Origin of the sequence: Mesorhizobium sp. B2-4-14, from assembly GCF_006442155.1 — a bacterium.
Lineage (GTDB): Bacteria > Pseudomonadota > Alphaproteobacteria > Rhizobiales > Rhizobiaceae > Mesorhizobium.
Map to the genome: position 1 here is coordinate 1 of NZ_VFVA01000020.1, position 53,475 is coordinate 53,475.

The window sequence follows — 53,475 nt, forward strand, 5'->3', positions numbered from 1 at the left end:
CCCTATGCCCCCAACCCCTCCGAACAGAATGCCAGAAGTTAAAAACGCGCACCGCCACGCGGTAGCCGTGCGGTCATTCGTAGTCCAGCGCCGGTTCAATTTGCAGCAGCGTGGCGACAAGGTGGCGACACGAACTGAAAAGCAAAACGGCCACCCGAAGGTGGCCGCTTTAAATGCTTGATTTCCTTGAGGAAACTGGAGCGGGTGAAGCGATTCGAACGCTCGACCCCAACCTTGGCAAGGTTGTGCTCTACCCCTGAGCTACACCCGCTCACACGGCCCTTGGCCGCAAGCCGGGCCTATATGGCTGAAGAGCGCGGCGATTGCAACAGGGAAATCGCAGCCTTTTTTGACGTAACGCGATGACGCCAGCGAGACTTGCCGGCACAGGGTCGATTTGTGCGCCCTGACGCGCGGTGGTCTTGTGTCGGGCGCCTCATTGGCCGTAAACGGCATGGCTGGAACCAGCCGAAGAAGAAACCCAATGCCGAAGACCGAAACCGAGCTTCTTGCCTTTCTCGCCGAACTCGGCATCGCCGTTTCGACGAAACGCCATCCGCCGCTCTATACCGTCGCCGATTCGCAGGCGCTGCGCGGCGAGATCACCGGCGAGCACACGAAAAACCTGTTCCTGAAGGACAAGAAGGATAATTTCTTCCTCGTCACCGTCGGCGAGGACGCGGTTGTCGATCTCAAGCAGATCCATCAATTGATCGGCGCCGCCAGCCGTGTTTCCTTCGGCAAGCCGGAGATGCTGATGGAGCTGCTCGGCGTCACGCCGGGCGCGGTCACCGTCTTCGGCGTCATCAACGATACGGCAAACAAGGTCAGGCTGGTGCTCGACAAGGATTTGATGGACCATGCCGTCATCAACGCCCATCCGCTGACCAATGAGGCGACGACATCGATCGCGGCGGCCGATCTCATCAGATTCGTCGAGGCAACCGGACATGATGCTGCTATCTTGAAAGTCTCGGCATGATCGCCACATGGATGGCGAAACCGACTTCCAATTGAGGACATTGCGCCTGCCCGCTGGCCGGCGGCGCGACCGAAAGGGTGACGAGATGAGCGACAACAATCGGTTTGGCGGGTCATTCGGCAGCAATGGCGGCCAGTATGCCACCACGGTGCAGTATGGCGGAACCGAACCCGCGCGCGCCAACGCCGCGTTTGGGGAGGCGGCGGCCGCCCCTGCAACCGGCGAGATTATCAAGGACACAACGACCGCCGCCTTCGCGGCCGACGTCATCCAGGAATCGCGCCGCCAGCCGGTGCTGGTCGATTTCTGGGCGCCGTGGTGCGGGCCCTGCAAGCAGCTGACCCCGCAGCTGGAAAAGGCGGTCAAGGCGGCCGGCGGCAAGGTCAAGCTGGTCAAGATGAACATCGATGATCACCCCTCGATCGCCGGCCAGCTCGGCATCCAGTCGATTCCGGCGGTCATCGCCTTTAAGGACGGTCAGCCAGTCGACGGCTTCATGGGCGCCATCCCCGAAAGCCAGATCGTCCAGTTCATCGACAAGGTCGGCGGCAAGGGCAATGGCGCGCCGGCCGTGGCCGAGGCGATTGCCGCGGCGACCGAGGCGCGCGACGCCGGCGATATGCAGGCCGCCGCCGACATCTACGACGCCGTCCTGGCGCAGGCGCCCGAGACCATCGAGGCGATCGCCGGATTGGGCGAGATCCTGTTCGGGGCCGGTGACGCTGAAGGCGCCGAGGCGCTGCTGGCAACCGCGCCCGAGGCCAAGAAGGACGCCCCGGCGCTTGCCGCGCTGCGCGCCAAGATGGCGCTCGCCGCACAGGCGGCGGAACTGGGCAACCCGGCCGAGTTCGAGCGCCGGCTGGCCGACAATCCCAACGACCATCAGGCGCGCTTCGACCTGGCCATGATCCAGAACGCGCGAGGCGAGCGCATGGCGGCGGCGGACAATCTCCTGGCCATCATCAAGGCCGACCGCACGTGGAACGAGGACGGCGCCAAGGCGCAATTGCTGCGTTTCTTCGAAGCCTGGGGCATGACCGACGAGGCGACGCTGGCCGCCCGGCGCAAATTGTCGTCGCTGCTGTTTTCCTGAACCCGAGGCCGTTTCGTCGCACGGGCTTGCGGGCGGCGCCGACTGCGCCAGATTAGAAAGCTGGCTTCGGCGGGCCGGTGATCCCGGCAGGCAAAGGCGGATCGGGCGTGGACACGCACTATGTCTTTGTTTTTATGCATGTCGTCCTCCCAAAACCGAGGTCATTTTTGGGCGACATGCGTTAGGTGAAGCGATCGGAGGAATGAGGTGCAAGCGGGAAACGCGCATTACCGGCTCGCCAAGGATCTGCCGTCAGCGATCCCGATCTTTCCGCTCGAGGGAGCGCTTTTGCTGCCCGGCGGCCGCATGCCGCTCAACATCTTCGAACCACGCTACCTGCAGATGGTGGATCAGGCGGTGGCCGGCTCGCGGCTCATCGGCATCATCCAGCCCAGTCTCGACGGCGCGCTGCGCGAGGATGGCGAGCCGGAGCTGTGCAATGTCGGCTGCGCCGGGCGCATCATCGCCTTTTCCGAGACCGGTGATGGCCGCTACCTGATCTCGCTGCAGGGCGTGTGCCGGTTCCGTATCGGCCAGGAGCTGACGGTCAAGACGCCGTTCCGCCAGGTCAAGCCGGCACCGTTCCTGGCCGATCTCGGTGACGACCAGGCGGCGAACGAGATCGATCGGCCCGCCCTGCTCAAGGCGTTTCGCGCCTATCTGCAAGCCAATGATCTCGAAGCCGACTGGGAAAGCGTCAGCCGTGCCGAAAACGCCATGCTGGTCAATGCCCTGTCGATGATGGCGCCTTACGGGCCGGCCGAGAAACAGGCGCTACTCGAGGCCGCTGACCTGAAGACAAGGGCGGAGACGCTGATCGCCATCACCGAAATGGCGCTGGCGCGCGAGAATGAGGATTTTGGCTCGAGCCTGCAATGAGATGTGCCGATATTCAGGTGATGCCGCTATTTGCAGGCCGGCATTACCCGAATACCAACACATCTCAGGTCGGCAGTTGGTTGAGGGAGGCCGTGATGGCGGCGGATGGACGCGACGGAAGGAAGGCCAGTGTCGACCCGAAGCTGCTGGAGCTTCTGGCGTGCCCGCTGACCAAGGGGCCGCTGGCCTGGGATCCGGAGCGGGGTGAACTGGTCTCGCGGGTCGCCAAGCTCGCCTATCCGGTACGCGACGGCATCCCGATCATGCTGCCCTCGGAAGCGCGGACGTTGTCGGCGGAGGACGTTTTGCCCGTAACGCCGCCGCGGCTGAGCGGGCCGAGCTGAGTGGCGCGCATCGCTGCGATGCAGGTGTTGCCGGAGGCTGGCGGGACAGCGCCCCCCCTCTGCCCTACCGGGCATCTCCCCCACTTGGGGGGAGATCGGCAGCTTCGCCGTCCAGCCTGGTTTTAAAAGCGGTGATGACGGCCAATTTCCGTTGCGGGCAGGGCAATCGCATATGGGAGGCTCAGGCTTTTGCTTTACGAGTACCCCCACCCCTAACCCCTCCCCACAGGGGGGAGGGAGACTCCGTTGACGCCGATCCGGGCAATTGAGCATGTTTTTAGATGGCAAGGCGGAAGCAAAGGCGCGCGGCAGCATTCCCTTCCCCTTGTGGGGAGGGTTAAGGTGGGGGTCCTCTTCGCAAGAATCCATATGCCCCTGCCCTGGCTCTATTGAAAATTACGCCCTTTGGGCATGACCCTTTCCGCTTCTTCCGACAGCGTTGCGAGACTTTGATCGGCCGGCGCGTTCCTTAGTCCGGATTGGCTGGTGCGATCCCGACCTTCCCCAGAGGCGTGTCGTATGGCAGGCGGGCCGGCCGCGCTGACCTTCTCCAGCAGGACGGTCAGCCAGGGTGTCAGATCCTCGATCTTTTCCGCGACGATATGGATGACACCGGATTCCGACTGCAATTTCCCGCTGACCTTCACGAACCGCGCGCCCATGACGATAGGCCGGAAGCGGGTAAAGGTTCTCTCCCAGAAAATGACATTGGCGACAGCCTTGTCGTCTTCCAGCGTCAGGAAGATCGCATTGCCCTTGCCGGGGCGCTGGCGCACCAGCACCAGACCGGCAACCGAAACCCGCCTGCCGTCGCGCACGGAAGGCAGGTTGGCGTTGGGGATGATGCCGGCCCGGTCGAGCCGCTCGCGCAGGAAAGCGACCGGATGCGCCTTCAGGGACAGGCCGAGCGAGCGGTAATCATGGATGACATGCTCGCCGAGCGGCATTTTCGGCAGCTTCGTCGCGGGTTCCAGCTCGCGCAGACGCAACGCCGGCTGGTCGAACAGCGGCAGCTTTTCGGCTGCACTTTTGCCGTCGAGCGCACGCACCTGCCAAAGCGCGGCACGGCGGTCGAGGCCGAGCGAACGGAAGGCATCGGCCTGCGCCAGCCTCTCGATCTCGCCGACATCGAGGCCGGAGCGCAGCCAAACGTCCCGGACGGTTTCGTAGCCTGCACCGCGCCGCGCGACGAAAGCCTCCATGCGTTCCTGGGAAAGTCCCTTGATCTGCCGGAAGCCGAGCCGCACCGCATGATCCGTCTGGACGACACCGCGCATTTCGGCATGGCGCGGCAGGATGCGGGCCGGCTCGAAAGGCGCCTTTTCGAGGATGCAGTCCCAGACGGAATAATTGACGTCGACCTCGCGGATATCGACGCCATGGTCGCGCGCGTCGCGCACCAGCTGCGCCGGCTGGTAGAACCCCATCGGCTGCGAGTTCAGGATCGCGGCGCAGAACACGTCGGGATAGAAGGTCTTGAACCAGCATGAGGCATAGACGAGGAGCGCAAAGGAGGCGGCATGGCTTTCGGGAAAGCCATATTCGCCAAAACCCTCGATCTGCTTGAAGCAGCGCTCGGCGAACTCCTTTTCGTAGCCCCTGCCCGTCATGCCGTCGATCATCTGCTGGCGATAGTTGCCGATGGTGCCGGTGCGCTTGAAAGTGGCCATGGCGCGGCGCAGTTCGTCGGCCTTGCCTGGCTTGAAGCCACCGGCGACGATGGCGATCTTCATCGCCTGCTCCTGGAACAACGGCACGCCGAGTGTCTTGCCGAGGATCTCTTTCAGTTCCGGCTTGGGATACTCGGTTTTTTCCTTCTCCTGCCGACGGCGCAGATAGGGATGGACCATGTCGCCCTGGATCGGACCGGGCCGCACGATCGCCACTTCGATGACCAGATCATAGAAAGTGCGTGGCCTGAGCCGAGGCAGCATCGACATCTGCGCGCGCGATTCGATTTGGAAAACGCCGAGTGTGTCGGCACGGCAGATCATGTCGTAGACGCGAGGATCCTCCTTGGCGATTGTATCCAGGGTCAATGGCCTGTCGAACTCGTCCCTGACACCGTAATGAGTCTCAAGCAGGGTGAAGGCACGCTGCAGGCAGGTCAGCATACCGAGCGCCAGAATATCGACCTTGAGGATCTTCACCGCGTCGAGGTCGTCCTTGTCCCATTCGACCATCTTGCGTTCGTCCATCGCCGTCTTGATGATGGGCACGATCTCGTCGAGCCGGTCCCTGGTGATGACGAAACCGCCGACATGCTGCGAGAGATGGCGGGGAAAGCCCATGATCTCGTTGGCGCGCTCCATCACGTGCCGCGATACGGGATCGCTGCGGTCGAGCCCCCCGGCCCGGGCTTCCTTCTCGCCAAGCTCGGATGTCGACCAGCCCCAGATCGAGCCGGACAGGGACGCCCGGACATCCTCCGACAGGCCCATTGCCTTGGAGACTTCGCGCAGTGCCGAGCGGCCGCGATAGCTGATGACGGCGGCGGCGAGCGCGGTGCGCTTGGCGCTGTATTTCGAATAGATGTACTGCATGACCTCTTCGCGCCGCTCATGCTCGAAGTCGACGTCGATGTCGGGCGGCTCGTTGCGCTCTTCGGAAATGAAGCGCTCGAAGAGTGTGTCGATCTTGTCCGGGCCTACCTCGGTGATGCCGATGCAGAAGCAAATGATGGAATTGGCGGCGGAGCCGCGTCCCTGGCAGAGGATGTTCTGGCTACGGGCGAATTTTATGATGTCATAGACGGTCAGGAAGTAGCGCGCGTAGTTCAGGCGTTCGATGAGGGCGAGTTCTTCCTCGATGCGTTTTATGACGCTGGCGGGGACGCCGCCGGGGAAGCGCCTGGCCGCACCTTCCCGCGCCAGCCTTTCCAGCTCGGCCTGCGGACCGAGGCCAGATTCCGTCGGCTCGTCGGGGTAATTGTATTGGAGGTCGCTGAGCGAGAAGGTGAGTTCTTCCTCGAACCGCAGCGTCTCGGCCAGCGCCCGCGGATGCCTGCGGAACAGGCGGGCCATTTCCAGCGGCGGCTTGAGGTGGCGTTCGGCATTGGCGGTGAGTTCCAGCCCGACTTCAGCCACCGGCGTGTTGAGGCGGATCGCGGTCAGCACGTCCTGCAGCGGGCGGCGTTCGGCCGTGTGGTAAAGGACGTCGTTGGTCGCCATCAGCGGGATGCCGGCAGCCTCGGCAAACGCCGCCGCCTGCTCGATCCGGAAATGGTCATTGCCGGCATAACAGGGCGAGACGCCAAGGCGCAGGGCTCCGCCGAAACGGTCCTTGAGCTGGCGGAGCAAAGCGAGGCTGTCTTCCGCGCCCGCCGTCAGATCCGGCAGCACCGCCAGCGACATCCGGTCTCCCCATTCGAGCAGGTCGCCGCGCTGGAGAAGGGTGGCGCCCTTCTCGGTCTCGTCGCGCAGATTGGCTTGGGTGAGCATGCGGCACAGATGGCCCCAGCCCGTGCGGTCCCTGGGATAGGCGAGAATGTCGGGCGTGCCGTCGCCAAAGACCAGCCGGCAGCCGGGGTGATAGGAGAGCTTTTCGACCTTGGCCTGCTGCCAGGCGCGCACCACGCCGGCCACCGTGTTGCGGTCGGCAAGCCCGATCGCCGGAAAGCCCAGGAGCTTGGCCGCGACCACCAGCTCCTCTGGCTTGGAGGCGCCGCGCAGGAAGGAGAAATTCGACTGGATGCCGAACTCGGCATAGGGGATGATGGTCAGTGCGTTCATGCGAAGACCCCGTGCATGAACCAGCGCGGCGGGATCTGGGAGACGCTGCCGTAAAGGCCTTGCCGGTAGAGCCAGTAGCGGCGGCCGTCGGCATCCTCGATGCGGAAATAGTCGCGTGTCGATGCCGCTGCGTCGCCTGGCGCTTCGCGCCACCATTCGGCGGCGATGCGCTCCGGACCTTCGGCACGCGTCACCCGGTAGAGCGCGCGGCGCCAGCGGAAGTGCCGCGGCGGCCCTTCGGGCATTTCGGTGGCCGGCACCTCTATGGGCTCGGGCGCGCGGAACAGCCGGATCGGCCGCTCCGGCGGGAAAATGGTCATCGGCGCCTGCATCCTGTCCGGCTTCCTCGGCGGCGTGGTCCGGCGCGGCGCTTCGGTGAAAGGAATGATGGCTACGGCGCGTTCCGGCAGATGGCTTTCGACAGCGACGGGCCGCAGGATCGCGCCCTCGCCCAGCCGGGCGCGGATGCGGTCGGCGAACAGCGCGATATCGGCGCCGTCATCGGTTGTCTCGCCCGTCAGATCGGCCTGCGGCATCTCGAAAGCGGCGGCGGCCAACACCGAAAGCCGCACCAGGTCGAAGCCATAGCCGGCATCGATGTCCTGCTCGAGCGCGGCCAGCCTTTCATGGAACAGTTTCTGAATCAGCATGGGTTCGCGCATCGGCCGCGAGGTGCCCAAGGCGATGCGGCTGACGGCGCCGTCGACGCGGAAGAGCAGCAGCGCCAGCGAGCGAGCGCCCTCGCCGCGGCGCTCGAGATCGGTCTTCAAGGTTGTCGCCAGCAGGCCCACCAGCCGTTCGATGTCCTCGGTCAAGGTGACGGGCTCGGCGAGATGGCGTTCGACCGAAAGCGGCGCGACGGGCAGACGTGGCGAGACCGCCTCGTCGAGACGGCCAAGCGCCTGGTCGAGGCGCAAAAGCAGGGAGGCGCCGAAGCGGCGGGCAAGCGGCGCGCGCGGCGTGGCCATGACGGCGCCCGCCGTGCGCAGGCCCACACTTTCCAGGCTGGCGCGGGTTTCCGGTGCTATGCGCAATGCGGCCAGCGGCAAGGGCGCGAGCAGCGCTTCCTCCTCGCCGCCGGCAACGATGCGGTCGCCGCAGAACCGTGCCGCCGCCCAGGCCGCCCCTGGTGTCGGGGCAAGGCCGGCGCGGACATCGAAACCCTGCTGGAAGAAGCGCGACAGGATGTCGTCCAGCATGGCACGTTCGCCGCCGAACAGATGGCTGCAGCCGGTGACGTCGAGAAACAGGCCGTCCGCCCCGTCCAGCGCCACCAGCGGGGTGTAGCGGTCGCACCAGTCGGCAAGGCCTTCGAGCAGGCGGCGATCGGCCTCCGGATCGGCTTCGACGATGTCGATCGACGGATGCATGGCGCGCGCATCGGCAATCCCCATGTCGCGCTTGAGGTGCAGCGCCTCAGCCCGTTCGTCGAGGGCCGAGATGCGCTGCGCGTTGCCCTGGCGATGGCTGATCACGAGTGGTGGGTGATCCGACGGGCGGGAACGCCAGGACCGCCCCAGACGCTGCCGCAGGATCCTTTCGGCCGCGAGATAGGGAAACCACAGGGACAGGATTCTCTGTCCGGTGTTGCCGGGCCCGTCTTTCTTCGCCCCATCTTTCGTCGAATACGCGTTCATCGGGGTTCCACTCCAGTGTGAATTGTCCAGGCAGGGCCGTGCGGCTCTTGCCGATGGTGATGGTGAAGGCAGGGCGGCCGATCGAGCCGGCGAGCGGCCCGGCGACCGTGGCGCGCGGCAGGGCCGGCGCCGGCGAGACGATGAGGCGGACAGGTGCCGCCGTCGGTTCGGGTTCGGCCGCCTGCCGCAGCAGGAACACCGGCCGCCCGGCACTTATCGCCCTGGCATGCAGCCGCCGCGTCGCGGTCAGGTCCAGCCGCTGCGGGTTGCCGCGAATTTCGAGAATGACGGCGGCGAGCGCCGTCATCCTTGCGGCCTCCTCGGCGACCCACAGCGCATCGAGAAGCCTCGGCGCCTCGGAAAACAGCAATTGCCCGGGCTCGATGCCGAACGAGGCATGAAGCCCCCTGGCATAGGGAAAGCCCGCCTCGCGAAAGATTTCCGTGGTGCCGATCCACAGCACCGGCAGCCCTTGCGCCTGCTTGAGGATCAGGCTGGTGAGCGACAGGGCGAAGCCGGCGACAGCCCCGGCATCGCGGGTTTCCAGGCCATGGATTTCACTCAGCGCGGCTTTCGGCAGGCCGCCGCTCAGGGCGGCATCGAGGCGCTCGACACCAATGGGCAGAAAGGCATCCGGCAAGGCCGCGGCCTTGCCGCGCCGGACGATGGTGAGATCGGCGTTGGACGGGGCATCAGCGCTGGCGTCAGCCCCAAGGGGCGCCGCGACCGGCGCCTGCAGGCGCTCGGGCAGCGTTCCCTCGATCTTCGCGATCTGGCGGCGCAGGGCAAAAACAGTCTCCCGCGCCACGGCGTTCATCGCCATGACGGTCAGCTTCCACTCACAATTGTTCCTGTTATGTTCCCATAGATTCCAGAGGCGACCGGAAGAGTCAAGCAGAGTCAGAAGGAATTTATTCCTTATGACGTACCTAGGGATCGAGTATTTTGAGTCCGCAGCGTAGCCATTGGCGTGAAACGATGAAGGCGCGCGTCGGCCGCACCCTTGATGGTGTGGTTGGCACGCCGAGTGGGCCAAGCAAACCGCTCGGGAGATTGAAGCTGACGAAGCGGTAAGGATTTCGAGCGGGCTCTTGGTCGCATTCTGCCGCGAAAGACCGATGGCCCTACTTCAAACGGAAGCGGCGCTTAAGCCAGCCATAGTCAGGCTTTTCGTATGGCTTAGGGGAGACAACCTGCTGCGGTGCTAGACTATATTCGATAGCGGCTTGCCCTGTGCATATAGATTTCAGATTACGAACAAATAAGGACACGTCTCCGAAGTAGTTCGGGTACATTTCTACAAGTTTATCGACCTTATCTACCTCAACCAATACAACCTTAGCATCATTTTCACCCAACTCGATTTTTTGCTCGATATCTTCCAAGCTTCGGGCGCCTAACGTTATGGTCCAGAAAGGCGAGACCGACACGTTATGGTCTTTGCCATAACGGAGCAAATAGTACCGAGATTTCTCTGTCGGCTGCACGAAATTTTCGGAGTAGTGCGTAAGATTCTTGATGTTTTCCAGCGTGTTGGTCGCACCTATCCGCCTGTTAATATCGCGTAACTCCCAGACCCGATTATTGTGGCTCGGAATATCGGCATGGGTCGGGCTTTCCTCGACATAGGCGAACTCAGCGGACATGAGTTGGAAAAGGCGCAGCCAGTCCTGTTCCCCCTTTCCGTGCTTCAAATCTTCGCCACGGAATAACCCGACAGCCTCAACGGCAGTCGCCCATGAGTGCTGGAGTCTGGTCCGAACCTGCAATTCTACTCGTCGCCCTTCGAAGGCCTCAGTGTCGGCGCTCCTAGGTCGATACTTGAAAACCATGTGATGGCTTCGATAGCCATCCAGCTTCGGTTCATCGATGTAATTGAATTCTCGATGGTGGATTTCATGAGGGAACTTATCTCGCATCGACGCGAGAAGCGCGCGAACCCCTTTGATGTCGGCCATGATCGCCCGGCAACCACCGATGTCGTTCATAGTGTCCAAGTCAGCGGTGGACTCTCGAAGTTTCCGGCGAATAGATGCCATTCGCTTTGGTCGGGACGCCATATCCCCCTTCAAATGCAATTTCTTTATGTGGTGGGTGACTGAAAACCGAACGCTCCGCATCGGCAGGAAGTGAGAGTCGCGCCAACTATTGGCGATTGAGAAGGTTTCGATTGCTTCCGCGTACTGTCCAGCAGTGAGGTCTCGCCCGAACCTAATAGGCTCCGCCAGCCGGTCGCCCGCCTTGCGAACGGCTTTCATGCTGTAGGCGAGGCGCGGGTATTCACCCATGAGACCCATAAACAGGCCGTACTCTTCGGCCTCATCAAGCGAGCGCGAATCGACCGCTAGGGAATCGTTCCGCATGCTTCATATCTGATTGGGTACGCGAAGTTTAGGGGCGTGGCGGCCGCTCGATTTGCCTCTACCGGTGCGAAAGCCTATATGCCGGGATCAAAGGATAAAGCATGGCCCGCATCTACAAGACCCGCACCTGGCACGACCAGTTCTCGCCCTCGATGGAGGAATTGGAGTTCCTGGCGCTGGAGTCCTACGCCCATCTGCCGGAGGAGTTTCGCAAGCTGACCGGCGAGATCGTCATCCAGATCGCCGAGTTCCCGACCGACGAGATCATGGACGATTTGTCGCTGGAAACGCCGTTCGACCTGCTCGGCCTGTTCGAGGGGCGCGGCATCGCCGAACGCTGGAACCCGCAGACCGGCGAAGGCCCGAACCGAATCACGCTCTATCGCCGCGCCATGCTCGACTACTGGGCCGAAAACGAGGAAACGCTGGGCGACATTGTCACCCACGTGCTGATCCACGAGATCGGCCACCATTTCGGCCTGTCGGACGATGACATGGAGCGGATCGAGGAAGCTGCGGAGTAACCAACGCTTTCGTCATCCTAGGGTCTGCGCCGCGTCGCTTCGCTCCTTGCTTCGCTCTAGGATGACGAGGAGAGTGAGGGACCCAGGCTTTTCCTACCAATCGCTGAGCTTGGTGTCCGGGCCGTATTCCTGGCCGTCGACATCCTTCACCACCGCCTGGCCGCAGCGCATCGTCTTGGCTTTCTTGTCATAGGCGTAGGTCGGCGAGCCGAACAGGTGCCAGCCCTTGTTCAGCGCCGCCGTCACCTTGTGGCAGAAGCTGGCGTCGTCCGGGGCAGTCAGAAAGCGGTAGAGTTTCATGGTTCAGGTCCTGTCGTGAACAGCTTAGCCGGATCATGCGCCGATGGCGGCGGCCTTCGCCAGCAGTTTTTCGGCCTGCGCCAGATGCAGCCGCTCGATCATCCTGCCGTCCAGCGCGATCACGCCCTTGCCGGCGTTTTCGGCAAGCGCGAAGGCGTCCTTCACCGCGCGGGCCTCGGCCATCGCCGCGGCGGATGGCGCAAAGGCGCGGTTCGCCGCCTCGATCTGCGCCGGATGGATCAGCGTCTTGCCGTCGAACCCCATGGCGGCGGCTTCCCCGCATTCCCGGGCGAAGGTTTCCGCGTCGCGAAAATCGTTGAACACCCCGTCAAGCATGTCGAGGCCACCGGCCCGCGCCGCCAGCAGCATCTGCATCAGCCATGGCACGAGATAGCGGCGGTCGGGCGTCGCCAGCACGCCGGTGTCCTTGATCAGATCATTCGTTCCGGCAACGAAACAAGCCAGCCGCGAGCCGGGGTCGCGGCCAAGCTCGGCGATGGCGCCGAGGTTGAGCATGGCCTTGGGGGTTTCGATCATCGCCCATAGTTTCACGCTGTCGGGGGCGAAATTGTCGTCCAGCACATCGCCGACCTCGAGCACGTCGCGCGGCGTGTCGACCTTGGGCAGCAGAATGCCATCCGGCTCCGCCTTCGCCATGGCCATCAGATCGTCTGTGCCCCATTCGCTGGAAAGCGCATTGACGCGCACGATCATCTCGCGGCGCCGGCCACCGGTGCCGGCCTCCGGATGGTTGGCGAAAATACCGGCCAGCCGGTCGCGGGCGGCGGTCTTGTCGACCGGGGCGACGGCATCCTCAAGGTCGATGATGACGGCATCGCAGGAAAGCTGCTCGATCTTGGCCAGCGCCTTGTCGTTGGAGGCCGGGACGTAGAGCACCGAGCGGCGCGGGCGATAGGGTTTGGTCGTCATGATCCGATCTATGCCGGTTGCGGCTGGTCGAGGCAAGCCGCCATATGTCCTGCACGGAAACTGCACGCGATTGCCGAAAATCTCCTCGGATCCGCCCTGCCGCCTCCCGGCCGACCTGCCAGACAGGCGGCATGCATAAGCCAGTCAAACTCCCGTGGTCCCTGCCTTACCGGCTGCGCAGCGATGGCTGGTGGCTGGTCGACCCGCCACGCGCGCGGCCTGCGGCGATCCTCATTCCTTTCATCCGCAAACGCCCGCCGACAGCCCGGCTGCAAGTTCTCGGGAAGATCAGACCGTGACGCCACCGTTCACCGCCGCGCCGGGCCATGGCAGCCGCTTGGGCGTCGTCGTGCTGGCCTATTGCGGCCTCGTCTGGATGGGGCTGGTGGCGGCCGGGCTTGCCCTGATCATCGTCCGCATCGCGCTCGGAAAATCCAATGAATGGCTCTCGTCCGCCAATCTTCTGACGCTATCGGCGACGCTTTATGCCTGCTGCTTCATCGATTTCGCGGCAACGATCGCCAATTACAATGTCGACCATTCCCAAGAAATGACCGGACAAGGCATCCCCCTCGACGGCTGGTATCTGCGCTCGCTCGGTCCGGGCGCGTTTCCGGCGCTCGATCGCTTCCTCGATCATCAGGGCAGGACGGCTGGAGCCGGCGCTACACGCGAACTCGCCAGACTGCGTGGCGTCGACGAGGGATGGTACCGCAGCGCCCTGGAAAACTGGCGCGCCTGGAGCTTTCGCGACTGGCGCCTGCTCTTCTATCTCGACACCAGGGCGCTACCTGTGATTCCCTCCATATCCGAACCCTTCGCGCCGGGCCGCTGATCCATGCCGCATCACATCCTCGTCGCCGACGACGACCCGCATATCCGCGAAGTGATCTGCTTCGCGCTGGAAAAGGCCGGCATGAAGACAGCCGCCGTTTCAGATGGCGCCGCCGCCCTGCAGGCGATCGAGCGGCGCCCGCCCGACCTTGTCGTGCTCGACATCGGCATGCCGGAGATGGACGGGCTGGAGGTCTGCCGCCGGCTGCGGCAGCGTTCGGATGTGCCGGTGCTGTTCCTGTCCGCGCGCGACGAAGAAATAGACCGCATCCTTGGCCTGGAAATGGGCGGCGACGACTATGTGACAAAGCCGTTCAGCCCGCGCGAGCTGGTCGCCCGCGTCAACGTCATCCTGCGCCGCGCCCGCCCCGCACCGCCCGAGCCGGTCGACGACAGGCAGTTCGCCCATGGCAAGCTCGCCTTGGCGCCGGCCAGTCACAGCGCCAGCTTCGACGGCAAGCCGCTTGCCCTGACAGGCATCGAGTTCTCGATCCTGAAGGGGTTTCTGACGCGGCCGACGCATGTGCTCGACCGCGACGCGGTGATGGCCAGTGCCTATGCCGGCAAGATCCATGTCGCCGACCGGACCGTCGACAGCCATATCCGCAACATCCGCGCCAAGCTGGCGGCGGTGGGTTGCCCCGAGGTCATCGAGACCGTGCACGGCGTCGGCTTCCGGCTCGGCCGATGCGGCTGACAGCTTCGCGCAAATGGATCGGCCGCAAATGGCGGCCGCGCCTTGCCACCGTCGTCGTTGCCATCCTGATCCTGGTGATGGCCTTGCCGCTGGTCGGCCTGTTCTTCTTCCGCCTTTATGAAAACCAGCTGATCCGCCAGACCGAGGCGGAGCTGATCGCGCAAGGGGCTGCCATCGCCGCCATCTATGCGCAGGAGGTGCGCGACGCCGGCATTCTACCGGACAAGCTCGGCGCGCCGATGCCGCAGGCTGGTGCAAGCGCGAGCCGGGACACCAATCCCGACGGGCCATACCGGCCGATCGAGCCGCGCCTCGATCTCGCTTCGGATTATGTGCTTCCGACACGGCCGGCGGCAGTGCAAGCGACCGCCGATCCCGCCTTCGCCGCGATCGGCACGCGCCTGTCCGGCATTCTCGACGCCACGCAGAAAACCACGCTGGCCGGCTTCCGGCTGCTCGATCCCCGAGGTGTCGTCATCGCCGGGCGCGACGAGGTCGGGCAGTCGCTGGCCGAGGTCCAGGAGGTGCGCGCCGCGCTTGACGGCCGCTATGGCAGCGCGCTCAGGCTGCGCATTTCCGACCAGCCGGCGCCGCCGCTCTATTCGGTCAGCCGCGGCACCAGGGTGCGCGTCTTCGTCGCTTTGCCCGTGGCCGTCGACGGCCACGTCGCCGGCGTAGTCTATGTCTCGCGGACGCCCAACAACATCGTCAAGCATCTCTATGGCGAGCGCGGCAAGGTGACGTTGGCGGCCATCGCCATCCTCGGCGGCACGCTGCTCATCGGCCTGGTGTTCCTGCGCACCGTCAGCCGACCGATCTATGCGCTGATCGACCGCACCCAGCGCATCGCCGCCGGCGAGCGCGATGCGATCCGGCCGCTCGACCATCACGGCACCTACGAAATGGCCGAGCTTTCCGCCGCTTTCCTCGACATGGCGGAAAAGCTGCAGGCGCGCTCCGACAGCATCCAGACCTTCGCCACCCATGTCTCGCACGAGCTCAAGTCGCCGCTGACGGCGATCCAGGGCGCGGCCGAGCTGCTGCGTGATTCCGGCTCGGCCATGGACGATGACGAGCGGCGGCGCTTCTCCGGCAACATCGTCACCGATGCCGGGCGCCTCAACCTGCTGGTCCGGCGCCTGCTCGACCTGGCGCGCGCCGAAAATCTCGCGCCCAGCGGCGAGAGCACCTCGGTCAGGTCGGCGCTGGCGCTGCTTCCCGTCGACACCAGGCTGGCGGTTCGCGTCGAGGCGGGCGGCGATCTGACCTTGCGCATATCGGCCGAGAACGCGGCAATCGTGCTAGGCAATCTCATCGACAATTCCGCCAGGCACGGCGCGACGCTGGTTTCGATCACCGCCGCAAGCGCCGGCGGCAGGGCCGTGGTACTGGTCGGGGACGATGGCGCCGGCATCTCACCGAGCAACCGGGCGCGCATCTTCGAGCCGTTCTTCACCACGCGGCGTGAGTCCGGCGGCACCGGCATGGGGCTCGGCATCGTGCTGGCCCTCCTGAAAGCGCATGATGGTATGATCCGGCTGGTTGACAGCGAGCGCGGCACGCGCTTCGAGATTGTCTTGCCTGCCGCCTAGCTCCACGATCGCGGCTCGACTCGGAAAGGGCATAAGCGTGCGCTACGACATCGTCATCATCGGCGGGGCCATCGTCGGATCCTCGATCGCCTATTATCTGCGCGAGGAAGGGTTTTCCGGCTCGATCGCGCTGATCGAACGCGATCCGCAATTCTCCCATGCCGCGACGACGCTATCCATGGCCTCGATCCGTCAGCAATTCTCAATTCCGGAAAACATCCGCCTGTCGCAATTCACGCTGCAGCTGTTCCGGCGGCTGAAGGAGGCCTTTGGTTCCGATGCCGATATCGGTTTTCGCGAGGGCGGCTATCTCATTCTTGCCGGTGAGGAGGGGCTGCCGATCCTCAAGGCCAACCATGAGGCGCAGGTCGCCGAAGGCGCCGACATCCTTTTCGAGGATGCCGACCAGCTGACGCGTCGTTTCCCCTGGCTGTCGGCAGAAGGCATCACCGCCGGCGCCTATGGCCGCACCGGCGAGGGCTGGTTCGACGCGCATGCCATGCTGATGCTGTTTCGCAAGGCGCTGCGGGACAAGAAAATCGATTTCATCAAGGCTGATGTCACCGGCATCGCGCGGCAGGGCAATCAGGTGACCGGCGTGAGCCTCGACAATGGCGAGACGCTGGAGGCCGGCATTGTCGTCAACGCCGCCGGGCCGAATGCCGGCAAGATCGCCGCCCTTGCCGGGCTCGAGCTGCCGGTCGAGCCGCGCAAGCGTAACGTCTTCGTCTTCGAGGCGCGCGAGAAATATGCCGATATGCCGCTGCTGGTCGACCCATCCGGCATCTATGTCAGGCCGGAAGGCTCGGTCTATCTCACCGGCGGCGCCGAACCGGAAGAGGGCGACGGCCCTGCCGATCCCGGCGATTTCGAGGTCGACTGGCCGCTTTTCGAAGAGGTGATCTGGCCGGTTCTGGCGACCCGCATCCCTGCCTTCGAGGCGATCAAGCCGACCCGCGCCTGGGCCGGCCATTACGACTACAACACGCTCGACCAGAACGCCGTGATCGGCCCGCACCCCGAGGTGCGGAATTTCCTTTTCGCCAACGGTTTTTCCGGCCACGGCTTGCAGCAGGCGCCGGCGGTCGGCAAGGCGCTGGCCGAGCTGATCGTGCATGGCGGCTACCGGACGATCGATTGCTCGGCGTTCGGATACGAGCGCGTCGCCGAAGGGCGCGCGTTCCGGGAATTGAATGTGATCTGAGGGCAATACGGGACGATCTTCGGGATTTGCCAAGACGTCTCAGGTTCTTCGTCATTCCAGGGAGGAGCAGGAGCGAAGCGACGTCGCGGAGACCCTGGAATCCATGCCGTGACTGTTGCCGTGGGCTCCAACGGCGCAGAATGAAAAGGCGCACCGATCGGCGCGCATTGCCGGTAAAAATTCTGCACCGCCGTGAAATTCCAACGTCGCGGCATGGATCCTGAGGTCTGCGCCGCGTCGCTTTGCTCCTTGCTTCGCTCTAGCATGGCGACGCTGGACAGATCATCTCGTCAACAGCGATGGCATTGCCAAGGGCATGCCCTTGGGCTGTGTTGTCGAAAATACACCAGACTTCCGCCCCGGAAGCGGCTGCTTCATCAATCTGCCGGCTGATCCGGTCGAGGCTCTCGGCATCGTAGTCCGAATAATAGACACGCGGCACGCCGTGCCAGCGGAAATAGGCAAGGCCCGACCATCCGCCAGGCACCGCGGCTTCCGGCACAGAGGCCGGGTCGGCGGCGACGCGCGCGACATGACAGGCGGCCAGAAGCGCTTCCGCATCGGCATCGAACCAGCTGGGATGGCGCGGCTCGCAGGTCAGCCTGACCTCGGTCCGGCTGCGCAGCAGGTCAAAAAAACCCTGCGCGATGTCCGCCTCGAACGGAAGGCTCGGCGGCAACTGGACCAGAAGCACACTCAATTTCTCGCCGAGACCTTCGACCTGTTCGAGAAAGCTTTCCAGGGGATCGTTGCAACCGACAAGGCGGCGCTCATGCGTGACGGCCTTGTGTGTCTTGACGGCAAAGCGAAAATCCCCGGGCACCGAACGCGCCCAGCGTTCATAGGTCTCGCGACGGTGCGGCTTGTAGAAGGAGGTGTCGATTTCGACGATGGGCAGCCGCGTGGCATAGCGTACGAGACGGGAACCGGACTGCGGGAAATCATCCTTGTATGGCGTGGAAATCCCCCAGCCCGCCGTGCCTATGAACGTTCTGCGGTTTGTCATGCCTGGTGATGTGGCTCGACTGACGTGAAGGTCAAGGCAGAACCGTATCGCTGCGGCGCGCGCTATTTTAAGCAGCCGCACGCCCTTGCGAGTCAAAATATCCCGCCAGCCAGGTGAGCACCCGCGCTCAGCCATCGGCATGCTCGGCGGCGGCTTCCGCCAAGCCGGCGAAACCGCCGTGGCAAATGGTGAGCCGCGTGCCGGCGGCGACAGGTTGCAGCAACCAGGCGACCTTGGTTTGCCGCCGGCCAAGCGTTGGATGGTCCCATGCGTAAGCTCGCGTCTGCACGATCCGGCGCGGCGCTTCGATCTCGAGGAATTCGCCGCCGGCCGGCAGGTCGCTGCCGTCTGACGTGCGGACGACAACCGTCCAGCGGCCGCCGACACGGAGATCGGCCGACCAGTCGACCATCCGGTACGTGTCGACGGATCCCCACCATAGTTCGACTTGATCGGTGCTCAGCGCACGGAAGACGCGCTCTGGCGAAGCACTGAGGTCGACAGTGGCGAAGACGGTGTCGCCATTGCTCATGGCATGCAGGGTGGGGAGATGCATCGCTGTCTCCATGGCATGTTTCGCTCCCGGAATGATCACCCTTTAGATGGCGGGCGCTCAAAACCCTTGCCGGTCTCGAGCAGGCTCTTGAGGCTGGCCAGCACCAGCGGCCACCCCTTGGCGACATTGCCAATCAGTCTGTGCGGCCCATCGGCCTCGTGAGTGACGGCAAGCTTCATCAATTCGCCGTCCTGCTCGATGGTGAAGGTGCAGCGCGTGTAGCCGTCTTCCTTCACCTCTGGCATCCATTCATTGCGCCATTTGATGACGAGGCGCCGCGGCGGGTCGATCTCGAGGATCTCGCCGCTGTCGGCGACGCGACCGTCGGGAAAGATCAGCTTCCAGCTGGAGCCCACTTTCCAATCGCTCTCCTGATAGGAGCAGAGGAAGAACTGCCGGTTGAATTCCGGATCGGTCAGCGCTTCCCACAGCTTCTCGGGCGTGGTGCGGATGTAGGTCACATAAACGAAGGCGTTGCTCATGGTTCGTCCCTTTCAAGGCGTTTCTTCAAGTCGCTGAGGGCGGTCAGCCGTCCCCGCTCGAATTTGCCGATCCAGCGTTCGGCGATCTCGTTGATCGGAACCGGGTTGAGGTAATGCTCCTTCTCACGACCCTTGCGGATGGTGGTGACGAGGTTTGCCTCCTCAAGGACCGTCAGATGCTTGGTCACCGCCTGGCGTGTCATGTCCATCTCCGCGCACAGCGCGTTCAGCGTCTGCCCGTTCCTGGCATGGAGGCTGTCAAGCAATTGCCGGCGTGTTGGGTCGGCCAGGGCGCGAAAGACGGCATCCATGCTCATGGCTTTAATATGCAACCATTTGGTTGCATGTCAAGCGGCAAGATCGTGCGTCTTTGCCGGCCAGATGCGGTCACAGGAGAAAAATCAGCGTTCGCGGGAGAACCAGAAGGCGTCCGGCATGCGTTTCATGCCGATGCGCTCGTAGAAGCCGGCGGCGTCGGGCACGGAAACCAGGCTGATGGCGACGCAGGGTCCGAGCTGTCGCCGCGCCTCGTCCATCAGGCCCTTGCCGACGCCAAGCCCTTGCGCGGCTGGCGAGACGGCGAGATCGGAGATGTAGCAGACCCAGGAAAAGTCCGTCACGGCTCTGATAACACCGATCAGCGGCTTGCCTTCGATGTCGAGACGCGCGGTGAGCACCAGATTGGCGCCCGACAGCATCGCTTGCAGCCTGTCGGCGTCGTCGACGGGGCGGATCTCGCCCAAGCCGGAGTCCACCAGCACGCGGCGGAATTCGGCAACGCCGAGGCCAGTTTCACGGGCGTAGAGGACCTGGGGGTTTTCCGACATCGCGCCAGAGTGCACCATCGTGGCATGGATTCGAAGCCGTTTTTGCTCGGCCCGATGCCGGCGGACAAACAGTTGCCTTTTATTTGCCCGCGGCTTTGTGTAAACCGGGCCCCAGCAAAATCCCCGCAACGAAAACACGGGCCAAAGCCATGGAAAAATTCACCAAGCTCACCGGCGTCGCCGCTCCCATGCCGATCGTCAATGTCGACACCGACATGATCATCCCCAAGGATTATCTCAAGACGATCAAGCGCACCGGGCTTGGCACCGGCCTGTTCGCCGAAATGCGTTACAATGACGACGGTTCGGAAAACCCGGATTTCGTGCTCAACAAGCCGGCCTACCGCAAGGCGCAGATCCTCGTCGCCGGCGACAATTTCGGTTGCGGCTCGAGCCGCGAGCACGCGCCGTGGGCGCTGCTCGATTTCGGCATCCGTTGCGTCATCTCGACCTCGTTCGCCGACATCTTCTACAACAACTGCTTCAAGAACGGCGTGCTGCCGATCACCGTCAGCCCCGAGGACCTGGAGAAGCTGATGGATGACGCCTCGCGCGGCTCCAACGCCACCCTGTCGGTCGACCTCGAAGCCAAGGAAATCCGGGGTCCGGATGGCGGCGTGGTCAAGTTCGACCTCGACGAGTTCAAGCGGCACTGCATGCTCAACGGCCTCGACGACATCGGCCTGACCATGGAGAAGGCCGGCGCCATCGCCGCGTTCGAGACGCGCAACGCCGAACAGCGCCCCTGGGCCTGAGCGGCACCGTCCGGAACGGATAGGCCGGCCTTTCCAGGCCGGGTTGGCGGCGACTGAAGGGAGGGACAGTCATGACACGTTCGCTTCTTGCCGGCGCTTGCGGACTGGCGTTGTTGCTGGCGTCGGCCAGCAGCCTGTTCGCGCAGACACAGACGCCCGCCGCGCAGCCGGCGCCGGCAACGGATCAGCCGGCCGCCGGCCAGGGAACGAACGCCGCCGACGCTACCGACGACGACAAGCAGGCGCCGGTGCCGTTCGAGGGCGGCCAACTGACCATCACCCAGAAGGAACAGTATGGCGAGAAGGTGCTGGCTTTCGACGGCAAGGAGCTCGCCAGCAACTACGACGTCTTCTTCGACAAGATCGTCAAGATCGGCGATGTCAATGTCGCGCTGGTGGATGTCGGCGATGGCGGCAATCAATGCGGCCCTGCCAAGGTCATCGTCTGGAAGCCGAAAGACGGTGAAATCCAGACCACAACGGTCGAGCAGGACCAATGCGGCGCGCCGCCGGCAGCTGTCTCCGACAACGCCATCTATTTTGTTCCCTACCTGTTGCCCGGGGATGAGAAGCGGGCGCTGCAGTGGTCGCCGACATCAGGGCTGACCACATCGGGCAATCTGACCTACATGCCGGAGCCCGGCACCGACTGGAAGGATATCGACCCGTCGAAATACGACAACATCATCGACGCCTTCCACAATGAGGCCGTCTACAAGGAAGCCGAAAAGCTGCTGGGTAAGGATATGTCCGACATGGCGACTAGCCTGCTGGTCAGTGGCGGCACGGAAAAGACCGCTTCGGGCGTCTTCTACGCCAGTGGCTGCGTACCGCATGATTGCGGCGGCAATGACGGCTTCATGGCGGTCGACCCAGCCAAGCACAAGCTCTACTTCGCCCGCCGCGGCGACAATGGCCAGCCGAACGCATGGCCAGCGGTGACGACATGGCCTGCCGACGTGAAGGAAGCGCTGGACAAAGCGCTGGGCTCGCCGAATTAGATTTTCGACGTCATCCTCGGGCTTGACCCGAGGATCCATGCCGTGATCGCGATCACAGGGCGCAGCGGGGTAGAATTCTGAACGGCGGCAACGCCTTGATGTCACGGCATGGATCCTATGGTCTACGCTGCGTCGCTTCGCTCCTTGCCTCGCCATAGGATGACGATGCGGGGGATGCTCTGGCCAATCTCCGAGGTTGCGTATCGCCCCATGGTGACAACAGTCCGACCGGCTTGGCCCATGGCCGATCAGCGTCTTGCCTGCAAGATGACTTGAACAATCCGCGAGGTTCCTCATGCGTAAACTCACTGGACAAAGCGCTGGGGTCGGCGAATTGGATTTCGCTACTCCACGTTCGTCATCCTCGGGCTTGACCCGAGGATCCATGCCGTGATCGCTATCACAGGCGCAGCGGACTAGAATTCTGCACCGCGGCAACGCCTTGATGTCACGGCATGGATCCTATGGTCTGCGCCGCGTCGCTTCGCTCCTTGCTTCGCCATAGGATGACGAGGCGAGGGATGCTCTGGCCAATCTCCGAGGTTGCGTATCGCCTTATGGTGACAACAGTCCGCCTCGGCTTGGCCCATGGCCGGATCGGCCTCTTGCCTGCAAGATGACCTGAACAATCCGCGAGGTTCCTTATGCGTAAATTCACTGAACAAAGCGCTGGGCTCGGCGAATTGGATTTCGCTACTCCACGTTCGTCATCCTCGGGCTTGACCCGAGGATCCATGCCGTGATCGCGATCACAGGCGCAGCGGACTAGAATTCTGAACGGCGGCAACGCCTTGATGTCACGGCATGGACCCTATGGTCTGCGCCGCGTCGCTTCGCTCCTTGCTTCGCCATAGGATGACGAGGCGAGGGATGCTCTGGCCAATCTCCGAGGTTGCGTATCGCCTTATGGTGACAACAGTCCGCCTCGGCTTGGCCCATGGCCGGATCGGCCTCTTGCCTGCAAGATGACCTGAACAATCCGCGAGGTTCCTTATGCGTAAATTCACTGGACAAAGCGCTGGGCTCGGCGAATTGGATTTCGCTACTCCAATTTCGTCATCCTCGGGCTTAACCCGAGGATCCATGCCGTGATCGCGATCACAGGGCGCAGCGGGGTAGAATTCTGAACGGCGGCAACGCCTTGATGTCACGGCATGGATCCTATGGTCTACGCTGCGTCGCTTCGCTCCTTGCTTCGCCACAGGATGACGATGCGGGGGATGCTCTGGCCAATCTCCGAGGTTGCATATCGCCACATGGTGACAACAGTCCGACCGGCTTGGCCCATGGCCGGCTCGGCCTCTTGCCTGCAAAATGACCTGAATAATCCTGCGGAGTCCCCCATGCGTAAACTCATCTCCACCGGTTCGCCTTTCGAAAAGACCGCCGGCTATTCGCGTGCCGTGGTGCAGGGCGACTGGTGCTTCGTCTCCGGGACGACCGGCTACGACTATGCCAGCATGACCATGCCGGAAACGGTCGAGGCGCAGACGCGCAACTGCCTGGCGACGATCGGCAAGGCGCTGAAGGACGGCGGCTTCGACATGGCTGATGTGGTGCGGGCGCATTACTACATCACCGACCAGGCGTTCGTGGACGTGGTCTTCCCCATTCTGGGCAAGACCTTCGGCGACATCAAGCCGGCGGCGACGATGATCGTCTGCCAGCTCAACAAGCCGGAAATGAAGATCGAGATCGAGGTGACGGCGCTGCGGCGAACGGCATAGGGGCCGGAGCAATGGCGGTCCGGCGCATCGTAACCAACATCGCCACAACGGATATCGCGGCGGCGAAGCGCTTCTATCATGACGTGCTCGGCCTCGATCTGCTCATGGACATGGGCTGGATCGCCACCTACGGCTCCGAGGAGCGGATGCATGTGCAGGTGAGCTTCATGGCGCAAGGCGGATCCGGCACGCCGGTGCCGGACCTGTCGATCGAGGTGGACGATGTGGACGCCGCGCTTGCCGACATGAAGAAGGCTGGCTTCGTCATCGAATACGGCCCGGCCGACGAGCCCTGGGGCGTGCGGCGTTTCTATGTGCGCGATCCCTTCGGCAGGCTGGTGAATATCCTTTCGCATCGGTAGGCGCGCCCACGAGTTTCTTGCGAGACGCCGGCGGGACAGCGCCCCCCTCTGCCCTGCCGGGCATCTCCCCCACTAGTGGGGAGATCAGCAGTTTGGCGGTCTCGCCCCTTCCTTCGATGTTGGGATTGGCGAAGGCCGATATGATAGCCAATCTCCCCACTAGTGGGGAGATGTCCGGCAGGACAGAGGGGGGCGCGAAGGATCACCGACGTGCCCTGGTTCGCATCGCGGCGTTCTACCTGCCCGTTACGGCTTGCGCAGAGCCCGCTTGGCGTTTAGCAAAGCGCCGGTTCAAATCTTTTTGGGACGGTTTTCATGGCAACGAAGCATCTTTTCCTGCTCCCCGGCGACGGCATCGGCCCCGAGGCCATGGCCGAGGTCAAGAAACTGATCGCGGCCATGAACGAAAAGCTCGGCAGCGGCTTCGTCACCGACGAGGGCCTAGTCGGCGGCTGCGCCTACGACGCGCATGGCGCGGCGATTTCCGATGCCGACATGGAAAAGGCGATGGCAGCGGACGCCGTTCTGTTCGGCGCGGTCGGCGGGCCGAAGTGGGATGCGGTGCCTTACGAGGTGCGCCCCGAAGCCGGCCTGCTGCGGCTGCGCAAGGACATGGAGCTGTTCGCCAATCTGCGCCCCGCCATCTGCTACCCGGCGCTCGCCGCATCGTCCTCGCTCAAGCAGGAGGTGGTCGAAGGCCTCGACATCCTCATCGTGCGCGAGCTGACCGGTGGCGTCTATTTCGGCGAGCCCAAGCAGATCATCGATCTCGGCAACGGCCAGAAGCGCGGCATCGACACGCAGGTCTACGATACGTTCGAGATCGAGCGCATTTCGGGCGTCGCCTTCGAATTGGCGCGGACCCGCAGGAACCACGTCACCTCGATGGAAAAGCGCAACGTCATGAAGTCGGGCGTGCTGTGGAACGAGGTCGTTACCCAGACCCACAAGGCGCGCTATTCCGATGTCAAGCTCGACCACATGCTGGCCGATGCCGGCGGCATGCAGCTGGTGCGCTGGCCAAAGCAGTTCGACGTCATCGTCACCGACAATCTGTTCGGCGACATGCTGTCCGACATCGCAGCCATGCTGACCGGGTCGATCGGCATGCTGCCGTCGGCCTCGCTCGGCGCGCCTGACGCCAGGACCAAGAAGCGCAAGGCACTCTATGAGCCGGTACACGGTTCGGCGCCCGACATTGCCGGCAAGGGCATCGCCAACCCGATCGCCATGATCGCCTCCTTCGCCATGTGCCTGCGCTATTCCTTCGGCATGGTCGAGGAGGCCGATCGTCTCGAAGCTGCGATCGCCGCCGTGCTCGATGCCGGTCTGCGGACGAAGGACATCATGTCCGAAGGTATGACCGACGTCGGCACGGTCGAGATGGGCGAGGCCATCATCGCCAAGTTCCTGGCTTAGAGCAGTTCACCGTTTCACAGAAACGGCAATCTGCTCTAACTCCTTGTTTTGACGCAATTCCGGACGGAAAACCGTTCACACTTTTCCTGGAATTGCCCTAGCCGAAGGCTTCAGCCTCAGCGTATCTCGCCGGCCAACTGACGCAGCAGGCCGACGAGCTGGGCTTGGTCCACCGGTTCGAAAAAGGCCGCGTCGGCGGCCTCGACGGCGACAATGGCGCGCTGTGCGGCGGCCGCCCCGGCGGCGGTGACGCGTATCACCTTGGCCCGCGAATCCCCGGGATCGGCTTCGCGTGCGATCAACCCCTTGGCTTCCAGACGGGCGACGACGTCCGAGGTCATCTTCACTTCTGTGCCGGCCTGGGCGGCGAGTTGCACCTGGTTGGGCGGCTCGCCATCGCGGCCGAGCCACATGGCCGAGGCCAGCAGCACGAACTGGACATGCGTCAGGTCGAGCGGCGCCAGTGCCGCCGTCATGACGCGCTGCCAGCGCATGGTGGTTCGCCAGAGCAGCAAGCCGGGGCTCTCCGAAGGTCCGCCCTTGAAGCGTGTGCCCAAATTCTCCCCGTCAGCCACGGCTCGCCAACCCCTTTGCCTCTTCGAACAGCCTGGCCATCGAGGTGTCGAAGTCGCCGCTGATCTGCGGCCCGAGCTCCGGTCCGACCTCGGCGGCCGACGGGCCCGAGATTTCGAGCCTATGGGTCACCTGCGTGCCGCCTTCGACCGGCACCAGCGTATGCCGGAACAGCAGCGTCGAATCGCCGAACGAGGTTTGGTCGGCATAGGTGACGTTTTCCACGAGATCGACGATGGTGGATTCGAAAGTGTCCTGGCCCACCGGGGTCACCGAGACACGGGTGCCCTTGGCGAATGGCCCGTGCAGCACGAAGGTATCCGACCCTTCATAGGTCAGGCGGCCTTCATGCAGTGCCTTGAGCGCATTCCAGATAGCGCGAGCCGGTAGCGGCGAAATCGCGGTGTACTCATTGCTCCACATAATCTGGCCTCCATCCGTCTAGTCCGATCGATGATTCGATCTGCGTGCAGATTATCTGTGCACGGACTATCGTGCAAGGGGAATCTTCAACTCCGACTCTGAACGGCGGATCAGCTGTGAGTTATCCCTTGTTCCCGGCCGAGAAACATTCTCGTCCTTTTGGAGCTGGCCTCTAAACCTCCACCCCTGCCGGCACGGGCCCCCACGGGTTTTCACCGACCTGAGAGGGCGCTAGCCCTAAGACCAGCACGGCCACTCCACCGATGATTGGGATGAAGCAGGGCAAGACAAGCCAGCCACTCAGGCCGATGTCGTGCAGACGCCGCACTGTCAGCGCAATCCATGACAGGCCGAATGCCGCCATGAAGATAAGGGCGGGCAGGTATCCTATCGAGCTCTTGCCTGCATTGATGCCGAAGCCGTTGATGGCCAGATTGACGAGTATCCCGAAGCCAAGAAGCGCCGCCAGCACAAGATTAAAGCATAGCCAAAAGGCCCAGAATTCCTTGCGGCGGGCGCGTCCATCGAAATTGAAATAGTTCACGCTCACCGTGCGCCTGAAGTAGGCCCACAGCCCCGTGGCACCCTTTTCGGCAGGTCGGCCCGGCCGTGGACCGGTGCTTGACGACGGCGTGATTGCGGCGGCGGCCACGGCTATATTGTGGGCCGTGCCGTCGTCCGGCTGGAACTCGACGAGCGTTCCCCCGACGAGGGGGATCTCCTGGCTTAGATCGTTACGCGAAAAGATATAGCGCTTACCGTCGGTTCCGTTGATGTACCCGTAATCCTGATCCTGGTCGTAATGAAGCACTGCTCCGCGCATGCCCCGCCCCCCATTCATGCAGCAATACGCCAATTGCTACTACAGGTTGTCCACAATTGCAACATGCACGCAAAACTGCGACCGCGCCGTCGCTGATCGAGGCGAGCGGCGGGCTGATGCCGGCGATCGATTCCAACGATCAGGCCGGCTGGTGCGCCGCGATCCGCAGGATGGCGGACGATCACGCCTGGCGATCCTCGCTGGCGGAGCGCATCGCAAAGCAGCACCGGCCGACACCGGCGTCGGCGAGTTGGGCCGCCATTAAGGCCGGTTTGAAGGAAAGCGCGTGCAGGCAGCGCGCCGAACACCAACCGCCCTGATCTGGCAGCCCTGTCCTATGAAGGGCGTTTCTTCGTCTTCTTGTGCTTCGGCGCGCCGGCATTTTCGAATTTCGGCTTGCCCGGTTTTTTCGCCCACGGCTTTGCCTCATGCGCGGCCGCCGGGCGCTGATCGGCTGAAGCCGGTGCACGCTTCTCGAATTTGCGCTTCGGTGCGCTCGGGTCGAACGGCGCCTTGCCGCGATGCGGTTTCTTGTCCGGGCTTGGCGGCTGATAGCCGGCCCGCGACAGGTCCGGCGTGCCCTCGAGCCGCTTGACCGCGATGTTGCCCTGCACTTTGCGGTCCGGACCGATCGCGGCGAGAAAGCGGTCGGCCCAGTCGGCGGCGATCTGCACGAAGGTTTCCTCCGGCTGCATCTTGATGGCGCCGATCTCGCGCTTGGAGATGCTGCCGGCGCGGCACAGCATCGGGATCAGCCAGCGCGGCTCGGCATTCTGCCGGCGACCGACCGACAGCGAAAACCAGACGCTGGCGCCGAAATCATCACGGCGGCTGGGCGCCTCGTCGCGGCGGGCGAATTTTTCGCCCGCCTGGCTGTCACGCGAAGGCGTGAACGGCGCGACCTCCATCAGATCCTCGGGCGCCGAGCGGCTGGAACGGCACTGGCGCACGAAAGCGGCCGCCACCTGCTCGGCGCCGTGCCTGGCGAGAAGCGCGTCGATGAAAGCGCGCTCGTCCTCCTTCACCGGTTCGTCGAAGGCGGGATCGGCCAGGATGCGCTCGTCGTCGCGCCGCATGACGTCGTCGGCCGAGGGCGGGCTTGCCCATGTCGCCGTCAGCTTGGCGCTCTGCAGCAGCCGTTCGGTGCGCCTGCGGGCACTGTTGGGCACGATCAGCGCGCTGACGCCCTTGCGCCCGGCGCGCCCGGTTCGGCCGCTGCGGTGCAGCAGCGTTTCGGGATTGGTCGGCAGGTCGGCATGGATGACCAGTTCGAGATTGGGCAGGTCGATGCCGCGCGCCGCCACATCGGTGGCGATGCAGACTTTGGCGCGGCCGTCGCGCATCGCCTGCAAGGCATGGCTGCGCTCGTTCTGGCTAAGCTCGCCCGAAAGCGCGACGACGGAGAAATTGCGGTTGTTGAAGCGCGCGGTGAGATGGTTAACGGCGGCGCGCGTGTTGCAGAACACCAGCGCGTTCTTGGCTTCGTAATAGCGCAGCACGTTGATGATAGCGTTCTCGCGATCGGCCTGTGCGACGTTGAGCGCCCGGTATTCGATGTCGAGGTGCTGCTTCTCCTCGCCGGCGGCCGAGATGCGCACGGCATCGCGCTGATAGCCTTGGGCGAGCGTTGCGATGGAGCGCGGCACGGTGGCCGAGAACATCAGGGTGCGGCGATCGGCGGGCGCGGCGTCGAGGATGAATTCGAGGTCCTCGCGAAAGCCAAGATCGAGCATCTCGTCGGCCTCGTCCAGCACCACTGCCTTCAACGCCGACATGTCGAGCGAATTGCGGGTGATGTGGTCGCGCAGGCGGCCTGGCGTGCCGACGACGATGTGGGCGCCACGCTCCAGCGCGCGCCTTTCGGTGCGCATGTCCATGCCGCCGACGCAGGACGCCACGGTGGCTCCGGTCGGCTCGTAGAGCCATTCCAGCTCGCGCGTCACCTGCAGCGCCAGTTCGCGCGTCGGCGCCACTGCCAATGCCAGCGGCGCGGCGGCACCGGAAAAGCGTTCGGCGCCATCGAGAAGCGTCGGTGCCATGGCGAGGCCGAAGGCCACGGTCTTGCCCGAGCCGGTCTGCGCCGACACCAATGCGTCGGCCTGGCCGAGCTCCAGCACCGCCTTCTGCACCGGCGTCAGCTCGGAATAGCCGCGTTTTTCCAGCGCTTGTGCCAGCGCAGGAACGATACCTTCGAAGTTGGACATCTCGTTCTTTCGGAATTCAGGGTTCCGCGCTCACCATGGAGCACATACCGGGGCTGGCGCAGCGCCAGCCAAAACAATCTTGGCCGTTCGTACTTCGTGGCGCCGCTCTTGTACAGGGCAAGAGCTACCGCTTTCCCTTCTCGCCCTGTGGGAGAAGGTGGATTGGCGCGCAGCGCCAAGACGGTTGAGGGGTGCTGGAAGGATCGCCGTCGGTGCCAAGCTGGAGCACCCCTCATCCGACCGAGCTTTGCTCGGCCACCTTCCCCCACAAGGGGGGAAGGGAAGAGCAGCGCCGCGCGACCAATTGACTCCTGCCGCAAACCGCGTAAAAGCCCGCTTCGAACGGGATCGTTTTTCGATGCGCGGCCTCTCGACGGCTCCTCTTGCATTCGATGCCCCCAGCCACGATGTAAACCATTCGGCCGGGCGCGTCGGCGCGTCGCCTCGTTCCGGCAAAACCCCATTCTTGGCCAAGAAAACCACCAAAACCACCACCAAAACGGTGTGATTCCCTTGGCCTAACCACCCTCTCCCGGGTCCGGCCCGGGGGACGGAACCCGCATCGGCCGGCGGGTTTTCTCCAACAAACCAAGCGGAGAGGGACAGGAGATTTCGATGAGTTTCAAGGTTGCAGTCGTCGGCGCCACGGGCAATGTGGGCCGGGAAATGCTCAACATACTGGAAGAGCGCGGCTTTCCGGTGAGCGAAGTGGTGGCGCTGGCCTCGCGGCGCAGCATGGGCACGGAAGTGTCGTTCGGCGACCGCACGCTGAAGGTCAGGCCGCTCGACCAGTATGATTTTTCCGACACCGACATCTGCATCATGTCGGCCGGCGGCAACGTCTCCAAGGAATGGTCGCCGAAGATCGGCAAGCAGGGTTGCGTGGTCATCGATAATTCGTCGGCCTTCCGCTACGACCAGGACGTGCCGCTCATCGTGCCGGAAGTGAATCCCGACGCGATCTCGCTGTTCACGCGCAAGAACATCATCGCCAACCCGAACTGCTCGACGGCGCAGCTGGTCGTGGCGCTGAAGCCGCTGCATGATGTCGCGACCATCAAGCGCGTCGTCGTCGCCACCTACCAGTCGGTGTCCGGCGCCGGCAAGGAAGGCATGGACGAATTGTTCACGCAGACGCGTGCCGTGTTCGTCGCCGACCAGGTGGACGTCAAGAAGTTCACCAAGCGCATCGCCTTCAACGTCATTCCGCATATCGACGTCTTCCTCGACGACGGCTTCACCAAGGAAGAGTGGAAGATGGTGGCCGAGACCAAGAAGATGCTCGATCCCAAGATCAAGCTGACGGCGACCTGCGTGCGCGTGCCGGTGTTCATCGGCCATTCGGAAGCGGTCAACATCGAATTCGAAAAGCCGATCACCGCCGACGAGGCACGCGACATCCTGCGCGATGCGCCCGGCTGCCAGGTTTTGGACAAGCGCGAGGACGGCGGCTACATCACGCCGCTCGAATCGGCCGGCGAGGATGCCACCTTCATCTCGCGCATCCGTGAGGATTCGACCGTCGACAACGGGCTGTCGATGTGGATCGTCTCCGACAATCTGCGCAAGGGCGCGGCGCTCAACGCCGTGCAGATCGCAGAGTTGCTGATCGAGCGCGGCCTGATCCAGCCGAAGCAGAAGGCGGCCTGACGGCTGTTCAACTAGCGCTCACGGGCCCTTCCGCCGCTGCTGCGGCGGGCCCTCCGCGAGGGCGCCGGACGACCGGCGGCCCGTCGTCGCGGGCTCGGCCTTCGGCCGGGGCGCTTCTTCTCCCCGTTCACGGGGAGAAGGTGCCCGAAGGGCGGATGAGGGGCAGCGCCGACCTATGAGCGATCGCACCAAAATCACTCTGCGCCCGGCCATCGGTTCGGATGCCGCCGCCATCGCCAAGGTGATGCGGGCGGCGCTCAACTCGTTCGACTGGATGCCGGTCATCCACACGCCGGCTGAGGATCTTGCCTTCATCCGCGACATCCTGCTGCCACGGCAGCAGGCGACGGTCGCCGAAGCCGGCAGCGAGATTGTCGGCTTTATTGCCGTCAGTGGCGATTGGGTGGAACAACTCTACCTCGACCCGGCCTGGACCGGGCAAGGCATAGGCAGCCGGTTGCTGATCGACGCGACCGCTACTTTGCCGGTCGTGAAACTCCATTGCTTCCAGGCCAATACCGGCGCCCGGCGTTTCTACGAGCGCCACGGGTTTCGTGCCGAAGCGTTCGGCGACGGCACGACCAACGAGGAAGGTCTGCCTGACATTCTCTGTGTTCGCAGGTGTTGATTTCAGCCTGCGCTGTCCCTGGCCAACTGGTGCAGCAACCCCAATCCCTCCTGCGCCCGGTCAGCCGGAACGAACAGGTGGTCGTGATAAAAGCCCGAGACCGGATTGACGCCCATGCCGGCCCCGGCGAGCCGCGCGGTGATAGCGGCGAGGAAGCCGACTGCTTCCAGCGATGAGTGGATGTTCAGCGTGATCATCCGGCAGCGGAATGAAGCGGCCAGCCCTGCGGCGCTCGCCGCATCCTCAGTTACAATCAGCGTCGTGCCCTCGCGCTCGCGAAATATCATGACCGGATCGAGGCCTTCCGGCTGGAGAACGCCGGGCCCCAGCGTCGCGAAGACATAGGTGCCATCGAGCAATTCCGGCGTCATCGATGCCAGCAGCTTTTTCAGATCGGTCTCGCCGGTCATTTTTCTTGCCTGTACTGGGGCGGCCCTGCAATTCCTCAATATCCGCAACTGCCGGATGCCGATAGTCCGCACACGGCGGGCACGACATGGCGATGTCGCTGGCGGTTGAGCTTGCGCATCTGTCCGATCGCACAATAGAGGAGCTGAGGGCCGACGCCGGTCCGTGAAAGGCCCTTCGATGATCGTTCGCCCGCGCCCCACCTTCCTGCAGCTGTTCTTCGTCATGCGCGGCTCCGTGGTGCCGCGCATCCTGCCGCAGATCCTTGGCTTCGCGCTTTATTCGGCGGTCATCCTTGTCGTGGCGCGCCAGTTCCATCTCGATCTCGGCGTCTTCAGCATCGCGCCTTTCGGGTTGGTGGGCGTGACCTTGTCGATCTACCTTTCGTTCCGCAACAACGCCGCCTATGACCGGTGGTGGGAGGCGCGCAAGCTGTGGGGCGCACTGGTCTTCGAAATCCGCAATCTGGCCCGCGCCACCACCAGCCTCATTCCCAACCGGGCCGAGCAGCGCGCGCTGCTGATGGAGGCGCTGGCCTTCTGTCATTTCCTGCGCGGGCAATTACGCAAGATCGACAGCGTGAAGGACGCCGGCGCCTTCATCGATGCCGAGGCGGAGCGGGCCGCAAGCTTTGCCAATCCGGCGGACGAGATGGTCAGGCGCATGGGCCGGCGCGCCAGTGCCCAACGCCGGGGCGGTGAACTCGACGCGATCGGCTTCCGCATCCTGGACGAAAGGCTGGCGTCGATATCGGCCATCCAGGCCGGCTGCGAGCGGATCGCCGGCACGCCCTTGCCCTTCGCCTATACGCTGCTGGTGCACCGAACGGCCTACATCGTCTGCCTGCTGCTGCCCATCGGCCTGATCTCGACCACCGGCTGGGCAACGCCGCTGTTCACGGCGCTGATCGCCTACACCTTCTTCGGTCTCGACGCGCTTTCGGAAGAGCTCGAGGATCCTTTCGGCACCGAGGCCAACGACCTCGCCCTCGACGGCCTGTGCCGCGTCTGCGAAATCTCGGTGTTCGAGGCGCTTGGCGAGACGCCGCCGAAGATGATCCCGGCTGAGAAGTTCTATTTTTCCTAGATCCGGCAGAGGACGGATCAAAAGAATCCAGACCCCCTGTAGGATTGCCGCTCTACCCCGCGTCCTTGGTTCGACCATCAAAAGGGACCCGAACCACCGGAGGAAGACCAATGAGCATTTCCGAAACCGCGCCTGTCTCCTCGGGCGCCCTGTGGTCCGGCCGCGTGCTCAGCGGCGTCATCGTCCTGTTCATGATCTTCGACGGCGCCATCAAGCTGCCGCCGCTCGACATCGTCACACAGACGATGTCCGAGCTCGGCTGGCCCGCTGACGCCAATGTCGCGCGCCTGCTCGGCGTCATAGGACTGGTCTCGACCGCGCTCTACGCTTTGCCACGCACATCGGTGCTCGGCGCGATCCTGCTCACCGGCTATATGGGCGGCGCCATCGCCACGCATGTGCGCATCGGCAGCCCGCTGTTCTCACACACGCTGTTCGGCGTCTATCTCGGCATCATCCTGTGGGGCGGCCTCTATCTGCGCGATCCCCGGGTCCGCGCGCTGATCCCGCTCAGCCGATAGTCGAGAGAGAGAATGTTCAGCGCCATCCAGCGGGCACTGTAGCGATCTTCATTCTTCCCGGATCAAATTAGCCGTCTGAGAGTTAAGGACTCGGCGGCGAGACGGCGACCCGCGTGTGAGAGGAGCTAAAATGAAGAAGATATTGACTGTTCTGGTGTTGGCGACGGCGCTCGGTGCATGTTCGCAGACGGAAAAAGGCGCGGCCGTGGGCGGCCTTGGCGGTGCCGCGGTTGGCGCGGCCGTTGCCGGGGATCCGGTCCAGGGCGCGGTGGTCGGTGGCGCCGTCGGCGCCGTGGCGGGCGCCCTGATCGGCCATGCCAGCGAGAGTGGCCAATGCCGGTACCGCGACCGCCATGGGCGGGTCTATGTCGACCGCTGCCCGAGCGGCTATTGAGCGCTCTTGGGACTGCAAACGGCAAAACGGCGGGCACAGGCCCGCCGTTCTGGTATCCGCAAGGGATGCGAAGCGATTACTCCGCCGTGGCGGCTTCTTCCGCCGGCGCGGCGGCTGCGGCCGCAACAGCGGCAGCGGCGTCGTCCTGCGCCTTCTTCAGAAGTGCCGCGCGTTCCTGGGCCTTCTTGCCCGGCTCGGCCTTCTTCGGGTTGGAGCGGGCGTCGCGCTTGGCAAGGCCGGCCTCGTCGAGGAAGCGCAGCACGCGGTCGGTCGGCTGGGCGCCGTGCGACAGCCAGTGCTTGACGCGGTCGGCGTCGACCTTGACGCGTTCGCCGTCCTTCGGCAGCAGCGGGTTCCACGAGCCGAGCGACTCGATGAAACGGCCGTCGCGCGGCGAACGGGCGTCGGCGACGACGACGTGGTAGTAAGGACGCTTCTTCGAGCCCGCACGGGCCAGTCTGATTTTCAGTGCCATTTCTTTTCTCCTAAAAGCTCTGATTTCGTTGATGAGATTGTGGCTGGTTGTCAGCCGGTTTTCGTCACGCCGTTGGCAGCGGCGATCTGTTCGTGGTGCCGGATCACTTCGCGGACGACGAAGTTGAGGAATTTCTCGGCGAAATCCGGATCGAGATGCGCGTCCTTGGCCAGCTGGCGCAGACGGGCGATCTGCTGCTGCTCGCGTGCCGGATCGGCCGGCGGCAGGCCATGCTCGGCCTTCAGGACGCCGACCGCCTTGGTGCAGCGGAAGCGCTCGGCCAGCATATGGATGAGCGCGGCATCGATGTTGTCGATCGAGGCGCGGTAGCCGGCCAGGACAATGCGGGCGTCCGCCATGTCTTTTTCCTCGTTCACAGCGCGCCCCTCACTTCTTCTTGCCAAGGCCCGGCAGCCCGCCGCCGAGGCCCGGAAGCTTCATGCCGCCAGTCAGGCCGGGGAGGCCGCCGCCGGGAAGGCCGCCAGGCAAGCCCTTCATGCCGCCGAGGCCGGCGGCCTGCGCCTGCTTCTGCAACGCTTCGAGCTGCTTGGGATCCATCTTCGACAGGTCGGGCATGCCGCCCATTCCACCGGGCATCATGCCGCCCCCCAAACCACCAAGTCCCATCTTGGAGGCAAGACCGCCCATCATGCCGCGCATCAGGCCGCCGCCTTTGCCCTTGCCGCCCATCGCCTTCATCATGTCGGCCATGCCGCGATGCATCTTCAGGAGCTTGTTGATCTCGGCCGCGTCGGTGCCGGAGCCGGCCGCGATGCGCTTCTTGCGCGAGTGCTTGAGAATATCGGGGTTGGCGCGCTCGGCCTTGGTCATCGAGGAGATGATGGCGAGCTGACGGCCGAACATCTTGTCGTCGAGGCCGGCGGCGGCCATCTGGTCCTTCATCTTGCCCATGCCGGGCATCATGCCCATGATGCCGCCCATGCCGCCCATCTTGGACATCTGCTGAAGCTGCTGGGCCAGATCGTTCAGGTCGAACTTGCCCGACTGCATCTTCCTGGCCATCGCCGCCGCCTGCTCGGCGTCGATGTTTTCGGCGGCCTTCTCGACGAGGCTGACGATGTCGCCCATGCCCAGGATGCGGTCAGCGATGCGCTTGGGGTGGAATTCCTCCAGCCCGTCCATCTTCTCGCCGGTGCCGATCAGCTTGATCGGCTTGCCGGTGACGGCGCGCATCGAAAGGGCCGCACCGCCACGGCCGTCGCCGTCCATGCGGGTCAGCACCAGGCCGGTGATGCCGACGCGCTCGTCGAAGCTCTTCGCCAGGTTGACGGCGTCCTGGCCGGTCAGCGAGTCCGCGACCAACAGGATTTCGTGCGGGTTCGACACCTTCTTGATGTCGGCCATCTCGACCATCAGCGGCTCGTCGATATGGGTGCGGCCGGCAGTGTCGAGGATGACGACGTCATGGCCGCCGAGCTTGGCCGCCTGCACGGCGCGCCTGGCGATGTCGACCGGGTTCTGGCCTGATATGATCGGCAGCGTCGCAACCTTGACCTGCTCGCCGAGCTGGCGCAGCTGCTCCTGCGCGGCGGGACGCCGCGTGTCGAGCGAGGCCATCAGGACCTTCTTGTTCTGACGCTCGGTCAGCCGCTTGGCGATCTTGGCCGAAGTGGTCGTCTTGCCGGAGCCCTGCAGGCCGACCATCATGACGACGACGGGCGCCGGCGCATTGAGATCGACGGCGACGCCTTCGGCGCCGAGCATGTCGACCAGCTCGTCATGGACGATCTTGACGACCATCTGGCCGGGCTTGATCGACTTCAGCACCGCGGCGCCGATGGCCTTTTCGCGCACCTTGTCGGTGAAGGAACGCACCACTTCCAGCGCGACGTCGGCCTCGAGCAGCGCACGGCGCACCTCGCGCAGTGCCGCCGAGACATCAGCCTCCGACAGCGCGCCGCGACCGGTGAGGCCGTTCAGGATGGAGCCAAGGCGCTCCTGCAGCGATTCAAACATTCTTTGTCCTTTTCCCTGACACCCGGATGGTGCCCGAGAGGTAGTGCGTTCGCGCCCCGTCTCCAAGCAAAACCCAGTCTAAGCAAAAGCAAAAGCCCAAAACCAAAAAGCACCCGGGGGCGCACAGCGCTGCCGGGTGTTGGCCTCCAGGATCGATTTACGGCACTTGGCCCCCTAAGAGGCTTCGGCGTCCTGGTCGGCTTGCTCGGAGGGATACTCGTCGCGGAATTCGAGGCGTGTAGACAGGAAATCGACGCAAGAGTCAAGGCAAGGGCTGGGCAGCAAGGCGTGGCGGCCCTGCGAGATGATTTTCATCGTGCCCGTGTCAGCTGGCTGGCTCGGCTGTGTCAGCCGCAACCTTGAGCAGCGAGCGGGGATGAAGCAGCAGCACAATCGTCAGCAGGCTGCTGACGATGCCGATCATGGCGATGAGTACCGCGTCCGTCGTTGTCCAGCCCGGCCCTTCGAGCGGCGTGGCGGTGAACAGGGCGAAGGAATTGTAGCTCGCCTGATGCGAGATCAGCAGGAAGCCGGTCAGATTGTTGCCGAGATGGGCGCCAAGCGCAGCACCCAGATTGCCGGTGGCATAGACCACGAGCGTCAGAAGGAGGGCAAAAGCGGCGATCGAGGCCAGCAGGCAGGCATTGATGGCGGCGGACGAATTCGTGCTCCAGTGCAGTGATGTGAACAGCAGTCCCGGCAGCAGTGCCCAGATGAACGGACTTCTGTAGCGGTAGGCCAGACCGCGCAGTAGGTAGCCGCGAAACAGCACCTCTTCCGACGATGTCTGCAGAAAAGTGAGCGCGACGATCGGGATCAGGAACAGCAACCAGGACGACAGGCTGATCGTGCCGCGTGCGATGCCGGGCTCCAGGAGGTAGAGCAGGATTTCGGATATAAGCGAGGTGATCAGCACCGCGACCAGCCCCTTGAGGAAATCCGGCCGGCAAACACGCCGGCTGTTGCCAAGAAGTGCCGACAAGGGTTCGCCATGGACCCAGCGCATCGCAATCCACAGGCCGATCCAGATGCCGGCGAAGGAGCCAAGCGCGCTGAGGATGCCGATGGGCGAGGCGAGGAAACCCTGCATCCCGCCGGCAGGCGCGGCCCCGCCCTTCGAAGCCTGCCAGGTGAACAAGGCATAGGTCCCGCCAAACAGCACGATCGCGGTGGATACCACCCAGAACAGGACGACGATCCCTGTCCCGAAAAACAGCCGCCACAAGGTGGTTTTGTGGTTTGGCGAATGCCGGTAACGGTCGAAGGCGGCAGGGTCAGATATCACGACGGTTCCTTTGCCGAATCCACCACCTGCTGACTAGCCGATGGGCCTAAAGATCGGAATCGATTTCGCAAAGGAGCGGCGCGCGCCTGCACTTCCGATCCAAGCGCGCGCCAGAAACATCGACTGGCCCTGCATGCTCAAGCGGCGGTGCTGTCGCGGCCGCTTGAGAAAGCCTATGTCAACGCATCACGTACATGACGCGCCGTGTCTGCGGATCGATCAGCGCCGGCTGACCGTTCACATAGACATAGCGGTAGTTGTAATCCGGAATTGGGCGCAGTTCGACGGTGTCGGGCAAGATCGCGCCGGTCACCACCTCGCCGTCGAGATAGACCGGGTCGAGGCGGTGGGTGTCGACATAGGTCCGGACCTCGGCTGGAGGCGCAGGAAAGTCGCCCACGACCGGGTCGCTGGAGATGATCGCGCCGGTATAATCATTCGAGTAGTTGCCGATGTCTTCCGGCGGCGAGACGATCGCGACGCTGGAACCGTGCGGGCGCTGCGTCAGCACCACCCGACTGCCGCCGAAATCGGCCGTCACATAGTCGGAATAGACCCAGCCCTGGCCGCCCGCTTCGGCAATGGTGCACCATTTGCTGTTCTCGATGCAGCCATTGAGCGTTGCCGACTGGCCAGCGGCGAGCACGCCGATGACCGGATATTGCGGGCCGGGGCCGGCGCGCACGTTGAGATCGGTGACGGCCGAGACGGCTGTGTCGGCAAGCGCGGCACCCGACATCACGGCCAACATCCCGGCGACCGCGGGAAACAACAGGGATTTCATGGTTCTCTCCGTTTTCATGGTCCCTCGGCGGTGAAAACGGCGCAGCGGCGCATGCGTTCCGGCTAAAGCGCCGTTGCCAACTCACGATTTGTTCCGACGTCTTTCGGCAAACCGGTCAGAAGGTCGTGAACGAAGGCCAGTTTTCGAGCCGTGACGTCCGAAATGACGAAGGGGTAGAGATCCGGCAGACCCATGCAGCGGTTGATCGAATTGGAGGCTTCCGACAGGACCAGCCAGCGGGCGAGGACCTTGTCGAAAGACTCGGGTCTGTTCGCAGGCTCGGAAGGGGCTGCCTGCAGCCGGCCGCCAGTGTCGCCCCGCGGCAAGTCGTTGGCCTCCACCGTCTCCAGCCGCCCGAGCGGGAAGTTCAGCGCATGGACCATCTCCAGCGTGTCGGTGATGTGCAGATGGTGGGCCCATGTCTCCGCCCAGTCCTCCCACGGATGCGAGGTCGCATAGGCCGAGATGTGGTCTTGCTGCCAGTCGGGCGCGGCACCATTGGCGTAGTAAGTCTTCAGCGCCTGTTCGTAGTCGGCGCGCTCGTCGCCGAACAAGGCGCGGAAGGCTTCCAGCCTTTGCTGATCGTCGCGGATCAGGCGATCCCAGTAGTAATGGCCGAGTTCGTGCCGGAAATGGCCGAGCAGCGTGCGGTAGTTCTCGCCCATCTCGACACGGCGCTTCTCGCGCTCGGCCGAATCGGCCTCGGCGACGTTGAGCGTGATCAGGCCATTGTCGTGGCCGGTCAGGATGCGTTCGCCGCCGGGGCCGCCGCCGATCGGATCGGCAAGGAAGTCGAAAGCCAGGCCCACCTCGTCGGCGAGCGCATGCTTGGGCGCGACCGGCAGGCCGAAGGCGAGCAGCGAATAGACGGCACGCTTCTTCGCCGCCTCGACCCGGATCCAGCGGCGGCGGTTGCCGTCGACCGAGAGATCGGGGATCAACTGGTTCAGCGCGCAGGCCCGGCAGAAAACCCGCCCCGGCTCGGCCATCCAGTTGCAGGCGCATTCATCGGCATTGGTGCATTGGATGATGCCGTCGACGCCGGACAGGACAAAGCGCGCATGTTCGGGGTCGTAGAGCACGCGGCTGGAGCAGTTCAGGCACTGGGCGTTCTCGAAGTACAGGCGGTGGCCGCATTGCGGGCAGTCGAAGAGTTTCATATCGGTCTCGGCGTGCGGGGAGGTGTCGCTTCGAAAACGCGGGCCTTCAAACGTCGTTCCGTACGGTGACGCCAATCAGCAACACGGCAGGTGGATCAGCCGGCTCTCGGCCGCGTTCGCCACAATAATTACTTGATCGTAGGTAAATTCCCCGGCATTCGCCAGCACGGCGCCGCGGACGGTGACAAATGTGCGTTTCGCTGGCAAATTCGCAACTGGGACGTGAATCAGGCAACCAGGAGAACAATATGGCGTTTCTTGCCAAGGGTAGGATTTTAGCGGCCGCGGTGGTGGCTGTGCTTGGGCTTGCGACGACCGCGCAAGCGGCGCCAAGCTGTGGCAAGAACGGCGCCGGCTTCGATGCCTGGAAACAGGATTTTGCCGCGGAGGCCAAGGCTGAAGGTGTAGGCTCGAGGGGTCTGGCGGCTCTTGCTGGCGCGACCTACGCGACAAGGACGATCGCCGCCGACCGCGCCATCCATAAGGCTTTCAGCGGCTCGGTGGACGATTTCATGAAGCGCCGTGGCGGGGCGGCGATCATTTCCAAGGGCCGTGCGCTGAAGAAGTCGAACGCGGCGCTGTTCGACCAGATCGAGCGGAACTATGGCGTATCGCCGGGTGTGCTGCTCGCCATCTGGGGCATGGAGACCGGCTTCGGTGCCTCCATGGGCAACCAGAACACGATCTCGGCCATTTTGACGCTGACCTATGATTGCCGCCGTCCGGACTACTTTCACCCGCATGCCATTGCGGCCTTGAAACTGGTTGATCGCGGAACGTTGACCGCCTCGTCGGTCGGCGCCATGCATGGCGAGATCGGCCACACACAGTTCCTGCCCGGGAATGTCCTGAAATATGGCGTAGGGAGCGGAAACCTCCGCGACAAGGCCACTGCGCTGGCTTCCACCGCCAACTTCCTCAAGGGGCATGGCTGGCAGGCCGGCGCGAGCGCGGAGGCGAATATGGGCGCAATTGCCGGCTGGAATTCCGCGAGCGTCTATCAGCAGGCCATCGCCCGGATCGCGACCGCGATCGACGCCGACTGACCCGATTTTCGTTCAGCAGCAGGAGCCCGGCCATGTGCCGGGCTTTTGTTTGGTCGTAAGGAAAGCCGACGCCGGCGTCGGCTTTCTATTTCCCGTTGAGCCCGGATATCAGCCGTTGCGGTTGCGCGCCGCCAACGTGCGCAGCCTGAGCGCGTTGAGGCGGATGAAGCCGGCGGCGTCCTTCTGGTCATAGGCGCCGCGGTCATCCTCGAAGGTGACCAGCGCATCCGAATAGAGCGTCTTCTTCGACTTGCGGCCGGTGACCATGACATTGCCCTTGTAGAGCTTCAGCCGCACCGTGCCTTCGACATCTTCCTGGCTCTTGTCGATCATCGCCTGCAGCATCAGCCGCTCGGGCGCGAACCAGAAACCGTTGTAGATGAGTTCCGCGTAGCGCGGCATGAACTCGTCCTTGAGGTGCGCGGCACCGCGGTCGAGCGTGATCGATTCGATGGCGCGGTGGGCCGCGATCAGGATGGTGCCGCCGGGCGTCTCATAGACGCCGCGCGACTTCATGCCGACGAAGCGGTTCTCGACCAGGTCGAGCCGGCCGATGCCATTGTCGCGGCCGAGATCGTTGAGCGCCGCCAGCATGGTCGCCGGCGACAGCTTCTTGCCGTCGAGCGCGATCGGATCGCCCTTCAGGAATTCGATCTCGATCTCGGTGACCTTGTCCGGCGCATCCATCGGCGAAACGGTGCGCTGGTGGACGAATTCCGGCGGCTCGCTCCACGGGTCTTCCAGCACCTTGCCCTCGGAAGAGGAATGCAGGAGGTTGGCGTCGACCGAGAACGGCGCGTCGCCCTTCTTGTCCTTCGGCACCGGAATCTGGTGCTGCTCGGCGAAATTGATCAGGTCGGTGCGCGACTTGAACGACCAGTCGCGCCAGGGGGCGATGACCTTGATGTCGGGGTTCAGCGCGTAAGCCGACAATTCGAACCGGACCTGGTCGTTGCCCTTGCCGGTGGCGCCGTGCGCGATGGCGTCGGCGCCGGTTTCCCTGGCGATCTCGACAAGATGCTTGGAGATCAGCGGCCGCGCGATCGAGGTGCCGAGCAGGTAGGTGCCTTCATAGACGGCGTTGGCGCGGAACATCGGGAAGACGAAGTCGGAGACGAATTCCTCGCGCACATCGACGACGCGGATATCCTTGATGCCCATCATTTCGGCTTTGCGGCGCGCCGGCTCCAATTCGCCGCCCTGACCGAGATCGGCGGTGAAGGTGACGACCTCCGCGCCGAGTTCGGTCTGCAGCCATTTCAGGATGATGGAGGTGTCGAGGCCGCCGGAATAGGCGAGCACGACTTTCTTGACGTCTTTGGCCTTGGACATTTCTGCTCCGTGGGATGGCGGACGCCCTGAGCGGGCATCACGGATGGTCGGAGCGCCTTTTAGCAGGAACGGCAAAGCGAGCAAGCAGGCGCGGCGCCAGACTGCCGATCCAGCGTATAGCTGGGTGCTGAACACCGGCCAGGAAAACAACTTGCTGCAATCGAAGGCTGCATTTAGCTGTCGTATTTAATCAAGTTTTCATGCCCCGCCGCTAAAAGACCCGACGGAGCTGCGCCGGCCCACAGGACCGTGCCGGGGCAGCCTCGCTCGCTTCGTCGCGGGTATCCTCGGGCTTGGGCCATCCTTGATGCGCGTTATATCCTGTATCGTCACGGAGCATAATCTGTGGCTCGTTCTGCTGGCGGCGCTGATGTGCGTCACCGGGTGCTGGGTGACGATCGGTCTGCTGGACCGCGCCAGGAAAACCGTTGGTGTGCAGATGCGGGGCTGGCTGTTCCTGACCGCGGTCGCGGCCGGCTCCTCGGTCTGGTGCACGCATTTCATCGCCATGCTGGCCTACCAGCCCGGTGCGCCGATCACCTTCGATCCGGCGCTCACCATGATATCCCTGGTCATCGCCATGGTCGGAACCGGGACGGGCTTCGGCCTTGCTCTGGACAAAGGCCGCGGTCTGGCGCCGGAATGGGGTGGATGCCTTGTCGGATTGGCGATCTCGGCCATGCATTATACCGGCATGATGGCCTATCACGTGGCCGGCATCGTCGAGTGGGACGCCCGCTATGTCGTCGCGTCGCTGCTGATCTCGATAGTGTTTTCCGCCGCCGCGATCGGCCAGGCGGTGCGCCGGCCGTACCGCTGGTCGCACTATCTCGGCATCGGGCTGCTGGTGCTGGCGATCGTTGGCCTGCATTTCACGGCAATGGCCGCGGTGGCGGTGACGCCGCTCTCCTTCATCACCACGGGCACCAATCCCGACATCCTGGAAGCGATGGCCGTCGCGGTCGCCGTTGTCGGCCTGATCGTCGCCGCCACCGGCTTCGCCAGCTATCTGATCGACGAGCGCGGCCGGCTCGAGAGCTTCGAGCGGCTCCAGCATCTCGCCCTCAACGACGCGCTTACCGGTCTTGCCAACCGCGTCTCCTTCAACGACCGCCTCGACCATGAGATCAAGCGGGCGCGCGAGGACCAGGATGCGATGACCGCCGTCATCGTCATCGATCTCGATCGTTTCAAGGAAATCAACGACCTCAGGGGACACGCCGCCGGCGACCAGGCGCTCAAGATCATCGCCCGCAGGCTGGCGAAACTCGTCGGCGACGGCGAGTTCGTCGCCCGGCTCGGCGGCGACGAATTTGCCGCCATCAAGCGCTTCAAGGACCAGAAGGATCTTATCGGCCTGGTCTCGCGGTTGGAAAAATCGTTGTTCGAGCCCCTGCGGCTCGACGATTTCGAGATCGTCACCGGCGCCAGCATCGGCGTTGCCGTCTATCCGCGTGACGGCGCCGACCGGGAGAGGCTGGTCAGCAATGCGGACCTGGCCATGTACCGGGCCAAGAACGACGTGACGCGGGCCGTCTGCTTCTATGAATCGGCCATGGACGAGACGGCGCGGGCGCGCCGCGCGCTGGCCAACGATCTTCGCCAGGCGATCGAACGCGGCGAGCTGTCGCTGCATTATCAGGTGCAGACTTCGGTCGCGACCGGCGCTACCTGCGGCTATGAGGCGCTGCTGCGCTGGACCCACCCCGTGTACGGCATGATCCCGCCGGTCGAATTCATCCCGATCGCCGAGGAGAATGGCTCGATCCTGGCGATCGGCGAATGGGTGCTGCGCACCGCATGCCGTCAGGCAGCCTCCTGGGGCAATGGCCACAAGATCGCGGTCAACCTGTCGCCGGTGCAGTTCGCCCATGCCGACCTCGCCACGCTCATCCACCAGATCCTGGTCGAGACCGGGCTGTCGCCGAAGCGCCTGGAACTCGAACTGACGGAATCGACGATCGTCGCCGACAAGGTTCGCACGCTGCACGTGCTGCGCCAGATCAAGGCGCTGGGCGTGACGATCGCGATCGACGATTTCGGCACGGGCTATTCCTCGCTCGACACGCTGCGCTCGTTCCCTTTCGACAAGATCAAGCTCGACCGTTCGTTCATGGCCGATGTCGAGCGCAGCCCGCAGGCCAAGGCGATCATCCGCGCCGTGCTGACACTGGGGCGCAGCCTCGACATTCCAGTGCTCGCCGAAGGCGTCGAGACCCATGTCCAGCTCAGCATCCTGCAAGTCGAGGGTTGCAACGAGGCGCAGGGCTATTTCCTCGGCCGGCCCAAACCAATCGACCAGATCGTGCTGACCGGTGCGGCGGTCCCCACGCTTGCCGAGATCCATCGGCCGGCTGCCGCTTAGCCTCCGGTCCGGCGCGGCTTGGCATGCTGCGCGTGGCGCGACGCAGCTCGCCCTGCCGTGTCTGGCGCCATCGCCGCGCATCCTGTATAGGCACACGCATTCCCGGAGCGGTCCATCGTTTCACGAACGGCGAGCCGCTCTGTCTCCCTCTCCTTGTCTGACGCAATTCCGCCCGGAAAGCCGTTTCGCACTTTTCCCGGAATTGTTCTGGGGCCTTGCATGTCCTTCATTCCCGACACCACCACGCTGATCCAGTTCGCCATCGCCACCGTCATCCTGGCGATCACGCCCGGGCCGGACATGACCTTGTTCGTGTCGCGCACGCTGAGCCAGGGGCGCGCCACCGGCTTCGCCTCGATGGCGGGCGCGCTGTGCGGCACGCTGATTCACACCACCCTGGTGGTGGTCGGCGTCTCGGCGCTGATCGTCGCCTCGCCGATGGCTTTTTTCGCGCTGAAGATCTTCGGCGCTGGCTATCTCGTCTTCCTCGCCTGGCAGGCGATCGCCAAGGGCTCGGCCTTTTCGCCGGAAAAGAAGACGGGGCCGCAAATCTCGCTGCTGCGCAGTTGGGCGGCGGGGCTCGGCGTCAACCTGCTCAACCCGAAGATCATCCTGTTCTTCATGACCTTCCTGCCGCAGTTCGTCTCCGCACATGACCCGAACGCGCCGGGAAAGCTGTTCTTCCTCGGCACCATGTTCATCGTGCTGTCGATCCCGGTGACGGCGCCGATGGTGCTGGCGGCGGAAAGGTTCTCGGCGGCGATGAAGGCCAGCCCGCGCGTCACGCGCGTGGTCGACTATCTCTTCGCCGGCGTCTTCTCGGCCTTCGCGCTCAAGATACTCACGGCGCAGGCGAAATAGGCACTTTTCAGCGCGTCGGATTTCGCGAACAGCGTTGCAAATTTGCTCTTGCCGGCCAATTGCCGCACATTTAGATAGGCCCCAAGGGTGATTGGGGAATCTATGAAAAACATACTCTTGGCATCAGTTGCCGTGATGGGCCTGTGCGCCGAAGCGAACGCTCAGGACGCGCGGTACAATTGGTCGGGTTCATATGTCGGTGTCGAAGGAGGATATGCAGGATCCTCTGTCCGGTTCGACGCCGATTTCACCAGGTTCCAAGACACCTACCACAAGGACGGTTTTCTCGGCGGCCTTTACGCCGGTCATGATTGGCAGTTCGGCAACGTCGTCTACGGCGTGGTCGGTGATTTCGACTTTGTCGGTCTCGGCGACACTGAATTTGGCGACAGCGCGGCCTTCACCGGCGGCAAGGGTGAAGCGTATACATACGACGTCGACTGGGTGGCGACGGCGCGGCTGCGCGCCGGGTATGCGGCGACCGACCGTCTGCTGGCCTACGCGACTGGCGGCCTGGCGGCAGGACATTTTCAGGCCACTTCCTATTCAGGTCCGATCTTTTTTCCAACTTCCGTACCCGCATCGACATCGGATTTTTCCGGCGTGAAATTCGGTGGCGTGTTGGGCCTCGGCGCGGAGTATGCACTGGCTGACAAGTGGTCGCTGAAGGCGGAATATCTCCACTATATGTTCGATGAGATCGAGCCGGGGCCGGGCGGTACGGCCGGCGCCACTTTCAGGCCCTCACTCGACACGGTGAAGTTCGGCATAGCGTACAGATTCTAAGGCGGTCTGTTAGCCGGGAAGACCGGGCCCGCCGAACGGACGGACGACCCCGGCGGCCGCGTCCACCTTCGCACGCTCTTCATACTCTTCGAGAGTCAACGCGTAGAGCATCTGGTCGAGGCGTTTGCCGGTGCGGCCGTCTATGCGGTGCGAGCGCAAGGTGCCTTCCAGCCGCAGGCCTGACCGTTCGCAAACGGCGATAGCCGCCTGGTTGCGGGCCAAGGGCTGGAAAGTAACCTTTTCCAGCTTGCGCTCACGAAAGAAATGCCGGAGCAGCACCACCGACGCCTCGAATGCCATGTTCCGGCCGCGGTTTTCCGGATCGCCGATGATCAGGTGCAACGAGCCAAGCCGGTGCCTGAGATCAACCTCCACCACAGCCAGGCCCAGCGGGGTATCGTCTGGCCGGCGCAGGATCGTCATCAGATTGCGCTTCAGATTGTCGAAGCTGGCGACATAGACACGAAAGGCCTCGAGCCCCATCGCCTTCTGCGGTGCGTTCAGGCCTTCCATGACCGCCGGATCAGTCAACCACTCCGCGATCTCACTCGTAACCTCGGATGGCCTGAGCGTGCGGATCCGAACCTTGTCGCTCCAGCGGTCGACAAAGACCGGCCTCAACCTCTGAGCGGCAAGCGGCGTGATGAGCGGTGCGGGAGAGGGCGTTGCGCCCGGCTTCGGCATTTTCGGCATCGGCTACTCATGCCGAAAGCAACAGGCTGCGGTCAAGGGCTGCGATCGAGATCAGGATTTCGATCGCCCAGGCTAACGGGTCTTCCGTCCTGCCACCAGCTTCCGGCCCAGCGCCCGGCGCTGAGCCAATAGAAGATGCCGCCGACCATGCCGCCGCCGATCACCGCCATGATCGGGTTGGTGCCGGTGACCGCGAAGGTGGTGTCACCGGCGTGATCGACGAGGCCGAGGAAGACGGCCGCGACCACCGCGCCCGACAGTGCATAGAACAGCCAGTCGCGCCGGCCGAGGATTTCGGCAACCAGGACGACGATCACCGCCGGCATGAAGGCAAAGTAGGCGACGAACAGGGCGACGAAGGGAATTGAGAAATACAGCGAAGCCGTCGCTGTCGGGTGCGTGTGGTCCGGCGTATAGCCGTGCGACGCCAGGAACAGGATGTTGAGGAAGGCGCTCGCCGCCAGCGCGGCGACGGCGTAGCCGAACAGGATGATGGCAAAGCGGACGAAGTAGGCGACAAGACGGTTCATCGCGGATCCCGCTGCATGAGGTGACCGGACTTGCGTCCAGCCACAAACCAGTAGACCGAACCGGCGGCAGTGCCGGCCGTGGCCAGGAAGCCGAGAAAGCCCGGATTGAAAACAAACCCACCGGCCGAGCCCGGGATAAAAACGCCAAACGCGATGGACGTGATGGCACCCGTGACCGCGAAATAAAACCATCCTCGCAGGCAGAGCCGCTCGGCGAGGAAGATCGCGGGCCCAACGATCAGCAGCGCGCAGACCGCCACGGTCAACACGGCGAGCGGGAAGGAACCCAGCCAGTCGAATGCGAAGACCATGGACCAGTTGTCGTCTTCGATCCCTGCCAGAAGGGCGATAAGCAGCACGGGCACCAGGATCGAGGTCAGCACGGCGGCGACATAACCGACCGCTATTATGGCGATACGCTTGAGCCCGGCGACGAGACGGCTCACGCCTCGCCGTGCCCCGCGATCATCATGGCTTCCAGCGCCAGCCGGTCGACCCTGCGCATGCGCTCGGATTCCGACTTGAGCTGGCCGCAGGCGGCCAGGATGTCGCGGCCGCGCGGCGTGCGGATCGGCGAGGCGTAGCCGGCATTGTTGATGTAGTCGGCGAACTTCTCGATCGTTTCCCAGTCCGAGCACTGGTAGTTGGTGCCAGGCCACGGATTGAACGGGATTAGGTTGATCTTCGCCGGGACGCCCTTGAGCAGCTTGATCAGCGCCTTGGCATCCTCGAGCGAATCGTTGACGTCCTTCAGCATCACATATTCGAAGGTGATGCGTTTGGCGTTCGACAGGCCGGGATAGGCGCGGCAGGCGGCAATCAGTTCCTTCAGCGGATACTTCTTGTTGATCGGCACCAGAAGGTCGCGCAGGTCGTCATTGGTGGCGTGCAGCGAGATCGCCAGCATGACGCCGATCTCCTCGCCGGTGCGGAAGATTTCCGGCACGACGCCGGAGGTCGACAGCGTGATGCGTCTTTTTGACAAGGAAAGCCCGTCGCCGTCGGAGGCGATCAACAGCGCCTTCTTCACCGCCTCGAAATTATAGAGCGGCTCGCCCATGCCCATCATGACGATGTTGGACACTTTGCGGCCCTCGGCCGGCACGATGGCGCCATCGGGCGTGTCGCGGTCGGGAAAATCGCCGAGCCGGTCGCGCGCGGTGAGCAACTGGGCGAGGATTTCTTCCGCCGTCAGGTTGCGCACCAGCTTCTGCGTGCCGGTGTGGCAGAACGAGCAGGTCAGCGTGCAGCCAACCTGCGAGGAGATGCAAAGCGTGCCGCGGCCTTCCTCGGGAATGTAGACGGTTTCGATCTCGACCGGCCGGCCGGCGCCGCGCGGCGGAAAGCGGAACAGCCACTTTCGCGTGCCATCGGAAGAGATCTGTTCCTCGACGATCTCGGGCCGGGCTACGGTGAAATGCTTGTCCAGTTCGGCGCGCAAATCCTTGGAGATGTTGAACATTCCGGCGAAGTCGGAAACGCCGCGCACATACATCCAGTGCCAGAGCTGCTGGGCGCGCATTCTTGCCTGGCGTTCTGGTACGGCGCCGGACGCGACGAGAGCCTCCGCCAGCTCGGCGCGCGTCAGGCCGATCAGCGACGGCTTTTCGGAGGGCACGGCGCGGGCGCGCAACGCGTCACGGGCACCGTCGGCGGTGAGGTCAAGCGAAAGGGTCATGGTTGCACTGATATAAGCGGTTTGCGGCCGATTTCATCCATCGTGCCGGACATCAAGCGCGGCGCATAGCACAGGTTGAGCGCGGAGTCATGCGCGGGCGAAGCGACCGGCGCGTCATGGGGAACCGCCAAGGTCTTCTCCACCGCGTCGTTGCCAGCGCTCCGGTCACATGTTCGTGTTGAGGTAACAGCAGGCCCCGCGGCCGCGAAGGCTGAAAGGGGCAACTGTGCTCCGGAAAAATGGGAGTTCGTGGAATGCACTCGATCAAGCTTGTTTTTATTGCCGGCCTTGTCGGCCTGTCCGCCTCGCAGGCTTTTGCCGAAGACGCCATGGGCACGATGACGATGATGAAGGCCGGACAAGTGACGGCGATCATGCCGGACGGCCATATGGGCACCATGACGCCGGACGCAAAGATGAGCGGCGAAATGATGAAGATGGCGAAGCCTATCAAACACTGCATGATGATGATGACCGACGCCAAAGGCAAAGCCTACATGATCGATACGTCGACCAAGAAGGCACAGGCCGAATGTGAGAAGATGGCCATGTAGTCGTGCCACCGCCCCGCCGGCGAGAGCCGGCGGGGTCCGGCGCCAGCCTCTCATGGCTTTGGCTCGAGCAAGCACGCGACAACCGGTCAGATGCGCGGTAGCGACCTCGCCTCACAGCTTGACCAGTGTCTGTGCCAGGCGACCATGGGCTTTTAGCCGAGCTGAACCCAGTCCGTGGCCTCCAGCACATAGGGAGCGAACAGGAAATCCCGGATGCCGATGATCCTGTTTTCCGACCAGTCGACCAGAACAAAATGCGCGGGTCTGTCCATCGGGCCGGTGCTGTCGAAGACCAGCATGGCCGGTTGTCCTTCGACCGCGCCAAGGGCGAACCGCCATTTCGTCACTTCCGCATAGCGCGTGAAATAGGGCGTAATCCTGTCGCGCCCTTCCAGGTGCAGCCGGTTCACCAGTTCGAGCTTCACATCGTCGGCGAGCATGGCACGGATGGCGTCGAAATCGCCGCCGCGAAACAGATCGACGAAGGCGGCGATCTTGCGCCGGTCCGTATCCGACATCAGCGGCAGCCTGGTGTCCTCCGGCGCCTGGGCAAGTTGGCGCAGCGCGACGCGGCCGCGCTGAAGCGCCGATTTGGCGGCGGCCGGAGAGCACTCGGCAATGCCAGCGATCTCCTCGACCGAATGTCCCAGCACATCCCTTAGGATCACCGCGCAGCGCTGAAGTTCAGGCAGTCGCAGAAAGGTCTGAAAGCTGATCGCGACGATATCCGCCTCGGGCATGGGTGCGGCCTCGATGTTTTCGGTAAGCGGAACCACGGTGTTGCGGGACCTCTCGCGCAAAAAATCCAGGCTCGCATTGTGGGCGATGCGAAACAGCCAGCCCTCGAGATTGTCCACCTCGGCGCCCTGGGCTCGCGCGTGCAGGGCCTTGACGAGGGCATCCTGAAGGACATCCTCGCCAGTGATCGCCGACCCCGTCATGCGCGCGCAATAGCGATGAAGGCGCGGCCGCAGCGCTTTCAGCCGATCCTCGAATTCTTCCGTATTCATCGGTGGAGACCCACGGTGCTCCCGGGCTTTGCTCCGCCACGGACTGGATGCCGATGTCGAGAATTTTCGACAAGGGCCGCCGGTTGTGACAGGAATGGCGAGTGGCTGCTTTCCAATGTGGGTAGTTGTCTTGCCGCCGATGGCGCCGTCAACTGTCGCGATGTAGCGGACAGGAGACAGGTCAAACTTCCCTGGTGTCGAAAACGAACATTTGAACGCCTGATTCATCAGGCGCATAAAGCCGCCGATCCGCCCCAGCCGCTTGCCCCTCAAGGCTTGCGAAGCCTTTTTTCATCGCGTCAAGATCGTCAAAATACACCGTCGCGATCAGGTGAACATCGGGCGGTCCGGCTATTACCGTGACAGGTCCGCTGCTGATCTCATATTTCCTGAGGCCCGGGATTTTCTTGGCCAGAGGTATGTGCGTCTCGAAATAGTGCTTTTCGAACGCATCGACGTGAGCCGGCTTCCTGTAGACGACGACCATCTTGGCCATTGCGGTTCTCCTTTCGTCGATTTCGTGATGGTTGCTTGCTCGCACGTCCGGCCGTCACCGGGTCTCGCTCAACACCGTCGATCCCACGATCGAGTCCAGGCTCGCCAGCTCGATGATCTTCGGAAAATAGACTTTCATGCGCGGGTCGCCGCGCATCGCCTCTATGGCCGCGGGTGACTCCCATTCGGAGTAGATGACGACGCCGGCACCGTCCGCCGCCGCGACCAGCTTGGTCGCCTTCCAGCCCGGGAGTGTGCGGATCACCGTGTCGGTGTTCTGTTTCAGGAGCGCGATCAGCGCATCCTGCTTGCCGGGTTTGACCTTCAGCAGATTGACCAGAATAACGGATTTGTCGGACATGGCGTGTCTCCTTCTGTTTCGGACGAAGCAAGGACGATCCGCAGGATGGAAACGGATCGCGACACAAAAGATTTTTAAAAGATCGTCCCGAAGCGGGCGCTTGCCTGGTCTTGCGACGCCGGCTGCGGCGACCTGACGCAGCGCTCATGCGGTCCGTCACCGACGACTCTTCGCGAGGCCCTTCCTTACGGGGAAAGAAGGAAGAATCGCTCCCTATGCAGGACTGGCCCCGCAGGTCGCGGCTGTGTTAGGTCGGAACCACCCTTCCAGAGGACAGACATGGCCGGCACATCGCGAAAATATCCCATGCTGCGGCGGTCGCGGGCGATGTTGGGCTCGCGGCGCGTGTGGCAGCCGCGCCTGGTGTTCTGGGCCGGCGCGGTGTCGATCGGCGTCATCAGCGTGCTGTTCGCGGTGCTGGCCGACAAGGCGCAGGAACTTTTCCATGTCATGATCGGCGCCGATGGTGGCTGGCGCTTCTACCTGCCGCTCGTGATCACGCCGCTGGGCTTCGTGCTGAGCGCGTGGCTTGCCTACGCTTTCTTCCCCGGATCGCAAGGCAGCGGCATTCCGCAAGCGATCGCCGCGCGCCATTTGCGCGACGAGGAGGATCGAGGGCATCTCCTGTCGCTTCGGCTGGCAGCGGGAAAGATCGCACTCACCATCGTCGGCCTGTTCTGTGGTGCCTCGATCGGCCGCGAGGGCCCGACCGTGCAGGTCGGGGCGTCGCTGATGCTGCAGGCGGCGCGCTGGGGCGGCATGGCGCAGGCGCGCGGCCTGATCCTGGCCGGCTCGGCCGCCGGCATCGCCGCCGCCTTCAACACGCCGCTGGCCGGCATCGTCTTCGCCATTGAGGAAATGGGCCGGACTTATGAATCGCGCACCAACGGGCTGGTGCTGACGGCGGTGATCCTGGCCGGCATCGCCTCGCTCGGCCTGCTTGGCAACTACACCTATTTCGGTGTGTCAAAAGACACGATCTCGTTCGCCGCCGACTGGCCGCTGGTGATCGCCTGCGGCGTCATTGGCGGCGGTTTTGGCGCGCTGTTTTCCTTGCTGGCCCTGAAGACGACGCGGCGGATCCGGCGCTGGCACACGCAGCAGCCTTTGCGGCGCGCGCTGCTGGTGGCCGCCGCCTGCGGACTTGCCGTGGCGGCAATCGGCATTGCGTCGGGCGGGCTCACCTTCGGCACCGGCTACGCGCAGGCGTGCGGCGCCGTCGAGGGCACGCCGCTGCCATGGTTCTTCTTTGCCGAAAAGTTCCTGGCCGGGCTGCTGTCGATGGTTTCGGGCATTCCCGGCGGCATTTTCGCGCCTTCGCTGGCGGTCGGCGCCGGCATTGGCAGTTCGCTCGGCCTGTTGTTCGGCGCCAGCACGGGCGCGGCGGCGCTGCTCGGCATGGCAGGCTATTTCGCCGGCGTCGTGCAGGCGCCGATGACGGCCTTCGTCATCATCCTGGAGATGACCGGCAATCACGACAATGTCATCGCGTTGATGCTGGCCTCGATGCTGGGCTACGGCACGGCGCGCATGATCTCGCACGAGCCGCTCTACCACGCGCTGTCGCGGGTGTTCATCGCCGAGGCGATCCGGCGGCGGCGGGCGGAAGCCGCGCCGGTTTCCGGGGGCTGAGAGACATATGCAAAGCAAAAGACCGAGCTTGCGGCCCGGCCTTCGGTTTCAGACGCGGCTTGTGCTTACTTGCACTTGTTACTTGCACTTGGCGATCGACGACAGCGCGGCCGAAATGCCCTTCAGCGAGAAGACATAGGAGGTGGGGTTGCCGCGGCCGGACTTCGCCGTCACCTTCATGTCGGTGCCGGTCTTCATGGCGGCGATCAGCACCGGTTCCTCGGCGGCGTTCTCGACCCAGGCCGACTTGCCGCGCGTGAACATCGAGAAGGACTTCTTGTCGATGGTGACGGTAGCCTTGGAGCCTTCCTGGAAATTGTAGCCGGCAATGAACTGCGGTTCGTAGGACACCTGCTGGCCGGGCCGCTGGCTGACGAAGAAGAACATGTCGCCGTGGTCGAGCGTCGGCGGCTGCTTGTCGGTCGGCACGGTGAGCACGTAGCAGACCTTGCCCCCCGATGCCTGGTAGCTGTAGGTGCCCCAGGCATTGTGCTGA

58 protein-coding genes and 1 tRNA gene (1 of these 59 only partly in view) are annotated in these 53,475 nt (G+C 63.7%); 27 read left to right on the forward strand and 32 right to left on the reverse strand.

What is annotated here, in order from left to right; translation table 11 throughout:
* Positions 1–181 (forward strand): hypothetical protein (locus FJ938_RS29700; RefSeq protein ID WP_210243420.1); only part of this gene is annotated, 181 nt, incomplete at its 5' end.
* 15 nt (positions 182–196) lie between these two features.
* Here FJ938_RS29700 and FJ938_RS17835 read toward each other — a convergent pair.
* Positions 197–271, reverse strand: a tRNA-Gly gene (locus FJ938_RS17835).
* A 213-nt stretch (positions 272–484) separates the two neighbouring features.
* On the opposite strand from FJ938_RS17835, the gene FJ938_RS17840 reads away from it, so the two are divergent.
* The 4 genes from FJ938_RS17840 to FJ938_RS17855 all read left to right on the forward strand — a co-directional run bounded on the left by FJ938_RS17840 (position 485) and on the right by FJ938_RS17855 (position 3,298).
* Complete coding sequence (locus tag FJ938_RS17840) at positions 485–982, forward strand: prolyl-tRNA synthetase associated domain-containing protein (protein WP_140695865.1); 498 nt, start codon at positions 485–487, stop codon at positions 980–982.
* Between the two features lie 85 nt (positions 983–1,067).
* The gene (gene trxA / locus FJ938_RS17845; protein WP_140696076.1) at positions 1,068–2,075 is read left to right on the forward strand and encodes a thioredoxin; all 1,008 of its coding nucleotides are present in this window, start codon (positions 1,068–1,070) and stop codon (positions 2,073–2,075) included.
* 207 nt (positions 2,076–2,282) lie between these two features.
* Entirely contained in the window at positions 2,283–2,954 is a 672-nt protein-coding gene (locus FJ938_RS17850) for an LON peptidase substrate-binding domain-containing protein (RefSeq protein ID WP_140695867.1), read from the forward strand.
* Between the two features lie 95 nt (positions 2,955–3,049).
* Positions 3,050–3,298, forward strand: a complete 249-nt coding sequence (locus FJ938_RS17855) for a Trm112 family protein (RefSeq protein WP_140695870.1) — start codon at positions 3,050–3,052, stop codon at positions 3,296–3,298.
* Between the two features lie 386 nt (positions 3,299–3,684).
* Here the strand turns inward: FJ938_RS17855 and FJ938_RS17860 are convergent, their stop codons facing one another.
* The 4 genes from FJ938_RS17860 to FJ938_RS17880 form a co-directional block, all read right to left on the reverse strand.
* Positions 3,685–7,029, reverse strand: coding sequence for an error-prone DNA polymerase (locus FJ938_RS17860; protein ID WP_140695873.1), 3,345 nt, complete (start codon positions 7,027–7,029; stop codon positions 3,685–3,687).
* Positions 7,026–8,504, reverse strand: a complete 1,479-nt coding sequence (locus tag FJ938_RS17865; protein WP_140695876.1) for a DUF6504 family protein — start codon at positions 8,502–8,504, stop codon at positions 7,026–7,028. Before FJ938_RS17865 ends, FJ938_RS17860 begins: the two co-directional genes overlap by 4 nt.
* Positions 8,446–9,489 carry a hypothetical protein gene (locus tag FJ938_RS29995; RefSeq protein ID WP_140695879.1) on the reverse strand — a complete coding sequence of 348 codons (1,044 nt, stop codon included), beginning with the start codon at positions 9,487–9,489 and terminating at the stop codon, positions 8,446–8,448. Before FJ938_RS29995 ends, FJ938_RS17865 begins: the two co-directional genes overlap by 59 nt.
* Before the next feature lie 301 nt (positions 9,490–9,790).
* Complete coding sequence (locus tag FJ938_RS17880) at positions 9,791–11,029, reverse strand: RelA/SpoT domain-containing protein (protein ID WP_246673389.1); 1,239 nt, start codon at positions 11,027–11,029, stop codon at positions 9,791–9,793.
* A gap of 101 nt (positions 11,030–11,130) precedes the next feature.
* On the opposite strand from FJ938_RS17880, the gene FJ938_RS17885 reads away from it, so the two are divergent.
* The gene (locus FJ938_RS17885) at positions 11,131–11,553 is read left to right on the forward strand and encodes a metallopeptidase family protein (RefSeq protein ID WP_140610249.1); all 423 of its coding nucleotides are present in this window, start codon (positions 11,131–11,133) and stop codon (positions 11,551–11,553) included.
* A gap of 93 nt (positions 11,554–11,646) precedes the next feature.
* Here the strand turns inward: FJ938_RS17885 and FJ938_RS17890 are convergent, their stop codons facing one another.
* Both FJ938_RS17890 and FJ938_RS17895 read right to left on the reverse strand, forming a co-directional pair.
* A complete protein-coding gene (locus FJ938_RS17890) occupies positions 11,647–11,853 on the reverse strand; it encodes a DUF1737 domain-containing protein (RefSeq protein WP_027145959.1) in 207 nt (68 codons plus the stop codon).
* Positions 11,854–11,886: 33 nt separating this feature from the next.
* A complete protein-coding gene (locus FJ938_RS17895; protein WP_140695882.1) occupies positions 11,887–12,783 on the reverse strand; it encodes a CoA ester lyase in 897 nt (298 codons plus the stop codon).
* A 295-nt stretch (positions 12,784–13,078) separates the two neighbouring features.
* Here FJ938_RS17895 and FJ938_RS17900 point away from each other — a divergent pair, with 295 nt between their 5' ends.
* From FJ938_RS17900 to FJ938_RS17915, 4 genes are read left to right on the forward strand one after another with little or no spacing between them, the layout of a single operon-like run.
* A complete protein-coding gene (locus FJ938_RS17900) occupies positions 13,079–13,618 on the forward strand; it encodes a DUF4153 domain-containing protein (protein ID WP_348642285.1) in 540 nt (179 codons plus the stop codon).
* Between the two features lie 3 nt (positions 13,619–13,621).
* Entirely contained in the window at positions 13,622–14,314 is a 693-nt protein-coding gene (locus FJ938_RS17905; RefSeq protein ID WP_140695885.1) for a response regulator transcription factor, read from the forward strand.
* Positions 14,305–15,906 (forward strand): ATP-binding protein, encoded by a 1,602-nt coding sequence (locus FJ938_RS17910; protein ID WP_140695888.1) that lies wholly within the window; start codon positions 14,305–14,307, stop codon positions 15,904–15,906. The genes FJ938_RS17905 and FJ938_RS17910 overlap by 10 nt, the downstream gene beginning before the upstream one ends.
* Before the next feature lie 37 nt (positions 15,907–15,943).
* Positions 15,944–17,110 carry an FAD-binding oxidoreductase gene (locus FJ938_RS17915; protein WP_140695891.1) on the forward strand — a complete coding sequence of 389 codons (1,167 nt, stop codon included), beginning with the start codon at positions 15,944–15,946 and terminating at the stop codon, positions 17,108–17,110.
* Positions 17,111–17,369: 259 nt separating this feature from the next.
* On the opposite strand, the gene FJ938_RS17920 is transcribed toward FJ938_RS17915, so the two are convergent.
* The 5 genes from FJ938_RS17920 to FJ938_RS17940 all read right to left on the reverse strand — a co-directional run bounded on the left by FJ938_RS17920 (position 17,370) and on the right by FJ938_RS17940 (position 19,981).
* Complete coding sequence (locus FJ938_RS17920) at positions 17,370–18,116, reverse strand: DUF72 domain-containing protein (protein ID WP_140695894.1); 747 nt, start codon at positions 18,114–18,116, stop codon at positions 17,370–17,372.
* A gap of 127 nt (positions 18,117–18,243) precedes the next feature.
* Positions 18,244–18,672: an SRPBCC domain-containing protein gene (locus FJ938_RS17925; protein ID WP_140695897.1), complete on the reverse strand. Its 429-nt coding sequence runs from the start codon at positions 18,670–18,672 to the stop codon at positions 18,244–18,246.
* 35 nt (positions 18,673–18,707) lie between these two features.
* Positions 18,708–19,154, reverse strand: a complete 447-nt coding sequence (locus FJ938_RS17930; protein WP_140695900.1) for an SRPBCC family protein — start codon at positions 19,152–19,154, stop codon at positions 18,708–18,710.
* Entirely contained in the window at positions 19,151–19,465 is a 315-nt protein-coding gene (locus FJ938_RS17935) for a helix-turn-helix domain-containing protein (protein ID WP_210242662.1), read from the reverse strand. Before FJ938_RS17935 ends, FJ938_RS17930 begins: the two co-directional genes overlap by 4 nt.
* A 90-nt stretch (positions 19,466–19,555) precedes the next feature.
* The gene (locus FJ938_RS17940) at positions 19,556–19,981 is read right to left on the reverse strand and encodes a GNAT family N-acetyltransferase (RefSeq protein ID WP_140696081.1); all 426 of its coding nucleotides are present in this window, start codon (positions 19,979–19,981) and stop codon (positions 19,556–19,558) included.
* Positions 19,982–20,130: 149 nt separating this feature from the next.
* Between FJ938_RS17940 and leuD the strand changes: the two genes are divergently transcribed.
* The 5 genes from leuD (at position 20,131) to leuB (ending at position 25,245) form a co-directional block, all read left to right on the forward strand.
* Positions 20,131–20,736, forward strand: coding sequence for a 3-isopropylmalate dehydratase small subunit (gene leuD / locus FJ938_RS17945; RefSeq protein ID WP_140695906.1), 606 nt, complete (start codon positions 20,131–20,133; stop codon positions 20,734–20,736).
* Between the two features lie 71 nt (positions 20,737–20,807).
* Entirely contained in the window at positions 20,808–21,737 is a 930-nt protein-coding gene (locus tag FJ938_RS17950) for a hypothetical protein (protein ID WP_140695909.1), read from the forward strand.
* Between the two features lie 1,343 nt (positions 21,738–23,080).
* A complete protein-coding gene (locus tag FJ938_RS17965; RefSeq protein WP_140695915.1) occupies positions 23,081–23,464 on the forward strand; it encodes a RidA family protein in 384 nt (127 codons plus the stop codon).
* Positions 23,465–23,475: 11 nt separating this feature from the next.
* A complete protein-coding gene (locus FJ938_RS17970; protein ID WP_140695918.1) occupies positions 23,476–23,826 on the forward strand; it encodes a VOC family protein in 351 nt (116 codons plus the stop codon).
* 315 nt (positions 23,827–24,141) lie between these two features.
* Positions 24,142–25,245: a 3-isopropylmalate dehydrogenase gene (gene leuB / locus FJ938_RS17980; protein ID WP_140695921.1), complete on the forward strand. Its 1,104-nt coding sequence runs from the start codon at positions 24,142–24,144 to the stop codon at positions 25,243–25,245.
* Positions 25,246–25,361: 116 nt separating this feature from the next.
* On the opposite strand, the gene FJ938_RS17985 is transcribed toward leuB, so the two are convergent.
* The 3 genes from FJ938_RS17985 to FJ938_RS17995 form a co-directional block, all read right to left on the reverse strand.
* Positions 25,362–25,760: a MarR family winged helix-turn-helix transcriptional regulator gene (locus FJ938_RS17985; protein ID WP_246673391.1), complete on the reverse strand. Its 399-nt coding sequence runs from the start codon at positions 25,758–25,760 to the stop codon at positions 25,362–25,364.
* 52 nt (positions 25,761–25,812) lie between these two features.
* The gene (locus tag FJ938_RS17990; RefSeq protein WP_140695925.1) at positions 25,813–26,241 is read right to left on the reverse strand and encodes a polyketide cyclase; all 429 of its coding nucleotides are present in this window, start codon (positions 26,239–26,241) and stop codon (positions 25,813–25,815) included.
* A gap of 172 nt (positions 26,242–26,413) precedes the next feature.
* The gene (locus tag FJ938_RS17995) at positions 26,414–27,064 is read right to left on the reverse strand and encodes a DUF805 domain-containing protein (protein ID WP_140695927.1); all 651 of its coding nucleotides are present in this window, start codon (positions 27,062–27,064) and stop codon (positions 26,414–26,416) included.
* Positions 27,065–27,120: 56 nt separating this feature from the next.
* Here FJ938_RS17995 and FJ938_RS18000 point away from each other — a divergent pair, with 56 nt between their 5' ends.
* Positions 27,121–27,384: a hypothetical protein gene (locus tag FJ938_RS18000; protein WP_246673393.1), complete on the forward strand. Its 264-nt coding sequence runs from the start codon at positions 27,121–27,123 to the stop codon at positions 27,382–27,384.
* 15 nt (positions 27,385–27,399) lie between these two features.
* Here the strand turns inward: FJ938_RS18000 and FJ938_RS18005 are convergent, their stop codons facing one another.
* Positions 27,400–29,268: a DEAD/DEAH box helicase gene (locus tag FJ938_RS18005; protein ID WP_140695929.1), complete on the reverse strand. Its 1,869-nt coding sequence runs from the start codon at positions 29,266–29,268 to the stop codon at positions 27,400–27,402.
* Positions 29,269–29,883: 615 nt separating this feature from the next.
* Here FJ938_RS18005 and FJ938_RS18015 point away from each other — a divergent pair.
* Together FJ938_RS18015 and FJ938_RS18020 are read left to right on the forward strand one after the other, a co-directional pair.
* Positions 29,884–30,918: an aspartate-semialdehyde dehydrogenase gene (locus FJ938_RS18015; protein ID WP_140610231.1), complete on the forward strand. Its 1,035-nt coding sequence runs from the start codon at positions 29,884–29,886 to the stop codon at positions 30,916–30,918.
* 175 nt (positions 30,919–31,093) lie between these two features.
* Entirely contained in the window at positions 31,094–31,546 is a 453-nt protein-coding gene (locus tag FJ938_RS18020; protein WP_140695934.1) for a GNAT family N-acetyltransferase, read from the forward strand.
* A 2-nt stretch (positions 31,547–31,548) separates the two neighbouring features.
* Here the strand turns inward: FJ938_RS18020 and FJ938_RS18025 are convergent, their stop codons facing one another.
* Complete coding sequence (locus tag FJ938_RS18025; protein ID WP_140695936.1) at positions 31,549–31,956, reverse strand: ACT domain-containing protein; 408 nt, start codon at positions 31,954–31,956, stop codon at positions 31,549–31,551.
* A gap of 178 nt (positions 31,957–32,134) precedes the next feature.
* Between FJ938_RS18025 and FJ938_RS18030 the strand changes: the two genes are divergently transcribed.
* The 3 genes from FJ938_RS18030 (at position 32,135) to FJ938_RS18040 (ending at position 33,955) form a co-directional block, all read left to right on the forward strand.
* On the forward strand, positions 32,135–33,040 hold the full coding sequence (locus FJ938_RS18030; protein ID WP_140695939.1) for a bestrophin family protein: 906 nt from the start codon (positions 32,135–32,137) through the stop codon (positions 33,038–33,040).
* Between the two features lie 110 nt (positions 33,041–33,150).
* Complete coding sequence (locus FJ938_RS18035) at positions 33,151–33,561, forward strand: DoxX family protein (RefSeq protein ID WP_140695942.1); 411 nt, start codon at positions 33,151–33,153, stop codon at positions 33,559–33,561.
* A 130-nt stretch (positions 33,562–33,691) separates the two neighbouring features.
* Positions 33,692–33,955 carry a YMGG-like glycine zipper-containing protein gene (locus FJ938_RS18040; RefSeq protein ID WP_140610226.1) on the forward strand — a complete coding sequence of 88 codons (264 nt, stop codon included), beginning with the start codon at positions 33,692–33,694 and terminating at the stop codon, positions 33,953–33,955.
* Positions 33,956–34,031: 76 nt separating this feature from the next.
* Here FJ938_RS18040 and rpsP read toward each other — a convergent pair whose 3' ends face one another.
* The 6 genes from rpsP to FJ938_RS18070 form a co-directional block, all read right to left on the reverse strand.
* Complete coding sequence (rpsP, locus tag FJ938_RS18045; RefSeq protein WP_140695945.1) at positions 34,032–34,430, reverse strand: 30S ribosomal protein S16; 399 nt, start codon at positions 34,428–34,430, stop codon at positions 34,032–34,034.
* 50 nt (positions 34,431–34,480) lie between these two features.
* The gene (locus tag FJ938_RS18050; protein WP_140610224.1) at positions 34,481–34,807 is read right to left on the reverse strand and encodes a chorismate mutase; all 327 of its coding nucleotides are present in this window, start codon (positions 34,805–34,807) and stop codon (positions 34,481–34,483) included.
* Positions 34,808–34,817: 10 nt separating this feature from the next.
* On the reverse strand, positions 34,818–36,407 hold the full coding sequence (gene ffh, locus FJ938_RS18055; protein WP_140695947.1) for a signal recognition particle protein: 1,590 nt from the start codon (positions 36,405–36,407) through the stop codon (positions 34,818–34,820).
* Positions 36,408–36,732: 325 nt separating this feature from the next.
* Entirely contained in the window at positions 36,733–37,692 is a 960-nt protein-coding gene (locus tag FJ938_RS18060) for a type II CAAX endopeptidase family protein (RefSeq protein WP_140695950.1), read from the reverse strand.
* Positions 37,693–37,870: 178 nt separating this feature from the next.
* On the reverse strand, positions 37,871–38,476 hold the full coding sequence (locus FJ938_RS18065) for a DUF1236 domain-containing protein (protein WP_140695953.1): 606 nt from the start codon (positions 38,474–38,476) through the stop codon (positions 37,871–37,873).
* A 62-nt stretch (positions 38,477–38,538) separates the two neighbouring features.
* On the reverse strand, positions 38,539–39,636 hold the full coding sequence (locus tag FJ938_RS18070) for a putative zinc-binding metallopeptidase (protein WP_140695956.1): 1,098 nt from the start codon (positions 39,634–39,636) through the stop codon (positions 38,539–38,541).
* 248 nt (positions 39,637–39,884) lie between these two features.
* Between FJ938_RS18070 and FJ938_RS18075 the strand changes: the two genes are divergently transcribed.
* Positions 39,885–40,682 (forward strand): lytic transglycosylase domain-containing protein, encoded by a 798-nt coding sequence (locus tag FJ938_RS18075; protein ID WP_140695959.1) that lies wholly within the window; start codon positions 39,885–39,887, stop codon positions 40,680–40,682.
* 108 nt (positions 40,683–40,790) lie between these two features.
* On the opposite strand, the gene FJ938_RS18080 is transcribed toward FJ938_RS18075, so the two are convergent.
* On the reverse strand, positions 40,791–42,014 hold the full coding sequence (locus FJ938_RS18080) for an argininosuccinate synthase (protein WP_140610218.1): 1,224 nt from the start codon (positions 42,012–42,014) through the stop codon (positions 40,791–40,793).
* A gap of 307 nt (positions 42,015–42,321) precedes the next feature.
* Here FJ938_RS18080 and FJ938_RS18085 point away from each other — a divergent pair, with 307 nt between their 5' ends.
* The 3 genes from FJ938_RS18085 to FJ938_RS18095 all read left to right on the forward strand — a co-directional run bounded on the left by FJ938_RS18085 (position 42,322) and on the right by FJ938_RS18095 (position 46,026).
* Positions 42,322–44,379 carry a bifunctional diguanylate cyclase/phosphodiesterase gene (locus tag FJ938_RS18085; protein ID WP_140610217.1) on the forward strand — a complete coding sequence of 686 codons (2,058 nt, stop codon included), beginning with the start codon at positions 42,322–42,324 and terminating at the stop codon, positions 44,377–44,379.
* Between the two features lie 219 nt (positions 44,380–44,598).
* Positions 44,599–45,240, forward strand: a complete 642-nt coding sequence (locus tag FJ938_RS18090; protein ID WP_140610216.1) for a LysE family translocator — start codon at positions 44,599–44,601, stop codon at positions 45,238–45,240.
* Positions 45,241–45,342: 102 nt separating this feature from the next.
* Positions 45,343–46,026, forward strand: a complete 684-nt coding sequence (locus FJ938_RS18095; protein ID WP_140610215.1) for an outer membrane protein — start codon at positions 45,343–45,345, stop codon at positions 46,024–46,026.
* Positions 46,027–46,035: 9 nt separating this feature from the next.
* Here the strand turns inward: FJ938_RS18095 and FJ938_RS18100 are convergent, their stop codons facing one another.
* The 4 genes from FJ938_RS18100 to rlmN are packed head-to-tail and all read right to left on the reverse strand — an operon-like array spanning position 46,036 to position 48,927.
* On the reverse strand, positions 46,036–46,719 hold the full coding sequence (locus FJ938_RS18100) for a GNAT family protein (RefSeq protein WP_140610214.1): 684 nt from the start codon (positions 46,717–46,719) through the stop codon (positions 46,036–46,038).
* Between the two features lie 32 nt (positions 46,720–46,751).
* Complete coding sequence (locus FJ938_RS18105; RefSeq protein ID WP_140695962.1) at positions 46,752–47,249, reverse strand: hypothetical protein; 498 nt, start codon at positions 47,247–47,249, stop codon at positions 46,752–46,754.
* On the reverse strand, positions 47,246–47,695 hold the full coding sequence (locus FJ938_RS18110) for a hypothetical protein (protein ID WP_140695965.1): 450 nt from the start codon (positions 47,693–47,695) through the stop codon (positions 47,246–47,248). Before FJ938_RS18110 ends, FJ938_RS18105 begins: the two co-directional genes overlap by 4 nt.
* A complete protein-coding gene (rlmN, locus tag FJ938_RS18115) occupies positions 47,692–48,927 on the reverse strand; it encodes a 23S rRNA (adenine(2503)-C(2))-methyltransferase RlmN (RefSeq protein ID WP_140695967.1) in 1,236 nt (411 codons plus the stop codon). Before rlmN ends, FJ938_RS18110 begins: the two co-directional genes overlap by 4 nt.
* A gap of 254 nt (positions 48,928–49,181) precedes the next feature.
* Here rlmN and FJ938_RS18120 point away from each other — a divergent pair, with 254 nt between their 5' ends.
* On the forward strand, positions 49,182–49,481 hold the full coding sequence (locus tag FJ938_RS18120) for a hypothetical protein (RefSeq protein WP_140610210.1): 300 nt from the start codon (positions 49,182–49,184) through the stop codon (positions 49,479–49,481).
* A 152-nt stretch (positions 49,482–49,633) separates the two neighbouring features.
* On the opposite strand, the gene FJ938_RS18125 is transcribed toward FJ938_RS18120, so the two are convergent.
* From FJ938_RS18125 to FJ938_RS18135, 3 genes are all read right to left on the reverse strand, one after another.
* The gene (locus tag FJ938_RS18125) at positions 49,634–50,491 is read right to left on the reverse strand and encodes a sigma-70 family RNA polymerase sigma factor (RefSeq protein ID WP_140695970.1); all 858 of its coding nucleotides are present in this window, start codon (positions 50,489–50,491) and stop codon (positions 49,634–49,636) included.
* A 181-nt stretch (positions 50,492–50,672) separates the two neighbouring features.
* Positions 50,673–50,987: an EthD family reductase gene (locus FJ938_RS18130; RefSeq protein WP_140695973.1), complete on the reverse strand. Its 315-nt coding sequence runs from the start codon at positions 50,985–50,987 to the stop codon at positions 50,673–50,675.
* Between the two features lie 54 nt (positions 50,988–51,041).
* Positions 51,042–51,347, reverse strand: coding sequence for an antibiotic biosynthesis monooxygenase family protein (locus tag FJ938_RS18135; RefSeq protein ID WP_140610207.1), 306 nt, complete (start codon positions 51,345–51,347; stop codon positions 51,042–51,044).
* Between the two features lie 279 nt (positions 51,348–51,626).
* On the opposite strand from FJ938_RS18135, the gene FJ938_RS18140 reads away from it, so the two are divergent.
* Complete coding sequence (locus FJ938_RS18140; protein WP_140695976.1) at positions 51,627–52,979, forward strand: chloride channel protein; 1,353 nt, start codon at positions 51,627–51,629, stop codon at positions 52,977–52,979.
* A gap of 78 nt (positions 52,980–53,057) precedes the next feature.
* Here FJ938_RS18140 and FJ938_RS18145 read toward each other — a convergent pair whose 3' ends face one another.
* A protein-coding gene (locus tag FJ938_RS18145; RefSeq protein ID WP_140610205.1) for an invasion associated locus B family protein crosses the window boundary here: on the reverse strand, positions 53,058–53,475 show its 3' portion. 86 nt of this gene lie beyond the right edge of the window; only the last 418 of its 504 coding nucleotides appear in the window; its start codon lies beyond the right edge, outside the window — the gene reads right to left on this strand; its stop codon occupies positions 53,058–53,060.

What these genes read in the sequence shown, in the direction of transcription:
- FJ938_RS17840 (WP_140695865.1), top strand. Translation starts at nt 485, where the DNA reads ATGCCGAAGACCGAAACCGAGCTTCTTGCCTTTCTCGCCGAACTCGGC.
- trxA (WP_140696076.1), top strand. Translation starts at nt 1,068, where the DNA reads ATGAGCGACAACAATCGGTTTGGCGGGTCATTCGGCAGCAATGGCGGC.
- FJ938_RS17855 (WP_140695870.1), top strand. Translation starts at nt 3,050, where the DNA reads ATGGCGGCGGATGGACGCGACGGAAGGAAGGCCAGTGTCGACCCGAAG.
- FJ938_RS17860 (WP_140695873.1), bottom strand. Translation starts at nt 7,029, where the DNA reads ATGAACGCACTGACCATCATCCCCTATGCCGAGTTCGGCATCCAGTCG.
- FJ938_RS29995 (WP_140695879.1), bottom strand. Translation starts at nt 9,489, where the DNA reads ATGGCGATGAACGCCGTGGCGCGGGAGACTGTTTTTGCCCTGCGCCGC.
- FJ938_RS17880 (WP_246673389.1), bottom strand. Translation starts at nt 11,029, where the DNA reads ATGCGGAACGATTCCCTAGCGGTCGATTCGCGCTCGCTTGATGAGGCC.
- FJ938_RS17885 (WP_140610249.1), top strand. Translation starts at nt 11,131, where the DNA reads ATGGCCCGCATCTACAAGACCCGCACCTGGCACGACCAGTTCTCGCCC.
- FJ938_RS17890 (WP_027145959.1), bottom strand. Translation starts at nt 11,853, where the DNA reads ATGAAACTCTACCGCTTTCTGACTGCCCCGGACGACGCCAGCTTCTGC.
- FJ938_RS17895 (WP_140695882.1), bottom strand. Translation starts at nt 12,783, where the DNA reads ATGACGACCAAACCCTATCGCCCGCGCCGCTCGGTGCTCTACGTCCCG.
- FJ938_RS17905 (WP_140695885.1), top strand. Translation starts at nt 13,622, where the DNA reads ATGCCGCATCACATCCTCGTCGCCGACGACGACCCGCATATCCGCGAA.
- FJ938_RS17910 (WP_140695888.1), top strand. Translation starts at nt 14,305, where the DNA reads ATGCGGCTGACAGCTTCGCGCAAATGGATCGGCCGCAAATGGCGGCCG.
- FJ938_RS17920 (WP_140695894.1), bottom strand. Translation starts at nt 18,116, where the DNA reads ATGACAAACCGCAGAACGTTCATAGGCACGGCGGGCTGGGGGATTTCC.
- FJ938_RS17925 (WP_140695897.1), bottom strand. Translation starts at nt 18,672, where the DNA reads ATGCATCTCCCCACCCTGCATGCCATGAGCAATGGCGACACCGTCTTC.
- FJ938_RS17930 (WP_140695900.1), bottom strand. Translation starts at nt 19,154, where the DNA reads ATGAGCAACGCCTTCGTTTATGTGACCTACATCCGCACCACGCCCGAG.
- FJ938_RS17935 (WP_210242662.1), bottom strand. Translation starts at nt 19,465, where the DNA reads ATGGATGCCGTCTTTCGCGCCCTGGCCGACCCAACACGCCGGCAATTG.
- FJ938_RS17940 (WP_140696081.1), bottom strand. Translation starts at nt 19,981, where the DNA reads ATGTCGGAAAACCCCCAGGTCCTCTACGCCCGTGAAACTGGCCTCGGC.
- leuD (WP_140695906.1), top strand. Translation starts at nt 20,131, where the DNA reads ATGGAAAAATTCACCAAGCTCACCGGCGTCGCCGCTCCCATGCCGATC.
- FJ938_RS17950 (WP_140695909.1), top strand. Translation starts at nt 20,808, where the DNA reads ATGACACGTTCGCTTCTTGCCGGCGCTTGCGGACTGGCGTTGTTGCTG.
- FJ938_RS17965 (WP_140695915.1), top strand. Translation starts at nt 23,081, where the DNA reads ATGCGTAAACTCATCTCCACCGGTTCGCCTTTCGAAAAGACCGCCGGC.
- FJ938_RS17970 (WP_140695918.1), top strand. Translation starts at nt 23,476, where the DNA reads ATGGCGGTCCGGCGCATCGTAACCAACATCGCCACAACGGATATCGCG.
- leuB (WP_140695921.1), top strand. Translation starts at nt 24,142, where the DNA reads ATGGCAACGAAGCATCTTTTCCTGCTCCCCGGCGACGGCATCGGCCCC.
- FJ938_RS17990 (WP_140695925.1), bottom strand. Translation starts at nt 26,241, where the DNA reads ATGTGGAGCAATGAGTACACCGCGATTTCGCCGCTACCGGCTCGCGCT.
- FJ938_RS17995 (WP_140695927.1), bottom strand. Translation starts at nt 27,064, where the DNA reads ATGCGCGGAGCAGTGCTTCATTACGACCAGGATCAGGATTACGGGTAC.
- FJ938_RS18005 (WP_140695929.1), bottom strand. Translation starts at nt 29,268, where the DNA reads ATGTCCAACTTCGAAGGTATCGTTCCTGCGCTGGCACAAGCGCTGGAA.
- FJ938_RS18015 (WP_140610231.1), top strand. Translation starts at nt 29,884, where the DNA reads ATGAGTTTCAAGGTTGCAGTCGTCGGCGCCACGGGCAATGTGGGCCGG.
- FJ938_RS18020 (WP_140695934.1), top strand. Translation starts at nt 31,094, where the DNA reads ATGAGCGATCGCACCAAAATCACTCTGCGCCCGGCCATCGGTTCGGAT.
- FJ938_RS18025 (WP_140695936.1), bottom strand. Translation starts at nt 31,956, where the DNA reads ATGACCGGCGAGACCGATCTGAAAAAGCTGCTGGCATCGATGACGCCG.
- FJ938_RS18030 (WP_140695939.1), top strand. Translation starts at nt 32,135, where the DNA reads ATGATCGTTCGCCCGCGCCCCACCTTCCTGCAGCTGTTCTTCGTCATG.
- FJ938_RS18035 (WP_140695942.1), top strand. Translation starts at nt 33,151, where the DNA reads ATGAGCATTTCCGAAACCGCGCCTGTCTCCTCGGGCGCCCTGTGGTCC.
- FJ938_RS18040 (WP_140610226.1), top strand. Translation starts at nt 33,692, where the DNA reads ATGAAGAAGATATTGACTGTTCTGGTGTTGGCGACGGCGCTCGGTGCA.
- rpsP (WP_140695945.1), bottom strand. Translation starts at nt 34,430, where the DNA reads ATGGCACTGAAAATCAGACTGGCCCGTGCGGGCTCGAAGAAGCGTCCT.
- ffh (WP_140695947.1), bottom strand. Translation starts at nt 36,407, where the DNA reads ATGTTTGAATCGCTGCAGGAGCGCCTTGGCTCCATCCTGAACGGCCTC.
- FJ938_RS18065 (WP_140695953.1), bottom strand. Translation starts at nt 38,476, where the DNA reads ATGAAATCCCTGTTGTTTCCCGCGGTCGCCGGGATGTTGGCCGTGATG.
- FJ938_RS18070 (WP_140695956.1), bottom strand. Translation starts at nt 39,636, where the DNA reads ATGAAACTCTTCGACTGCCCGCAATGCGGCCACCGCCTGTACTTCGAG.
- FJ938_RS18075 (WP_140695959.1), top strand. Translation starts at nt 39,885, where the DNA reads ATGGCGTTTCTTGCCAAGGGTAGGATTTTAGCGGCCGCGGTGGTGGCT.
- FJ938_RS18080 (WP_140610218.1), bottom strand. Translation starts at nt 42,014, where the DNA reads ATGTCCAAGGCCAAAGACGTCAAGAAAGTCGTGCTCGCCTATTCCGGC.
- FJ938_RS18085 (WP_140610217.1), top strand. Translation starts at nt 42,322, where the DNA reads ATGCGCGTTATATCCTGTATCGTCACGGAGCATAATCTGTGGCTCGTT.
- FJ938_RS18090 (WP_140610216.1), top strand. Translation starts at nt 44,599, where the DNA reads ATGTCCTTCATTCCCGACACCACCACGCTGATCCAGTTCGCCATCGCC.
- FJ938_RS18095 (WP_140610215.1), top strand. Translation starts at nt 45,343, where the DNA reads ATGAAAAACATACTCTTGGCATCAGTTGCCGTGATGGGCCTGTGCGCC.
- FJ938_RS18100 (WP_140610214.1), bottom strand. Translation starts at nt 46,719, where the DNA reads ATGCCGAAAATGCCGAAGCCGGGCGCAACGCCCTCTCCCGCACCGCTC.
- FJ938_RS18105 (WP_140695962.1), bottom strand. Translation starts at nt 47,249, where the DNA reads ATGAACCGTCTTGTCGCCTACTTCGTCCGCTTTGCCATCATCCTGTTC.
- rlmN (WP_140695967.1), bottom strand. Translation starts at nt 48,927, where the DNA reads ATGACCCTTTCGCTTGACCTCACCGCCGACGGTGCCCGTGACGCGTTG.
- FJ938_RS18120 (WP_140610210.1), top strand. Translation starts at nt 49,182, where the DNA reads ATGCACTCGATCAAGCTTGTTTTTATTGCCGGCCTTGTCGGCCTGTCC.
- FJ938_RS18125 (WP_140695970.1), bottom strand. Translation starts at nt 50,491, where the DNA reads ATGAATACGGAAGAATTCGAGGATCGGCTGAAAGCGCTGCGGCCGCGC.
- FJ938_RS18130 (WP_140695973.1), bottom strand. Translation starts at nt 50,987, where the DNA reads ATGGCCAAGATGGTCGTCGTCTACAGGAAGCCGGCTCACGTCGATGCG.
- FJ938_RS18135 (WP_140610207.1), bottom strand. Translation starts at nt 51,347, where the DNA reads ATGTCCGACAAATCCGTTATTCTGGTCAATCTGCTGAAGGTCAAACCC.
- FJ938_RS18140 (WP_140695976.1), top strand. Translation starts at nt 51,627, where the DNA reads ATGGCCGGCACATCGCGAAAATATCCCATGCTGCGGCGGTCGCGGGCG.